Source organism: Xanthobacter tagetidis, from assembly GCF_003667445.1.
GTDB lineage: Bacteria > Pseudomonadota > Alphaproteobacteria > Rhizobiales > Xanthobacteraceae > Xanthobacter > Xanthobacter tagetidis.
This window is the reverse complement of the sequence record NZ_RCTF01000016.1, coordinates 1-57671: the sequence shown is the minus strand read 5'-3', so window position 1 is coordinate 57671 and position 57671 is coordinate 1. Positions and strand designations below refer to the sequence as shown.

General features: G+C 67.3%; 48 protein-coding genes and 1 tRNA gene (1 of these 49 running past the window's edge). 23 read left to right on the top strand and 26 right to left on the bottom strand.

From position 1 onward, the window contains the following. Nucleotides 1–601, bottom strand: the 5' end (the start) of a protein-coding gene (locus D9R14_RS17320; RefSeq protein WP_121624606.1) for an FAD-dependent oxidoreductase. Its footprint begins 791 nt before the window's first position; the window shows 601 of its 1392 coding nt (coding positions 1–601); it begins with the start codon at nt 599–601; its stop codon lies beyond the left edge, outside the window. A 157-nt stretch (nt 602–758) separates the two neighbouring features. Here D9R14_RS17320 and D9R14_RS17315 point away from each other — a divergent pair, with 157 nt between their 5' ends. Both D9R14_RS17315 and D9R14_RS17310 read left to right on the top strand, forming a co-directional pair. Next, entirely contained in the window at nt 759–1544 is a 786-nt protein-coding gene (locus D9R14_RS17315; protein WP_121624605.1) for an IclR family transcriptional regulator, read from the top strand. 95 nt (nt 1545–1639) lie between these two features. Continuing rightward, nucleotides 1640–2662: an LLM class flavin-dependent oxidoreductase gene (locus tag D9R14_RS17310; protein ID WP_170168659.1), complete on the top strand. Its 1023-nt coding sequence runs from the start codon at nt 1640–1642 to the stop codon at nt 2660–2662. A gap of 9 nt (nt 2663–2671) precedes the next feature. On the opposite strand, the gene D9R14_RS17305 is transcribed toward D9R14_RS17310, so the two are convergent. Continuing rightward, nucleotides 2672–3436 (bottom strand): phosphodiesterase, encoded by a 765-nt coding sequence (locus D9R14_RS17305; protein WP_121624603.1) that lies wholly within the window; start codon nt 3434–3436, stop codon nt 2672–2674. A gap of 335 nt (nt 3437–3771) precedes the next feature. On the opposite strand from D9R14_RS17305, the gene D9R14_RS17300 reads away from it, so the two are divergent. The 8 genes from D9R14_RS17300 to D9R14_RS17265 all read left to right on the top strand — a co-directional run bounded on the left by D9R14_RS17300 (nt 3772) and on the right by D9R14_RS17265 (nt 12191). Next, nucleotides 3772–5079: an ABC transporter substrate-binding protein gene (locus D9R14_RS17300; RefSeq protein WP_170168658.1), complete on the top strand. Its 1308-nt coding sequence runs from the start codon at nt 3772–3774 to the stop codon at nt 5077–5079. 273 nt (nt 5080–5352) lie between these two features. Further along, nucleotides 5353–6255 (top strand): carbohydrate ABC transporter permease, encoded by a 903-nt coding sequence (locus D9R14_RS17295; protein WP_170168657.1) that lies wholly within the window; start codon nt 5353–5355, stop codon nt 6253–6255. An 8-nt stretch (nt 6256–6263) separates the two neighbouring features. Then, the gene (locus D9R14_RS17290) at nt 6264–7151 is read left to right on the top strand and encodes a carbohydrate ABC transporter permease (RefSeq protein WP_121624600.1); all 888 of its coding nucleotides are present in this window, start codon (nt 6264–6266) and stop codon (nt 7149–7151) included. Between the two features lie 25 nt (nt 7152–7176). Beyond that, nucleotides 7177–8253 carry an ABC transporter ATP-binding protein gene (locus tag D9R14_RS17285; RefSeq protein WP_121624599.1) on the top strand — a complete coding sequence of 359 codons (1077 nt, stop codon included), beginning with the start codon at nt 7177–7179 and terminating at the stop codon, nt 8251–8253. 13 nt (nt 8254–8266) lie between these two features. After that, complete coding sequence (locus D9R14_RS17280) at nt 8267–9085, top strand: DeoR/GlpR family DNA-binding transcription regulator (protein ID WP_170168656.1); 819 nt, start codon at nt 8267–8269, stop codon at nt 9083–9085. After that, a complete protein-coding gene (gene hisN, locus D9R14_RS17275) occupies nt 9075–9890 on the top strand; it encodes a histidinol-phosphatase (protein ID WP_121624597.1) in 816 nt (271 codons plus the stop codon). Before D9R14_RS17280 ends, hisN begins: the two co-directional genes overlap by 11 nt. 176 nt (nt 9891–10066) lie before the next feature. Next, nucleotides 10067–11731: a Na/Pi cotransporter family protein gene (locus tag D9R14_RS17270; protein WP_121624596.1), complete on the top strand. Its 1665-nt coding sequence runs from the start codon at nt 10067–10069 to the stop codon at nt 11729–11731. A 76-nt stretch (nt 11732–11807) separates the two neighbouring features. Next, on the top strand, nt 11808–12191 hold the full coding sequence (locus D9R14_RS17265) for a hypothetical protein (protein ID WP_121624595.1): 384 nt from the start codon (nt 11808–11810) through the stop codon (nt 12189–12191). A gap of 103 nt (nt 12192–12294) precedes the next feature. On the opposite strand, the gene D9R14_RS17260 is transcribed toward D9R14_RS17265, so the two are convergent. The 3 genes from D9R14_RS17260 to D9R14_RS17250 all read right to left on the bottom strand — a co-directional run bounded on the left by D9R14_RS17260 (nt 12295) and on the right by D9R14_RS17250 (nt 14832). Beyond that, nucleotides 12295–12894: a biliverdin-producing heme oxygenase gene (locus D9R14_RS17260; RefSeq protein WP_121624594.1), complete on the bottom strand. Its 600-nt coding sequence runs from the start codon at nt 12892–12894 to the stop codon at nt 12295–12297. 322 nt (nt 12895–13216) lie between these two features. Continuing rightward, the gene (locus D9R14_RS17255; protein ID WP_121624593.1) at nt 13217–13726 is read right to left on the bottom strand and encodes a hypothetical protein; all 510 of its coding nucleotides are present in this window, start codon (nt 13724–13726) and stop codon (nt 13217–13219) included. 104 nt (nt 13727–13830) lie between these two features. Next, on the bottom strand, nt 13831–14832 hold the full coding sequence (locus D9R14_RS17250) for a GlxA family transcriptional regulator (protein WP_121624592.1): 1002 nt from the start codon (nt 14830–14832) through the stop codon (nt 13831–13833). Nucleotides 14833–15000: 168 nt separating this feature from the next. On the opposite strand from D9R14_RS17250, the gene D9R14_RS17245 reads away from it, so the two are divergent. Beyond that, a complete protein-coding gene (locus D9R14_RS17245) occupies nt 15001–15837 on the top strand; it encodes an alpha/beta fold hydrolase (RefSeq protein ID WP_121624591.1) in 837 nt (278 codons plus the stop codon). A 63-nt stretch (nt 15838–15900) separates the two neighbouring features. On the opposite strand, the gene D9R14_RS17240 is transcribed toward D9R14_RS17245, so the two are convergent. Together D9R14_RS17240 and D9R14_RS17235 are read right to left on the bottom strand one after the other, a co-directional pair. After that, on the bottom strand, nt 15901–17271 hold the full coding sequence (locus tag D9R14_RS17240) for an NAD-dependent succinate-semialdehyde dehydrogenase (protein WP_121624590.1): 1371 nt from the start codon (nt 17269–17271) through the stop codon (nt 15901–15903). A 75-nt stretch (nt 17272–17346) separates the two neighbouring features. Beyond that, on the bottom strand, nt 17347–18264 hold the full coding sequence (locus tag D9R14_RS17235; RefSeq protein ID WP_121624589.1) for an SMP-30/gluconolactonase/LRE family protein: 918 nt from the start codon (nt 18262–18264) through the stop codon (nt 17347–17349). Between the two features lie 126 nt (nt 18265–18390). On the opposite strand from D9R14_RS17235, the gene D9R14_RS17230 reads away from it, so the two are divergent. After that, the gene (locus tag D9R14_RS17230) at nt 18391–19302 is read left to right on the top strand and encodes a LysR family transcriptional regulator (RefSeq protein ID WP_170168655.1); all 912 of its coding nucleotides are present in this window, start codon (nt 18391–18393) and stop codon (nt 19300–19302) included. Between the two features lie 32 nt (nt 19303–19334). Here the strand turns inward: D9R14_RS17230 and D9R14_RS17225 are convergent, their stop codons facing one another. Beyond that, complete coding sequence (locus D9R14_RS17225) at nt 19335–20501, bottom strand: mandelate racemase/muconate lactonizing enzyme family protein (RefSeq protein ID WP_147453056.1); 1167 nt, start codon at nt 20499–20501, stop codon at nt 19335–19337. Between the two features lie 238 nt (nt 20502–20739). Here D9R14_RS17225 and D9R14_RS17220 point away from each other — a divergent pair, with 238 nt between their 5' ends. From D9R14_RS17220 to D9R14_RS17175, 10 genes are all read left to right on the top strand, one after another. Beyond that, on the top strand, nt 20740–21174 hold the full coding sequence (locus D9R14_RS17220) for a cupin domain-containing protein (RefSeq protein ID WP_121624586.1): 435 nt from the start codon (nt 20740–20742) through the stop codon (nt 21172–21174). A 142-nt stretch (nt 21175–21316) separates the two neighbouring features. Then, complete coding sequence (locus D9R14_RS17215; RefSeq protein WP_170168654.1) at nt 21317–22279, top strand: Bug family tripartite tricarboxylate transporter substrate binding protein; 963 nt, start codon at nt 21317–21319, stop codon at nt 22277–22279. 620 nt (nt 22280–22899) lie between these two features. After that, nucleotides 22900–25860 carry an ATP-binding protein gene (locus D9R14_RS17210; protein WP_170168653.1) on the top strand — a complete coding sequence of 987 codons (2961 nt, stop codon included), beginning with the start codon at nt 22900–22902 and terminating at the stop codon, nt 25858–25860. 41 nt (nt 25861–25901) lie between these two features. Then, nucleotides 25902–27074 (top strand): EAL domain-containing response regulator, encoded by a 1173-nt coding sequence (locus tag D9R14_RS17205; RefSeq protein WP_147453055.1) that lies wholly within the window; start codon nt 25902–25904, stop codon nt 27072–27074. Between the two features lie 520 nt (nt 27075–27594). Further along, complete coding sequence (locus D9R14_RS17200) at nt 27595–29175, top strand: diguanylate cyclase (protein WP_170168652.1); 1581 nt, start codon at nt 27595–27597, stop codon at nt 29173–29175. Nucleotides 29176–29328: 153 nt separating this feature from the next. Then, nucleotides 29329–30690: an MFS transporter gene (locus D9R14_RS17195; protein ID WP_121624581.1), complete on the top strand. Its 1362-nt coding sequence runs from the start codon at nt 29329–29331 to the stop codon at nt 30688–30690. A gap of 135 nt (nt 30691–30825) precedes the next feature. Continuing rightward, nucleotides 30826–31203: a hypothetical protein gene (locus D9R14_RS17190; RefSeq protein ID WP_121624580.1), complete on the top strand. Its 378-nt coding sequence runs from the start codon at nt 30826–30828 to the stop codon at nt 31201–31203. A gap of 124 nt (nt 31204–31327) precedes the next feature. Next, nucleotides 31328–33523, top strand: coding sequence for a TonB-dependent receptor (locus D9R14_RS17185; protein ID WP_245420859.1), 2196 nt, complete (start codon nt 31328–31330; stop codon nt 33521–33523). Nucleotides 33524–33737: 214 nt separating this feature from the next. Next, entirely contained in the window at nt 33738–35129 is a 1392-nt protein-coding gene (locus D9R14_RS17180) for a PepSY-associated TM helix domain-containing protein (RefSeq protein WP_121624578.1), read from the top strand. A gap of 238 nt (nt 35130–35367) precedes the next feature. Beyond that, nucleotides 35368–35444, top strand: a tRNA-Arg gene (locus D9R14_RS17175). A 178-nt stretch (nt 35445–35622) separates the two neighbouring features. Here D9R14_RS17175 and D9R14_RS17170 read toward each other — a convergent pair. From D9R14_RS17170 to D9R14_RS17115, 12 genes are all read right to left on the bottom strand, one after another. Then, the gene (locus D9R14_RS17170) at nt 35623–36558 is read right to left on the bottom strand and encodes a Bug family tripartite tricarboxylate transporter substrate binding protein (protein ID WP_121624577.1); all 936 of its coding nucleotides are present in this window, start codon (nt 36556–36558) and stop codon (nt 35623–35625) included. Between the two features lie 40 nt (nt 36559–36598). Beyond that, nucleotides 36599–38101, bottom strand: a complete 1503-nt coding sequence (locus tag D9R14_RS17165) for a tripartite tricarboxylate transporter permease (RefSeq protein ID WP_210210869.1) — start codon at nt 38099–38101, stop codon at nt 36599–36601. Further along, nucleotides 38098–38547, bottom strand: a complete 450-nt coding sequence (locus D9R14_RS17160; protein WP_121624576.1) for a tripartite tricarboxylate transporter TctB family protein — start codon at nt 38545–38547, stop codon at nt 38098–38100. The genes D9R14_RS17165 and D9R14_RS17160 overlap by 4 nt, the downstream gene beginning before the upstream one ends. 17 nt (nt 38548–38564) lie before the next feature. Further along, a complete protein-coding gene (locus D9R14_RS17155) occupies nt 38565–41531 on the bottom strand; it encodes an FAD-dependent oxidoreductase (RefSeq protein WP_121624575.1) in 2967 nt (988 codons plus the stop codon). 261 nt (nt 41532–41792) lie between these two features. Then, nucleotides 41793–42956: a 3-hydroxy-D-aspartate aldolase BhcC gene (gene bhcC / locus D9R14_RS17150; protein ID WP_121624574.1), complete on the bottom strand. Its 1164-nt coding sequence runs from the start codon at nt 42954–42956 to the stop codon at nt 41793–41795. 219 nt (nt 42957–43175) lie between these two features. After that, nucleotides 43176–44447 (bottom strand): D-amino acid dehydrogenase, encoded by a 1272-nt coding sequence (locus D9R14_RS17145; protein ID WP_121624573.1) that lies wholly within the window; start codon nt 44445–44447, stop codon nt 43176–43178. A gap of 57 nt (nt 44448–44504) precedes the next feature. Beyond that, nucleotides 44505–45533, bottom strand: a complete 1029-nt coding sequence (locus tag D9R14_RS17140) for a TRAP transporter substrate-binding protein (protein ID WP_170168651.1) — start codon at nt 45531–45533, stop codon at nt 44505–44507. 71 nt (nt 45534–45604) lie between these two features. Beyond that, on the bottom strand, nt 45605–46885 hold the full coding sequence (locus D9R14_RS17135) for a TRAP transporter large permease (RefSeq protein ID WP_121624571.1): 1281 nt from the start codon (nt 46883–46885) through the stop codon (nt 45605–45607). Then, nucleotides 46882–47481 (bottom strand): TRAP transporter small permease, encoded by a 600-nt coding sequence (locus D9R14_RS17130; RefSeq protein ID WP_121624570.1) that lies wholly within the window; start codon nt 47479–47481, stop codon nt 46882–46884. Before D9R14_RS17130 ends, D9R14_RS17135 begins: the two co-directional genes overlap by 4 nt. A 112-nt stretch (nt 47482–47593) precedes the next feature. After that, a complete protein-coding gene (locus tag D9R14_RS17125; RefSeq protein ID WP_121624569.1) occupies nt 47594–48292 on the bottom strand; it encodes a DJ-1/PfpI family protein in 699 nt (232 codons plus the stop codon). A gap of 144 nt (nt 48293–48436) precedes the next feature. Beyond that, a complete protein-coding gene (locus tag D9R14_RS17120) occupies nt 48437–49393 on the bottom strand; it encodes a CobW family GTP-binding protein (protein ID WP_121624568.1) in 957 nt (318 codons plus the stop codon). Beyond that, on the bottom strand, nt 49390–50877 hold the full coding sequence (locus D9R14_RS17115) for an amidohydrolase family protein (protein ID WP_121624567.1): 1488 nt from the start codon (nt 50875–50877) through the stop codon (nt 49390–49392). Before D9R14_RS17115 ends, D9R14_RS17120 begins: the two co-directional genes overlap by 4 nt. 220 nt (nt 50878–51097) lie before the next feature. Here D9R14_RS17115 and D9R14_RS17110 point away from each other — a divergent pair, with 220 nt between their 5' ends. Beyond that, nucleotides 51098–52036, top strand: coding sequence for a GlxA family transcriptional regulator (locus D9R14_RS17110; protein ID WP_121624566.1), 939 nt, complete (start codon nt 51098–51100; stop codon nt 52034–52036). Between the two features lie 191 nt (nt 52037–52227). Here D9R14_RS17110 and D9R14_RS17105 read toward each other — a convergent pair whose 3' ends face one another. Genes D9R14_RS17105 through D9R14_RS17080 form a run of 6 tightly spaced genes read right to left on the bottom strand, consistent with a single transcriptional unit; the run spans nt 52228 to nt 57497 of the window. Next, nucleotides 52228–52527 (bottom strand): hypothetical protein, encoded by a 300-nt coding sequence (locus tag D9R14_RS17105; protein WP_121624565.1) that lies wholly within the window; start codon nt 52525–52527, stop codon nt 52228–52230. Nucleotides 52528–52533: 6 nt separating this feature from the next. Beyond that, nucleotides 52534–53697, bottom strand: a complete 1164-nt coding sequence (locus D9R14_RS17100) for an LVIVD repeat-containing protein (RefSeq protein ID WP_121624564.1) — start codon at nt 53695–53697, stop codon at nt 52534–52536. A 17-nt stretch (nt 53698–53714) separates the two neighbouring features. Continuing rightward, nucleotides 53715–54509, bottom strand: a complete 795-nt coding sequence (locus D9R14_RS17095) for an ABC transporter permease (protein WP_121624563.1) — start codon at nt 54507–54509, stop codon at nt 53715–53717. Next, nucleotides 54488–55354: an ABC transporter permease gene (locus tag D9R14_RS17090; RefSeq protein WP_170168650.1), complete on the bottom strand. Its 867-nt coding sequence runs from the start codon at nt 55352–55354 to the stop codon at nt 54488–54490. The genes D9R14_RS17095 and D9R14_RS17090 overlap by 22 nt, the downstream gene beginning before the upstream one ends. Further along, nucleotides 55351–56430 carry an ABC transporter ATP-binding protein gene (locus D9R14_RS17085; RefSeq protein WP_121624561.1) on the bottom strand — a complete coding sequence of 360 codons (1080 nt, stop codon included), beginning with the start codon at nt 56428–56430 and terminating at the stop codon, nt 55351–55353. The genes D9R14_RS17090 and D9R14_RS17085 overlap by 4 nt, the downstream gene beginning before the upstream one ends. A gap of 35 nt (nt 56431–56465) precedes the next feature. Beyond that, nucleotides 56466–57497, bottom strand: a complete 1032-nt coding sequence (locus D9R14_RS17080) for an extracellular solute-binding protein (RefSeq protein WP_121624560.1) — start codon at nt 57495–57497, stop codon at nt 56466–56468. Between the last annotated feature and the right edge of the window lie 174 nt (nt 57498–57671).

Sequence of the window (57671 nt, the reverse complement as noted above, 5' to 3'; positions counted from 1 at the left end):
CCGCGTTGTCGCGCACGAAGTCGAGGAACGGTGCGTTCTCCACTCCCGACATGCGGAACATGAGCGAGAGCGGCTGGAGGTCGCCGGAGGCGTCGGAAATCTCAAAGGGCGCGCCGGCCTGCACCGCCACGTCGCCATCGCCCGAGGCGTCGACGAAATAGCGCGCGGTCAGGAGCGTGCGGCTGTCGCGGTGGGAGATCACCACGGCCTCCACCTCGCCATTGTCCGAATAGGTCTCGCTGACCTGGCTGTAGAGGATGACCTGGACGCCGTAGCGGGCGAGCACGCGCGGAATGGCGAGCTTCAGCACCTCCGGGTCGCAGCACACGTAGCAGATCAGCCGGAAGTCGTGCAGCGGGCCGATGAAGCCCTGCATCTGCCGGCACTCCTCGAAGATTTCCTCGGCGACGCCGCGCACCACCCACTCGCCGCGCGCATTGAGCACGCCGTCCACCGACATGCCGGAGAGCAGCTCGCCGCCGAGCATGGGGCCCGCCTCCACCAGCACCGTGCGCGCGCCGGTCTTGGCCGCGGCGATGGCGGCGCCGATGCCGGCGGCACCGCCGCCGATGACCGCCACGTCCGTATCGAGATGTCGCATGGATCCGTCCTGTGCCTTGCCTGTTGCCGCAGGGTCAAAATGGCCATATTATGGACATTGCCCGCTGGCTTGTTTTGAGTGCGGCAAAAGAAATCACATGAAATATCGCTAAACAAGGCCTTGAGGCTCATCAGTTTGTCCATAATATGGAGATTGCATGGCGGATGCTCCCCCTCCCGGCACCCAGGCGGTGCAGCGCGTGGCGCGCATCCTGCGCGTGCTCGGGGCCAACAACCGGGTCGGCCTGAAGGTGGCGGACATCGCCTTCGAGGCGGAGCTGGAGCGCCCGACCGCGCACCGCCTGCTGCTGGCGCTGTGTCACGAGGGCCTCGCGCGCCAGGATGCGGACCGGCGCTTCTTCCTCGGCCCGTTCGCCTACGAGCTGGGGCTCGCCGCCGCTCCGGAGCTGGACCTCAGGGCCATGTTCGCGCCCGCGCTCAACGCCGTCGCCGAGGAGAGCGGCGACACCACCTTCCTCACCGTGCGCAGCCGGTTCGACACCGTGTGCCTCGACCGGCGCGAGGGCACCTATCCCATCAAGGCGCTGACGGTGGAGGTGGGGGCCCGGCGCCCCATGGGCACCACCGCCGGCGGCATCGCGCTGCTCGCCTCGCTGCCGCAGGAGGAGGCGCGGGAGGTGATCGCCTTCAACGCGCCGCGCCTTCCGCGCTACGGGCGCATCAATGCGGAGATCCTCACCCGGCTGGTGGAGCGGGCGCGGGAGCTGGGCTATGCGCTGAACTTCAACGACATCACGCCGGGCGTGAGCGGCATCGGCGTGGTGGTGCCGGAGCGGCCGGGCCTGCCGCCCCTGGCGCTCGGCATCGCCGCCATTTCCAGCCGCCTGGAGGAGGACCGGCGCGCCGAGGTGGTCGCGCTCATGCGGCGCGAGGCGGAGCGCGCCGTCGCCTCCCGTCCCAGGGGGGCCGCTCGGGGCGGCTGATCTGCATCCGGCGCAGGTCCGGCGGGCGCGATTTGCGGGTGCGGCCGCGGGCGCGCGGGGGTAGCCTGCCGGCTTCTCCCATCGGGCATGTGATCGTGAAGAAGATCGGCTTTCTCTCGTTCGGGCACTGGAATCCCTCGCCCCATTCGCAGACGCGTTCGGCAGCCGACGCGCTGCTCCAATCCATCGAGCTCGCGGTCGCGGCCGAGGAACTGGGGGCGGACGGCGCCTATTTCCGGGTGCACCACTTCGCGCGCCAGCTCGGCTCGCCGTTTCCGCTGCTCGCGGCGGTGGGGGCGCGGACGCGCCGCATCGAGATCGGCACCGCCGTCATCGACATGCGCTACGAGAACCCGCTCTACATGGCGGAGGATGCCGGCGCGGCCGACCTCATCGCCGGCGGGCGGCTCCAGCTCGGCATCAGCCGCGGCTCGCCCGAGCAGGTGATCGACGGCTGGCGCTATTTCGGCTACCGCCCCGCGGATGGGCAGTCCGACGCCGACATGGCGCGGCGCCATGCGGAGGTGTTCCTCGACGTGCTCAGGGGCGAGGGCTTCGCCCAGCCCAATCCGACCCCCATGTTCCCCAACCCGCCGGGCCTGCTGCGGCTGGAGCCCCATGCGGAGGGCCTGCGCGAGCGCATCTGGTGGGGCGCGAGCTCCAACGCCACCGCGGTGTGGGCGGCGCAGCTCGGCATGAACCTGCAGAGTTCCACCCTGAAGAACGACGAGGGCGGTGCCGCCTTCCACGTCCAGCAGGCGGCGCAGATCCGCGCCTACCGGGAGGCCTGGAAGGAGGCCGGGCATGCGCGCGAACCGCGGGTGTCGGTGAGCCGCTCCATCATCGCCGTGGTGGACGATCGCGACCGCGCCTTTTTCGGCCGCGGCGGCAAGGAAAAGGACCAGGTCGGCTACATCGACGAGAGCACGCGGGCCATCTTCGGCCGCTCCTATGCCGCCGAGCCGGACGAGCTGATCGCCGAATTGGCGCAGGACGAGGCGATACAGGAGGCGGACACGCTGCTCCTGACCGTGCCCAACCAGCTGGGCGTCGACTACAACGCCCACGTGATCGAGGCGATCCTGACGCAGGTGGCGCCCGCGCTCGGCTGGCGCTGAGGGCGGTGCCTAAAGCGGCGGCCCGGGGACGAGGTAGGAGACGAGCCGCCCGTCCGCCACGCGGTGGAGCGCGATCTGTGTGGGTTCCCGCACCACGCGGAAGCCGGGCCCGGCAAAATCCAGCGCGAACTGGTGGCTGGCGGACGGCGCGATGAAGGCCCGGTGCCCGGCGAAGCTGCCGGAGATGGCCCGGTGCACGTGGCCGCACACGAGCCCGAGAATGTCGCGCCGGCCCGCCAGCAGGTCCGACAGCGCGTCGCGGCCTTCCCGGATACCGATCTCGTCCATGGCCGGCAGGCCGGTGGCGAACGGCGGGTGATGCATGAAGATCAGCGTCGGCAGGCCATCGCCGGCACCCAGCACACCCTTGAGCCAAGCGATCTGCGCCGGGGGCAGGGCGCCGTGGCTCGCCCCCTCGACCAGCGTGTCGAGGCCGATGACGCGCAGGCCGCCCTGTTCGTGGACGAGGCCCCCGTGCTCCGGCTCGGTACCGGTGTGGCGCGCGAGCACGCGGCGCAGCGGGGCGGGCGCATCGTGGTTGCCCGGCACGGCGAGGAACGGGATGCCGAGGCTTTCGAGACCCTCCAGGACGAAAGCGTATTCCGCGTCCACGCCGGCCTCTGCGAGATCGCCGGAGACCAGCAGCAGCTCTGGCCGCGGCGCCAGCGCGCGCACCCGTTCGACGAGCGCGGCGAAGGCCGCGCGCGTGTCGACGCCGCCGGCGGTTTGGCCGGGCAGGGTGACGTGAAAGTCCGTGAGCTGCGCGATCAGCATCGAAATCACCTCAACGCGCCGGCGCCGATCCGCCGGACGCTTCCACAGGGCAACCACGCTCCTTCTAGGACTTGATGCGCGTTTGGTCGAGGTGCCTGAGGATTTATGTGGTTATTTGTGCATCTTGCTCAATTTATAGCCTCGATTTCCAAATTACCCAGAGTTAAGGTCACATCACTGTCACCGAAACGGTTTTAAGAACACACCGCCCAAGCAGGCTCGCCATCCTGCGGCGTCGTCCCCTGGGGAGTTACAGCACAAGCGTTTTAATGCTGCTTTCCGGTGGCGGACGGCGCACGCCTGTCCATGCCCACTCGCTCTGTGAGAGGAATGAGATGTCGGTAAAATCCACAATTTCCCACATTTCCCGGCGCGGTGTTCTCCTCGGTGGCGCTGCCGCCGTCGCCGCCTCCGCGGGGCTGCGCTCCCGTCCCGCTTATGCGGCGCCGGACAAGGTGAAGGTCCAGTTCATGTATCCGGTGGGCGTCTCCGGAGACATCAACAAGCTGGTCTCCACCATGATCTCCAAGTTCAACGCCGCGCACGAGAAGATCGAGGTCGAGGCGATCTATGCGGGCAGCTACGACAACACCGAGCAGAAGGTGATCACCGCGCTCGGCGTGGGCGATCCGCCCGCCACCTGGCTGCCCATCAACTCGGCGCTCCAGACCTTCCTCGGCCTCGACGCGCTCGCCGACGTCACCGACAAGGCGAAGAAGACGGACATCTACCAGGACTTCATCCCCGGCTTCCTGGAGACCGCGGTCTCCGACGGCAAGCTCTACGGCCTGCCGTTCCAGCCCTCGACGCCGGTGCTCTATTTCAATGCCGATGCCTTCAAGGCCGCCGGCATCGCCAAGCCTCCGGTCACCTGGGACGAGCTGCTCGAAGTCTCCAAGGCGCTCACCGTGCGCGAGAACGGCGAGCTGAAGCGCTGGGGCCTCACCATCGGCGGCGGCTGGCACGACTGGATCTTCGAGTGCTTCTGCCGCCAGAACGCACTGGTGCCGTGGACCAAGGACAAGGTGCTGTTCGACAAGCCCGAGGCGGTCGATGCGCTGGAATTCTGGGTCAAGCTGGTGAAAGCGGGCGTGATGCCGCCGGCCTCCACCTGGCAGGGCTCGGCCAACGACTTCATGGCGGGCCGCACCGCCATGCTCTACCACTCCACCGGCTCGCTCACGAACCTGCGCACCTCCTCGCCGTTCAAGGTGGACGTCGCCTTCATGCCGAAGAACAAGACCTTCGGCGCCTGCCAGGGCGGCGGTCCCATCATGATCGCCAAGAAGCAGTCGGACGCCGCCATCGAGGCTTCCTGGACCTTCGCCAAGTGGATGACCTCCACCGACGTGCAGTCGCAGTGGGGCCGCGACACCGGCTATCTGGCGGTGCGCAAGTCCTCGTGGGAGACGCCGGAGATGCTGGCCTATCTCAAGGAGGTGCCGCAGGCCAAGGTGGCGCTGGAGCAGTCCGCCTATGCCGGCGCCTTCCTCCAGGTGCCGGGCTATCACAAGGTCCGCGAATACCTGAAGAGCGCCCTCGACCGCACGCTCGCCGGCGAGATCAAGCCGGACGCGGCGCTGAAGGAGGCGGCCGACAATTCCAACCGCGAGATCCAGCGCCTGCTGCGCCGGCGCTCCTGACCGTCGAGGGGCTACGCCCTCTCAACCGGCGCCATGGCCGGGATGCTCCCCCTGTCCCGGCCATGGACGCCGCGCCCCGGCCGACTGAAGCGATGAGCGGAAGGAGATCCGGGGTCCAGCGCAAGAGGTCGCCGAAGGCGGCTTCATAGGAAGGGCGTTGCGGGGTATGGCCGGCTTGGCCGACTTTTCCCCTCAAGTCCCGGATCGGCGCTCCACCTTCGGTGCCGCTGGTCCGGGATGCGATTGAACAGGCAAGACAGCAAGAGGATCGCCATGGTGACAGGTCCCGCATTGCGTGCCCGCGTGTCGGAGGCGGGGCTCGCCTATCTGCTGCTGCTGCCGTCGCTCGTTTTCCTCGCCACCTTCACCTACTGGCCGATCCTGCGCTCGATCTATTTCAGCTTCCACGACGTGGTGCTGGGGTCGAACAAGATCTATTTCCTCGGGTTTGAGAACTACGAGCGGCTGTGGACCGACAAGCTGTTCTGGAAGTCGCTCGGCAATACCGTGTTCTACACCCTCGTCACCATTCCCTGCGCCATCACGGTGGCGCTGCTGCTGGCGGTGGCGCTCGACAGCAAGCTGCGCGGCATGACCTTCTACCGCTCGGCCTTCTTCTACCCGGTGATGATCCCTTCGGTGGCCGCCGGCATGGTGTGGGTGTTCCTCTATGCGCCGGGCTACGGGCCGATCAATTCCGCCATCGCCGCGCTCGGCCTGCCCAAGGTGGAGTGGCTCTACGACGCGCGCTGGGCGCTGCCGGCCATCATCTTCATGAGCATCTGGAAGTATGCCGGCTACTTCATGCTGATCCTGCTGGCGGCCCTGCAGATGATCCCCGCCGACTTGCACGAGGCGGCGAAGCTCGACGGCGTGTCGGCCATCGACCGGCTGATCCACATCACCGTGCCGCTGATCTCGCCGACGCTCTACTTCGTCATCATCATCGGCCTGCTGCACTCCTACCAGATCTTCGACTACGTCTACGTGATGACGCAGGGCGGGCCGGCTGACGCCACCAACGTGCTGACCTTCTACATCTACCAGAACGGCTTCCAGTACCAGGACATCGGCTACGCCTCGACCCTCGCCAACGTGCTGCTGCTGTTCGTGGGCGGCCTCATCACCCTCGTCGCGCTCGTGTTCGGACGGCGCGTGCACTATCTCGGACGCTGAGGCCGGCCATGGCGACCCTCCAGGACCCGATCGAATTGTCCGCCCCCGCCACCTCGCGCGGCACGCTGCTCGCGCTGCGCACTGCGCTCCGGCGCAACTGGCTGCATTTCGTGCTGCTGCCGCTGATGCTGTTCTGGATCAGCCCGCTGGCCTGGATCATCATCACCTCGCTGAAGTCACGCACCGAGGTGTTCGATCCCAATGCCGGCATCCTGCCGGCGGTGCTGCAATGGGGCAATTATCCGGCCGCCATGGCGGTGGCGCCGTTCGGCACCTATCTCATCAACTCGGTGCTCGCCACCGGCGGCATCCTGGTGTGCGAGCTGATCACCATCACACTCGCGGCCTATGCCTTCGCGCGGCTGAACTTCCCCGGCAAGAACATCCTCTTCACGCTGTTCCTGCTGCAGATCATGTTCCCGATCTACGCCACCTTCCTCACCAATTTCGTCACGGTGCGGGAGCTCGGCATCCTGAATTCCCTGCCGGCGCTGATCGTGCCGTTCGTCGCCTCGGGCTACGGCACCTTCATGCTGCGCCAGGCGTTCCGGCAGGTGCCCACCGAGCTGGCCGACGCGGCCCGGCTCGACGGCTGCGGCCATCTCGGCATCCTGTGGCACGTCTATCTGCCGCTGGTGAAGCCGACGCTGATCGCGTTCTCCATCATCGCGGTGGTGACGCACTGGAACGACTATATGTGGCCGCTGCTGGTCACCAATTCGGAGAGCGTGCGCACGCTGCCCATCGGCCTCGGCCTCCTGGCGAAGTCCGACAGCGGAGCCGACTGGACGCGCCTGATGGCGGCGACCGTGGTGGTGGTGTCGCCGCTGCTGCTGTTCTTCGTCATCTTCCAGCGCCGCTTCGTGGACAGCTTCATGCACGCGGGCCTGAAGTAGGGATAATCGGCACAGGGGTATCGTCATGGCCGAAGTGGTTCTCCAGGGCGTCAGCAAGTCCTACCAGGGCAAGCCCACCGTGCACGCCGTCGACCTCGCGGTGGCGGACAAGGAATTCATGGTCCTGGTCGGCCCCTCGGGCTGCGGAAAGTCCACCACGCTGCGCATGATCGCGGGCCTGGAGGACATCACCGCGGGCCGCCTTTTGATCGACGGGCGCGACGTGACCCATGCCGAGCCGCAGAAGCGCGACATCGCCATGGTGTTCCAGTCCTACGCGCTCTACCCGCACATGACCGCCTACAGGAACATGGCGTTCGGCCTGTTGAAGACCTCCAGCCTGTCCAAGCCGGAGATCGACCGGCGCATCCGCGAGGCGGCGGAGATCCTGCACATCACCCACCTGTTGGAGCGCAAGCCCAACGTGCTCTCCGGCGGCGAGCGCCAGCGCGTCGCCATCGGCCGGGCGCTGGTGCGCCAGCCCAAGGTGTTCCTGTTCGACGAGCCGCTCTCCAACCTCGACGCCAAGCTGCGCACCCACATGCGCGGCGAGCTGAAGCGCCTGCACAAGGAGCTCGGCCTCACCGTCATCTACGTGACCCACGACCAGATCGAGGCGATGACGCTCGGCACCCGCGTCGCCATCCTCTCGGACGGCCGGCTCCAGCAGGTGGGCGCGCCCATGGACCTCTACATGCGGCCGCAGAACACCTTCGTCGCCACCTTCATCGGCTCGCCGGAAATGAGCCTCCTGCGCTGCGCGATGAAGCCCAACGGATCGGGCAGCGTGGTGAGCCATCCGGCCTTCACCACCCATGTCCCCGAGCGCGCCGATGCGGGCGAGATCCTGCTCGGCGTCAGGCCGGAGGAGGTGATCGTCGGCCCGGCGGACGGCACGGCGCTCGCCTGCGGCCGGGTGGACCGCACCGAGCTGATCGGCTCGGAGGCGCTGGCGGAGATCGTCGTGGGCGCCGACCGGCTGGTCGCCCGCACGCCGGTCACCAAGGTGCCGCCGCTCGGCGCCGAGGTGGGCATCAGCTTCGACATGGAGCGGGTCCGCGTGTTCGATGCGGCCTCGGGCCGCGTCCTGTCCCGTCTCTAGTCCGGATATCCCCATGGCACAGACCGTGCGCCAGCAGCAGATCGTCGAGCTGCTCCGCGACAGGCGCTCCGCCACCATCACCGACCTCGCCGAGCACTTCGAGGTGTCGGACGAGACCATCCGGCGCGACCTCAAGGCGCTGGCGGAAGACGGCATGGTGGACAAGTTCCACGGCGGCGTGCGCCTCAACGTGGCCGAATGGGAGGCCCCGTTCGACCGCCGCCTGCGCGAGCAGGCGCCCGCCAAGCGCCGCATCGCCCATGCCGCCGCCGAGCTGGTGGACGCGGACGCGACCATCCTGCTCGACAATTCCTCCACCTCCTGCTTCCTCGCCCAGGTGCTGGCACCGCGCCCCGGGCGGCTCACGGCCATCACCTTCTCGGTGGAGGTGGCGCAGATCCTGTCCTCCGCCGGCCGGCACCACCGGGTGATCCTGCCGGGCGGCGAACTGCGCGCGGACGACCGCACCATCATCGGCCCCTCGGCCATCGACTTCGCCTCGCAGTTCACGCCGAGCCTGTTCGTGATGTCCGTGGCGGCCGCCTCGCCGCAGCGCGGCTGCATGGACTTCGACCTGTTCGAGACCGAGTTCAAGCGGGCGATGATGCCGCTCGCGGAGAAAGTCATGCTGCTGCTCGACAGCTCCAAATATTCGAAGCCCGGCCTGATCCAGGTGTGCGACTGGCAGGCGGTGGACATCCTCGTCACCGATGCGCCGCCGCCCGCCGCCGTGCGCGACGAACTGGAGCACGCCCAGGTCGTGCTGGCGCCGCCGCTGCCCGCGGGAAACGGCGGCAACGGCAACGGCCGGAAACCCGCTTATGCCGAATAGCGCCGCCGCACTTCGCCCCGCCGTGCCCGATGCCGGCGACCTCGCCGCCTTCGCCGAGCAGCTCGCCGACCTCGCGCGGCCCATCGTGCGCTCTTATTTCCGCACCCCGGTGGGAGTCGAGTGGAAGGCGGACCTGAGCCCGGTCACGGTCGCCGACACGGCGGTGGAGCGCGCGCTGCGCGAGGCCATCGCCGCGCGCTTTCCCGACCACGGCATCCTGGGCGAGGAAGAGGCGGCGGTGGGCATCGACCGCCCGGTGGTGTGGGTGGTGGACCCGATCGACGGCACAAAGAGTTTCATGACCGGCCTGCCGCTGTTCGGCACCCTCATCGCCGCGGTGGCGCAGGGGCGGGCCGAGGTGGGCGTGATCGAGGTGCCGGCGCTCGGCGACCGCTGGATCGGCATCGCCGGCGCAGGCACCAGGTTCAACGGCGCGCCGTGCAGCACCAGCGCGGCGGCGCGGCTCGGCGAGGCCCGGCTCTATGCCACCTCGCCGGACATGTTCGCGCCCGCCGAGGGCGCCGCTTTCGGCGCCTTGGCGCAGAAGGTGGCGCTGCGCCGCTTCGGCGGCGACTGCTACGCCTACGGCCTCGTCGCCTGCGGCCATGTGGACCTGGTGGTGGAGGCGGGGCTGAAGCCCTACGACTACATGGCGCTTGTGCCGGTGGTGGAGGGCGCGGGCGGCGTCATCACCGACTGGCGCGGCGCCCCGCTCACCATCGCCTCGGGCGGGCAGGTGGTGGCGGCGGCCACTGCCGCGCTCCATGCGGCGGCGCTGGCGGAGCTTCAGCCCGCGGCGCGGTGACGGTCCGCGCCGTTTCCGGATTTTCGGCCTTGAGCGACCAGGGGATCAGGCCGATGATCGTGCGGTGCAAGCAGATCGGATGCAATCCTGCGGACGCCGCCTTGCGATGCCCGAGCCGGGCCTGACACCAGACGGACGCCGCGGGGCGCCCGCCGCCTGACGTGCGGAGGTCCGCCATGAGCTTCTCGGTCACCCTCATCGATCTCGCGGGCTTCGCGGCGCTGCTGCTGTGGGGCGTGCACATGGTGCAGAGCGGCGTCATGCGCGCCCTCGGCCCCCGGCTGAAGGTGGTGCTCCGCCGGGCGCTGCGCAGCCCGGTGCGCGGCTTCGGGGCCGGGATCATTGTGACGACCCTGCTCCAGAGCAGCACCGCCACGGCGCTCGTGGTCTCGGGCTTCGCCGCCTCCGGCCTCGTGGCGCTGGTGCCGGCGCTGGCGGTGATGCTGGGCGCGAACATCGGCACCACGCTGATCGTCCAGGTGCTGTCGTTCGACGTCACCGCCTTCGCGCCGGTGGCCATCCTCGCCGGCCTCGTCATGTTCCGCCGCGGCGGCGGCACGCTGATGCGCGACCTCGGCCGCGCCGCCATCGGCCTCGGGCTCATCGTGCTGGCGCTGCACCACCTGGTCGATCTCCTGCGCCCGCTGGAGGATGCGCCGAGCCTGCGCATGCTGATGGGCGTGATCGCCACGGTGCCGCTGCTGGACGTGATGCTGGCCGCGGTGCTGACCTGGGCGGTGCATTCCTCTGTGGCGGTGGTGCTCATCACCGCCTCGCTGGCGGCGCAGGGCGTGGTGCCGCCCAATGCCGCCATCGCCTTGGTGCTCGGCGCCAATCTCGGCAGCGCGATCGCGCCCGTCGTCCAGGCCATGGGCAAGGACGACCGGACGGCGCTGCGCCTGCCGGTGGGCAACCTGCTGAACCGGTTCGCCGGCGTCGCGGTGGCGCTGGCGCTGATCGAGCCTATCGGCGCGCTGATGGTGACGTGGCAGCCGGACGCGGCGCGGGTGGCGGTGGACTTCCATACGGTGTTCAACATCGTCACCGCGCTGGTCTTCCTGCCGCTGTTGGCGCCGTTCGCGCGGCTGCTCGAATGGCTCTATCCCGACCGGGAGGACGCGGACGATCCCAGCCGCCCGCGCTATCTCGCTCCCGCCGCCGACACGCCGGTGGTGGCGCTGGGCGCCGCCGCCCGCGAGGCGCTGCGTCTTGCCGACGCGCTCGACGACATGCTGGACAAGGCGGCGCGCGCGCTGCTCGGCGGCGAGCGCCGGCGCATCGCCGAGGCGCGGGACGACGACGACATCCTCGACCGGCTGAACCGCGAGATCCGCGCCTATCTCGCCCAGCTCGATCCCGACGAACTCTCGCCGGCGGACCGCCGCCGGGTGGAGGAGATCCTCGCCTTCTCCGCCAATCTGGAGCAGGCGGCGGACGTGGTGAGCGGCCGCCTGATGGCGGACGCCCGCAAGCGGCTGAAGCGCGGCATCGCCTTCTCGAAGGCCGAGGAAAAGGAGCTGGCGGCGCTGTTCGAGCGGCTGAAGGCCAACATCCGCCTCGCCACCTCGCTGTTCATGACCGCGGACCCGCGCGCCGCACGTCTGCTGGCGCTGGAGAAGGCGGCCTTCCGCGACAGCGAGAGCGCAGCGGCGCGGCTCCATTTCGACCGGCTGCGCCAGGGCCTCGCGCCGCTGGCGGATGCGAGCGGCCTCGGCATCGACATCGTGCGCGACCTCAAGCTCGTGAACTCCCACGTGGTGGCGGCGGCGGCCTATCCGGTGCTGGCCCGCACCGGCGAACTCCTCGATTCGCGCCTCGCCGAGGCGCCGCAGTCCTGCTGAGGCCGCGCCGGCACGATGAAACAGGACGGCGCCCGCCGGAGTTGATGCAGGATCACACCCTGCGAGGAGATGCGCCGTGGGACAGTCCAGCAAGACCGGCAATCGGCCCGCCACCGAAAGCGAAGCGGGCCAGGCCAAGCTGCGGCACGGGGCGGGCCACACGATCGGCAATTACCAGGAGAGCGGGCGCCGCCACGAGGACGGCGAGGGGGACGCCAAGGCTCCGGGGCACCTCGTGGGCAACCACCAGGATGACGATGAGCCCGGTCCGGCCGGACGCCGATCGCGGAACGCCCTGGGGCGACCGGATACCAATGAGGACAAGGACATGAACGTGGAGCAGCTCAAATCCCGCGCCAGGGGCAGGGAGGCGGCTGCATCAAAGGTGGGGCAGCCCGACCACAGCCTTGAGGCCGAGCGGATCGATCCCACCGGCCGCCGCGCCGGCGAACGCGAGTAATCGCCTGCGCGGGGAGCGCCGGAGCGGATGACCGGTTCGGCGCCTGTCCCATCTCACCGCCGGCACCCTCCAGCCGGCGCCGGCCTGAACGGCCGGAACGCTCTCAGCGGAAGGTTTCGCCGACGAGGCCGTGGACGCGGGCGAATGCGGCCTGGGCGCCCGCAATCACCCGTGCCTCTTCCGATGCCGAGAGGTCGAGCGCATCGAGCGCAGCCGTGAATGTGCGCCAGTGCAGGCCCCGGCCTTCTGGGGCGGCGGCGAGGTGCCGGGCGCCGAACGTCTCCGACAGGCCGAGCCCCGCGGCGGCCTTCAAAAGGAAGGCGGCGCCGAGGTTGGAGCCCTCCGCCACATAGAGCCAGCCCAAGGCGGTGGGGATGTCGGCCGCCTCGCTTCTGACGAAGGCGGGCGCGCTGTCGAAGGCAACGGGGGCGGCGTCGAGATCGGCGAGGTCCTGGCCGATCAGATCGAACCGGCGCCGGCCGGCCAGATCGGGCAGCACCGCGTCGAGCGCGGGATCGAAATAGAGCGCGTCGATCTCCCGGTGGAATGCGTGCTGCACCTTGAGGAACAGCGCATAGCGCGCCCGGCTCGCGAACGGCTCGCCCGCCATGATCGCCTTGTCCAGGCGCTCGTGGGTTTCGTGGGTGGCGGACTTCAGAGCCTTGGCGCGGCTTTCCGCGGGATGATCGAGGGTGATGGTCATGCACGGTCCTCAATTGTTCAAGCAAGCGTTCAAGCAGTCGTGAATGATTAGGGAGCGGATGCTGCCCATTCAAGGCGCATAGATTGGAATAGCTAAAAGGAAATTTTATCGCCGGAGGAAGACAAAGCCGCGCTGTTGCGCTGCTTTCCTGTCCGCCAGCGCTTCGGCGCCGGCGATCAGATTTGAATGATTTTATGTTCGAGCCGGAGCGCGCCGCCCGCGAGCGACATATCCTCGGGCCGAAATTAGGGCCGCACCGGAGTGACGACGCTGAGGCCGTGGCGCCGGTGCTCCTGAACTCCCCGGCGCCCGGAGCGCCCGACTAGCGCCGCACCGCAGCGGTCCGGTCGAGGGACATGAGCTGCATGTAAGCGTGGAGCTTCACACCGGCCTCGGCCACGTCTCCCGGCGCGCCCGAGGCGGCCGCGTACACGGTGGCGCGCGCGGTCTCTTGCAGCGCGGCGGAATGCTCCAGGGTCATGTGCCGGCCGGAGAGGAAGTCGCCGGCATCCCTGAGGGTCTTCAGGGTCCGTCCGTCCGCCCCATGAACGCGCACCGGAAGCGGGGCATCCCAGTGGTGCTCGCCGCGATCCTGCGGCTGTTCGCCCGGAATGACATCGCGGCCGTCGACGGCGGACAGAGCGCTGCCGAAATTCTCCGCCGGGCGCTCGCCGCCGACTTCGCCGGTCGGCCCGCCGCCCTGGTGCTGGCGGGCATGGTCGACGACCCGCGGTTCCGCAGCGGCCTGTCGGATGGGCGGGCGGCTCCGGTCCTCGCCATTCTGGATCAGGTCGTCGGGATAGGCCGTGGGGCCGGAATAAAGGCGCGTCATCGCGGCAACTCCTGTGGGGGTGTCCCTGACGCAAGAACGACGCCCGAGGAACTTGGTTTCCCAAAACGCCGTCCGATCCGCCGCGCCGGCCTGCGCGAGCGATGTCACGCCTCTTCGGGCGGCGCCGCCTCCCGGACCGCCAACAGCCCGAACCGCTGGCGGTACGCCCGGGGGCCGAGCCCCGTCACTTTGAGGAACACCCTGCGGAAGGCCCCAGGGTCCGCGTAGCCCACGTCCCACGCGATCTGGTCCACGGACCGCGTCGTGGTTTCCAGCATCTCGCGTGCTTTGCCGACCCGAAGATGCTGGCAGTATGCGGTAGGCTTCAGGCCGGTCGCCTTCTGAAAGCGGCGCAGGAAGGTCCGGGGCTCAAGCCCGGCTTTGCGCGCCATGGCGTCAAGCGTCGCGTCTCGGCCGCCGCTCGCCTGCAGCCAGTGCTGCACCTTCAGGATCGCCGCGTCGCCGTGGCGCAGCCGCGGCGAGAACGCGCTGTAGTGCCGCTGCTCGCGGCCGGGGGGATCGACCAGAAGGAAGCGCGCCGTCTCCAGCATTGCGGTCGGCCCCAGCAGGCGGTCCACCAGCCTGAGCCCGAGATCGGTCCAGGCCATGAGGCCGCCCGCGGTGATGAGGTCGCCGTCGTCGATGACCAGCTTGTCGGCGTCCATGCGGACCGCGGGAAACCGCTCGGCGAAATCGTTGGCGTAGAACCAGTGTGTGGTGGCCGCGCGCCCCTCCAGAAGACCGGTCTCGCCGAGCAGGAACGCGCCGGCGCAGACCGAGGCGAGCGTCGCGCCGCGCGCGTGGCGCTCGCGCAGCCAGTCCGCCAGCGGTGCCGCCTCCTCGGCGGTGATCGGCGCGATGACGGCCGGGGGCATGATGATGAAGTCCGGTTCGCCCGGGGCGCCGGGGTCGGTGTCGAAGACGCGCGCGGCGCCCCCGCCGTCCTCCCGGCCGCGCCAGTGGCTGACGCGGATGCGCGGCGCCGCGTCGGCGAGACGCCGCGTCATCAGGAGGTTGGCGACCGAGAACAGGTCGCTCAGCCCATGGACGGCCCCGAGCTGCGCGCCGGGATAGAGCAGCAGCCCGATTTCCGCCAAGGGCGCCATCAGGGGAGGGGGCACGCTGTCAGGCACGGAAGCTCGCTTTTTCATGTGTCGATTATGGCCCGAAATCTGTCGGTCACGCCAATCCGCACGCCCGGCGTCGACGCCTAGTGTCCACCCATCGCATCGCACCGGACCGGACACGGGCCGGGACACCAAGGGACAACCACCATGGGCACGATCACCACTTCCGACGGCGCCGAGATCTTCTTCAAGGATTGGGGTCCGAAGGACGCCCAGCCTATCGTCTTCCATCACGGCTGGCCGCTCTCGTCCGACGACTGGGATGGGCAGATGCTGTTCTTCCTGTCCAAGGGCTATCGCGTGGTCGCCCATGACCGGCGCGGCCATGGGCGCTCCAGCCAGGTCTGGGACGGCCACGACATGGACCACTATGCGGCCGACGCCTCGGCGGTGGCGCGCCATCTGGACCTGCGGAACGCGGTCCATATCGGCCATTCGACCGGCGGCGGCGAGGTCGCCCGCTATGTGGCGCGGCATGGCGAGCCGGATGGGCGGGTGGCCAAGGCGGTGCTGGTCAGCGCCGTGCCGCCCCTGATGGTGAAGACGCCCGGCAATCCCGGCGGCCTGCCGATGGAGGTGTTCGACGGCTTCCGCCAGGCGCTCGCCGCCAACCGGGCGCAGTTCTTCGTCGACGTGCCGGCCGGGCCGTTCTACGGCTTCAACCGTCCGGGCGCCAAGCCCGACCAGGGGGTGGTCTACAATTGGTGGCGGCAGGGCATGATGGGTTCCGCCAAGGCCCACTATGACGGCATCAAGGCGTTCTCGGAAACCGACCAGACCGAGGACCTGAAGGCGATCACCGTGCCGACCCTGGTGCTGCACGGCGAGGACGACCAGATCGTCCCGATCGACGACAGCGCCCGCCTCTCGGCACCGCTGCTGAAGAACGGCACGCTGAAGACCTATCCCGGCTTTGGCCACGGAATGCTGACCGTCAACGCCGACGTCCTCAATGCGGATTTGCTCGCCTTCGTGCGCAGCTGACCGACGGGCCGGGCGCACCGCCAAAGGTGCGCCCGGTGCCTCGATCGGCCGGGATCGCGATGCCTATCGCGCCGGGCCGGTCCACACCGTCTTGGTGTTGGTGAACTCGCGGATGCCGTAGGAGCCCAGCTCGCGGCCGTAGCCGGACCGCTTGATGCCGCCGAACGGCAGCCGCGGGTCGGACGCCACCATGCCGTTGATGAAGACCGCGCCGGCATCGATCTGCCGCGCGAGGACCGCCGCCTTCTGCGTGTCGCGGGTCCAGAGCGCGGCGCCGAGGCCGAACTCGGTGTCGTTGGCGCACGCGATCGCCTCTTCCGGCGAGCCGACGCGGATGATCGCCGCGGCGGGGCCGAAGGTCTCCTCGTTGAACGCCGCCATCTGCGGCGTGACATGGTCGAGGATGGTCGGCGCATAGGTGAAGCCCGGCCCTTCGACGAAGGCGCCGCCCGCCCGCAGCGTCGCGCCCGCCGCGACCGAGCGCTCCACCTGGTCGTGCAGCGTCGCGCGCAGATCGGCGCGGGCCATGGGCCCGATATTGGTGCCCGGCTCCATGGGATCGCCGATCTTCAGCTTCGCGACGTTGGCGCAGAAGGCATCGACGAACGCGTCGGCGACCGCCTCCTCGATGATGAAGCGCTTGGCGTTGACGCAGCTCTGGCCGACATTGATGAAGCGCGCCTTGACGGCGACTTCGGCGGCGGCGGCGACGTCTGCGTCCGCCAGCACGATGAACGGGTCGGAGCCGCCCAGCTCCAGCACCTGCTTCTTCAGCGCCTTGCCGGCCTGTGCGGCGACGATGGCGCCCACTTCCGTCGACCCGGTGAGCGTGACAGCGGCGATGCGGTCGTCGGCAATGATCCGCTCCACCTTGGACGAGGGGATGAACAGCGTCTGGTGCAGGCCGGCCGGGGCGCCGGCCTCCGCGACAATGTCGGCGATCGCCTGGGCGCACTGGGGCACGTTGTTCGCATGCTTCAGCACCGCGCCGTTGCCGGCCATGAAGGCCGGGGCGGCGAAGCGGAAATACTGCCAGAAGGGGTAGTTCCACGGCATGACTGCCAGCACCACGCCGAGCGGATCGAACACCACGCGGCTGTCGGTGGCGCTGGAGCCGATCACGTCGTCGGCCAGGAATTCCGAGGCGTGCTCGGCGTAGAAGTCGCAGTTCAGCGCGCACTTCTCCACTTCCGCCTCGGCCTCGGCGATGGGCTTGCCCATCTCCGCGGTGATGAGGCGGCCGAACGCGGACTTGCGGGCGCGCAGCACCGTGCCGATCGCGCGCACGAGCTTCGCCCGTTCGGCGAAGGAGGTCGTGCGCCAGGCCTTCTGGGCCTGCACCGCCTGGTCGAGCGCGGCATCGACCTGCGCATCGGTGTGCATCTCGAAGCGCGCGATTTCCTCAGCGGTGTACGGATTGACGGAAACGATCATGGGGCTGGCTTCATCGCAAGAGAAGGACGAGGTGGCGGGAGGCTCCCGCCACCTTTTAGACGACCGGACCCGCGCTCAGGCGTGCGAGTACATGGTCTTGCCGGCGACCGGCATGTCCACCTTGAGGATGGTGCCGGTGTCCGCCTCGGTGATGAACAGCGTCTTGTTGTCCTTGCCGCCGTAGCAGACGTTCGTGAGGTGATGGCCCACGCGCCCGGTGATGAGGTGGGTCGGCATGCCGTCCGAATCGAAGCGCCACACGCCGACGCCGAGCTGGCAGACGATCACCGCGTCCTCCTCGTCGAGCGCCATGCCGTCCGGCCCGCCATGGCCGCCGGAGAGCTGGATGTAGGTGCCGACCTTCGACATGGTTCCGTCGGTCATGATCGGGCAGCGCCACACCGCGTTCTGCCGCGTGACTGAGAGGAACAGGCGGTTCTCCTTCATGTTGAGCGCGAGGCCGTTGGGGCTCGGGATCGTGCCCAGCAGCAAGTCCAGCTTGCCGTTCGGATCGAGCCGGAACAGGCGCCCCGTCGGGTCGTGCATGCCGGTCTGGCCCTGATCGGTGAAGTAGAGCGTGCCGTCGGCGGCGAACACGAGGTCGTTCAGGCCCTTCCACGCTTCGCTGTTGCGCGAGGCGAGCAGCGGCTCGACTACGCCGCGCTTCTCGTCGAGCAGGATCAGGCCCGCCTTGTAGTCGCAGATGAAGATGCGGCCGTCCTTGTGGATCTTCAGGCCGTTCGGCCAGCCGTCATACTGGCACACGAGGTCGCAGTTTCCGTCCGGCGCCAGCTTGAAGATGCGGCCGAAGGGGATGTCGACGAAGTACAGGTTGCCGTCGCGGTCGAACGAGGGGCCTTCGAGAAAGCTGTCCACTTCGGCATTGGCGCGATTGGGGTCGGACCAGGCCGTCCGGCTCTTCTTCCGCCACTTCTCGGGCAGCTGATAGTGAACCTCGGCGACCAGCCGTTCCACCGGATTGAGAAAGAACATCGAAAAACTCCGCTCGAAGGGTCCGTCGGTGGACCGCCTGCGGAGAAAGAACTATTCCTGATATGGCCGCGCTGCTAAATACAATTTCGGCATGGCTTGCCATGCCGCGCCATGAGGGGCACCTCCTTGGATTTCAGGGCTCTGAACTATTTCGCCAAGATCGCCGAGCTGGGCAGCATCACGCGCGCGGCGCAGCATCTCAACGTGGCACAGCCGGCGCTCAGCCGGCAGGTGCGGCAGCTGGAGGACGAGCTGGGGGCGCAGCTTCTCATCCGCGAGAGCCGCGGCATCCATTTGACCGACCAGGGGCGCGAGCTGTTCGAGCATGCCCGCACCATCCTGCGCGAAGTGCAGCGGGCGAAGGACGCGGTGCGCGGCTCCGCCGGAAGCCCGGGCGGGGCCATGGCGCTCGGCCTCGTGCCCACCATCTGCACCCAGGTGGCGCCGACCCTCGTCTCAACCCTGCGCAGCGACTATCCGCGCATCGATCTCACCATCAGCGAAGGCTTCACCCAGCCCTTGATGGACTGGCTGGACGAGGGGCGCCTCGACCTCGCCGTGCTGACCGAGCCGGCGCCCACGCGGCGGCTCGTCATCGAGCATCTGGTCTCGGAGGAGATGATGTTCGTCACCGCGCGCGGGCTGCGCAAGAAAGGCCCGATCTCGTTCGACGAACTGGCGACGACGCCGCTCATCATGTCGCTGGGCATCCGCACCATCATCGACAACCTTCTGGGCCACAAGGGCCCGCTGGTGACGGTGATGCTGGAGCTGAACTCGATTGAGACGATCCGTCTGATGGTGCGCCAGGGCACCGGCACCACCATCCTGCCGCGCTCCATCCTCTCCGACGACGAGAAGAGCGGCGACGTCACGCTCCATTCGATCGGACCGAAGGGCCTGTTCCGGCGGCTCGCGCTGGCGCATTCGCGTACGCGCCGGCTCTCGCGCTCCGCCCAGATCGTCAAGGAGGGCGTGACCAAGATCATGACCGACCTCGATCGCAAGGGCGTCTTCCGCACCGAGGAGAAGGGCTAGCCTCTCGTGCGGCAGCCCGTTCCGCGGCCCGCCTAGCGCGGCACGGGCACCTGGTAGGCGCGCAGCGCGTCCTCGTCGACGTTCACGCCGAGGCCGGGGCCGGTCGGCACCGCGACGGTTCCGTCGGCGAAGCGGAGCGGATCGAGCACCGGATCGTGCTCCAGATAGATCTGGGTGAGGCTCAGGCCCCAGTCGAAATCGCTCAAGGCTGCCGCCACGTGCGAGGCCGCCGCCGAGGCGAGGCTCGATTCCGCCACCTTCGCCGCGACATTGATGGCGAGCCCCAGCTCGATGGCGCGGGCCGCGCAGTCCAGCGTCGCGAGCATGCCGCCGAGCTTGATGAGCTTGAGCGACACGCCGGCCGCGGCGCCGCGGGCCGCGTGGGTCTCGATGTCGCCGCGCGAATGGATGCCCTCGTCGATGCCGATGGGCAGGATGCCGAGCCGGTTCAGCTCCGCGAGGTCGCCGAGCGCCGGCGCGGGCAGCGGCTGCTCCAGATAGAGGAGGGCGGCCGGCTGCGCCTCGGCGATCAGCCGGCGGGCATCGGCGAGCGAGAGCCCGCCATTGGCGTCCGCGCAGAGCTTCGCGTCGGGTCCGATGGCACCGCGCACGCCGAGGGCGGTGTCGATGTCGTTGTCGATGGTCTTGGTGCCGACCTTCAGCTTGAAGAAGCGGTAGCCTTCCTCATGCTTGGCGCGTGCCTCGGCGATGTCCGCCTTTGGCGTGGCGTTGCCCAGCATCCACATGGGTTCGAGGGTGTCGCGCACGCGGCCGCCGATGATCGCGCCGGCGCTGATGCCGCACGCTTTTCCGAGCAGGTCGACGAGCGCCATTTCCACCGCCGACTTGGCGCTGGTGTTGCCGTAGATGCAGGCCTGCATCCTCTGCACCGCGTCCAGATGAAGGCGCGCGTCGCAGCCCTTGATGGCGTCCCAGATCAGCTGCGCCGCCGCCGTCATGCCCCACAGGGTTTCGCCCGTCATGGTCGGCGCGGACGCTGCCTCGCCCCAGCCGATGCTGCCGTCGGCGGCTTCGAGGCGCACGAACAGGTTCTCCGCATGGCGGATGGTCACGCCCGACATCTTCATCGGCCGGGCGAGCGGCATGGCGACCGGGAACAGGTCCATGCGGACCAGGCGGACGGGGCTCTCGGTCTGCGTGATGATCGTCCGTGCGGAGTGTTCAGAGGCCAGGGTCAAGGGCGCGTCCTTTATTGATGCCCGTTTCTACGTCGTTTCGGCGAGAGCCCGAAATATCAATGTTCTATGGCCTGTCAGACGCAGATGGCATGGCACGCGGACGGGGCGTGATCCCATGCTGCTTCGGCATGATGAATGATCGTAATTTGATATTTGCGTTATCGATGTCGCGGTGATGCATTGCGCTCACGGTCGCCGCATCCGCGGTTCCGCACGGCCCATTTCGAGGATTTTCGCCATGACCGCCGCACCCGCCGCCTCCGATCGCAAGGCCTCGTTCATGCGGCCGGACCAGATGCCGAGCGTCGATCGCGGCGGCGGCAACCGGACCATCCCGCTGGTGACCCGTGCGACGGGCTCGCAGCAGATGCTCACCGGCATGACCATGATCGGCCCGGGCTCCGCCATCCCGTGGCACTACCACGACTGCGAGGAGACGGTGCTGGTGCTCGAAGGCGAAGGCTTCGCCGAGGTGGGCGACGAGGTCCATCCGGTCAAGCCGATGGATGCCACCTGGATCCCCTCGAACCTGCCGCACCGCTTCCGCAACGGGTCGAGCGAGAAGCCGCTGAAGATCTTCTGGGTCTACGCCTCGGTCGATGCCACCCGCACCATGGTCGAGACCGGCGAGACGCGCCCGGTCTCTGCCGAGCATGCCAAGAAGTCTGCCTGACCGCGGCCTGCCGCAGCACCCCGTCACCGACACGTCCAGACGACAAGATCAATCAATTTTCGCAGGGAAGAAACGAGCCATGCTGACAGTATCGAAGCGCCGTCCGGCGGCGCAGAGCCTTGCCCGGTCAAGGACCATGAGAGTGCTCCGGTCGGCCCTGGTGGCCGCCGCCGCGATCCTGCCCATGACCGGCATCGCCGCCAAGGCGGAGTTTCCGGACCGCCCGATCAAGATCGTCGTGCCGTTCCCCGCGGGCGGGCCAACCGATGTCGCCGGCCGGCTGGTGGCCCAGGCGCTTCAAAAGCAGCTTGGCGCCACCGTGATCATCGAGAACATCGGCGGCGCCGGTGGCCGCATCGGCGCCAAGGCGGTGGCGCAGGCTGCGCCCAACGGCTACACGCTGCTGGTCGGCGGCACCAACGTGAATGCGCTGGTCGGCGCGCTCTACAAGGACCCCGGCTACGAGCCGATCAAGTCCTTCACGCCCGTCGCCGCGATCTGTATCGATTCCATGGCCATGGTGATCGCGCCGAGCGTCCCGGCGAAGACCTTCGCGGAGTTCGTCGCCTACGCCAAGAAGAACCCCGGCTCCCTGCGCTTCGGCGCGCCGACGGGGATCTACACGCACATCGTCGGCGAGTTCATCAAGATCAAGACCGGCACCGATTTGCTCTTCATCCCGTACAAGGGCGGCGCGCCGGCGATCAACGATGCGCTCGGCGGCCACATCGAGGTGGTGTTCAACAACAAGTCGACGCTGCTCGCCCACATCAAGGACAATGCCTTGAGGGCGCTCACGGTGACGAGCGCCGATCGCTGGCCCGAACTGCCGGAAATCCCGACCCTGAAGGAACTCGGGCTTGAGGGCTTCCCGACCGAGATCCTGTTCGGCCTCCTCGCCCCCGCCGGCACGCCCCAGGCGATCGTGGACAAGATCAACGCCGCGGTGAACGAGGGAATGAAGTCCGAGGAAGCGCGCAGGAGCATCGACAAGCTCGGCATGTACGTGAAGTCGGGCTCGCCCAAGGACTTCGGCGTCGCGCTTGAGGAGCAGGTCGCGGCCTGGAAGTCGATCGTCGACACGGCCGGCATCAAGGTGGACTGAACGCCGCCGCAGCCAAGGCGCCGTCCGGGTCCGCTTGCCCAATCGGGATACAGGCGGAGCCGGGCGGCGCATTGTTCTGGAGGGCCGGCTCGCGACCCTTCGAGGGCAGCCAATCTCCGTAATATGCTGGTACCCGACATTTGCGCCGGCGGGCGGACGTCAGCCCTCTGATCGGCGAGCCCAGCGAGAGCCTGTCCGTCCCCCCGGCTCGCACGGCCGGTGCGCTGGCGTCCCGCTGGCCGCCTGAAGCGCAGGCGCCCACGCGGCGCCGAAGCCGCCGATGAATGCGCGCTGGGATTGCTCGCCTGCCGCCCGTCGCCAAACGGTCGGCGCTGTGCGGGCACTGCGAGAGAGCAGGCGTCCGGCCCATCGCCCGTGACTGCCGCGCTTGCGCCATGGCGCATCCGCTGGACCCGGTGAGGGCGGAAGGCCATGGGCGCCGCATCCCGAAGCGCGACCCCGTCTCACAACTCAATCCAATCGCAGCCTTGAACCGACGCGAGGAAGACGCCGCCATCGTCGCGCACGAGCGCGCACGGCGGCGACGGCACAAATCGATTTAGCTTTTTGCGGATGCATATTATACCTATCATCGTGCAAAAATGCTGGAGGCGGTGTCAATGAGGGGGTGGTGGATTGGCGTCAATGTCGCCATCTCGCTCCTGATTGCGGGCATTATCGCCTTTCAAGCCTTGGTCGATCGACGTTTGCTGATCGATGCGGCCTTTAGGGAAACCGACAATCTCGCTTCGGCACTCGCCGAGGAAACCCAGCATCTGTTCGGTGGAATCGGGCTGGCCCTCCTGACGATCGCTGACGAGGTGCGCAGCGGAAGCGCCGCCCCTTGGGCGATGCGCGCCAGGGCCACGGAAGAGCTCTTGTATGCCTTGCAGGCGGCATCGCCGAGCACCTACTCCTATTACATCCTCGACGAGGAGGGGCGTCTCGTTGCGACCTCTCGGACGCCCAATCTTCAGCCGGTAGACCCGTCCGACCTGCCGGAATTCGCAGCGGCGCGCGATGGCAGCGGGCAGGCGCTGATCATCGGCACGCCAAGGTGGGGCCACGTCGGCCCGGCGGATGGCAAATGGATCATCAACCTCGCACGGCGGCTGGTCGATGCGGAGGGCAACTTCGCGGGGATGGCGGCGGCCTCGGTCTCCGTCTCGTACATGCGGAGCTTCTTCGATGCCTTGCGCGTCGGCGACCATGGCTCGATCGGATTGCTGAAGTCCGACGGCACCCTGCTGTTGCGCAGCCCGTTCATCGAAGACCATATCGGCCGCAAGTTCGACGATAGCCGGTTTATCGCGGACATCCTGGAGCGCGGGCCGAATGGACAGTCCGAAGGCGTTTCGCCGGCAGATGGAATACGGCGCCTCGTGAGCTTCCGCCGCACCGATGCGCAGGGCATCGTTGCTTTCGTGGGCCTGGCGGAACGCGAGGTGCTGGCGCGCTGGTGGAACAACATCGCCTTCCAGGGCGCCATCGGCCTGCTGACCATCCTTGTGTTCGTTTCCGCATCGGTCGTCATCGCCGTCCTTGTGGATCGGCAGCGGCGCGCCGAAGCGGACCGCACCACACGACTGAAGCTCGTTGCCAACGAGGCGGGGCATCTGGTGGCGGCCCCGGACGTCGAGACCCTTCTCGCGCAGGCGGGGTCCATCGCCCGGCGCCTGGTTGGCGCACGCCAGGGCGCCGCGGTGTCCTTCAACGGCTCGGATGGCATCGGCTGCTTCAAGGCGGATCTCGATCCCGCGTTGGTCACTGGTCCCGACGCGGTTCTGCCGGCCTCGGATCCTCGGCTGCTGACCGTTCGCGACGAGAAGCGCGTGCTGCTGCTGGACGGCCATGGCGCCGGGGTGGCCGCAGAGACCGACCCCGAAAGGTCGTGGCCGAAGCGTCTGCTCGCGGTTCCTGTCGTGACCTCGAACGGCCAGTGCCGCGGCGTGATCCAGGCTGGTGACCCGCTGAACGGCAAGTTCACCGAATTCGACGTGCACGAGCTTGTCCAGTTCGCCAGCGTCATGGCGGCTTCCCTTGAAGCGCTCGAGGCTCGGCTGGCCCTGGCAGAGGCGCTTTCCGCTGCCAATGCGGAGCGCAACGACAAGGCCTTTATCCTGAGTTCGATCTCCGATGCCATGTATCTGCTCGACCGGGACTGGAACTTCACCTATCTCAACGCCGAGGCGGAGCGCATCCTGGGCCGCACCAGCGCGCAACTGGTCGGTCACTCATTCTGGGAGGCCTTTCCCGCAGCCAGCCAGACGGCGATCCTCGACAATTATGTGAAGGCGCGCGAGACCGGGGAGCCGGTCGAGTTCGAACTCTACTATCCGGACTTCAAGGCCTGGTATGCCATTCGCGGCTTTCCGCACGAGAAAGGTCTGACCAGCTATCTCCACGACATCTCGCTGCGGGTCGAGTCCGAGCGGCGGCTGCGGCAGGCGCAGAAGCTGGACGCCATCGGCCAGCTCACCGGCGGCATCGCCCACGACTTCAACAATCTGCTGACGGTCATCCTGGGCCAGGAAGACGCGGTCATCGAGTATCTGAAGACGAGCGGCGCGCCCGCCACGATCCTGCGCAGCGCGGAGACGGTCCAGCTTGCCGGCGAGCGCGCCGCCGAACTGACGCACCGGCTCCTCGCCTATGCCCGCCGCCAGCCGCTCGACCCGCGGCCCACCGATGTGAACGCCCTGATCCGAGGCCTGGAGCTGATTCTGCGCCGGACGGTGAGCGAGAGCGTCGACATCGAGATTCGCGAGGGCGAGGCCACCTGGCAGGCGAGCGTCGATCCCGGGGAACTCGAGAACGCCGTGCTCAACCTCGTCCTCAACGCGCGCGACGCGATGTCTGACGGTGGCAGGCTCACGATCGAGACCGGGAATATCGTGGTCGACACGACCTATGCGGCGGAGAACCAGATCGCCGTCGGTCCCTACGTCGTCATAGCGGTCTCAGACACCGGCGAGGGCATGCCGGCGGACGTGCTCGCATCCGCATTCGAGCCGTTCTTCACCACCAAGCGGGATGGCCGCGGGTCCGGCCTCGGGCTGTCGATGGTCTACGGCTTCGCCCGGCAGTCCGGCGGGCAGGTGAAAATCTACAGCGAGTTGGGGCACGGGACCACCGTCCGCATCTACTTGCCGCGCGCCGACGGCGAGGCCTTCGTTCCGGAGAGCGTCCGCCCGACGGAGGAACTGCCGCGCGGCGACGAGACGATCCTCGTCCTTGAGGACGACGATCTGGTCCGGAGCCACACCGTCGCGAGCTTGAATTCGCTGGGCTATACGGTGCTGCAGGCCGCGCTCGGCAGCGAGGCCCTCGACATCCTGCGCGGCAGCGCGCGGGTCGATCTCCTGCTCACCGACGTGGTTCTGCCCGGCACCGCCTCCGGCCGCGTGATCGCCGCCGAGGCGATCAGTCTTCGGCCCGCATTGCGGATTCTCTATATGTCGGGCTACACTGAAAATTCAATAATTCACCACGGACGACTCGACCCTGGCGTTGAATTGCTAAGCAAACCGTTCCGCTTGGGGCAATTAGCAAGCAAAATCAGGTACATTCTCGACAATTAACACCAGTAATTTTATCCCCGCCGAGGCCAAGTGAGGTAGCCGTGCCAAACCGCGTCCTGGTTCTCGATGACGACGAGATGGTCGCCGGAACCATTTGCTCTATATTCGAGCGCATGGGGTACGAGGCGCGCGTCTCCGGCACGGCGGCCGACTTCTATGCCGATTGTGACGCCTGGGGGCCGACCCATCTCGCCATTGACCTGGTGATGCCGGACGTCGACGGCGTCGAAGTGCTGCTGGAGCTGTCTCGGCGCAAGGTCACCGCCGGCATCATCATCACCAGCGGCGCGGGAAGCCGCCTGCTTGAGGCCGCGCAGCGGGTCTCGACCGAGAACGGGCTGAACGTCCTCGGCGTCCTGTCGAAGCCGTTCCTGCCGCGCCAGCTGAAGGACGTTCTTTCGGAAGGTGCCGTCGACGCCAGGCCGGCCGTGGCGCCGGCGCCGGATCGGCCTGCGCGCTTCGACGGCGAGGACCTGTCGCTGGCGCTCCGGCGCGGCGAATTCGTTGTCCATTACCAGCCGAAGATCGCCTGCAGGACGGGGGAACTGCGCGGCTTCGAAGCGCTCGTGCGATGGCAGCATCCGCACTTCGGCCTCATTCCGCCATCGGCATTCATTTCGCTCGCGGAAGAGTGCGGGCAGATCGGCGGAATCACGGACTTCGTTTTCGAGCAATCCGTCGCCTGGCTCAGCAATGCCTTTCCGGGAAAAAACCACCACATTGCCGTGAACCTCTCGCCGGTGCTGCTCGGCGATGTCAGCCTGGCAGATCACTTCCAGAAGATCGCCCGGCGATACGGGATATCCAACGACCGTGTCATGCTGGAGATTACAGAAACCTCAGCGATGAAGGATCCGACGGCGACACTCGGCGCGGCCACCCGCATGCGCCTGAAAGGGTTCCGGTTGTCGATCGACGATTTCGGCGTCGGATATTCGTCTCTTGTGCAGCTCATTCGCATTCCGTTCTCGGAAATGAAAATAGACATTTCGTTTGTTCGCGACGTGAATAAATCCGAAGAGGCCCGCAAGGTGGTGATCGCCATTGCGGGGCTGGCCAAAAGCCTCGGCATGGAAGTCACCGCCGAAGGCGTGGAGGATAGCGGCGTTCTCGACTTCATCCGTGGCATTGGCTGCGAGATGGCGCAGGGCTATCGCATCGGGAGGCCGATGCCCGGCGAGGCGGCAGCCCTCTGGTCCGGGCTTTCGAGCTGATCGCCGCCGCCGCCCAGTGGGGGCAATCCGGATGAGCACTGGTGCGCGGCCGGAGCGGGCGGCGTGCGGCTTTCCAGCTTGCGCGCTCCAGCGTGGGAGATCCTTTGGCCCTCGGCGGGATTTTGGCCATTCCTTCAAGTGATAAGGCAATGGGTGCGCTTGATAAATCTGTCAAAGGGCAATCCTAGACCTGGAAGCGTGCTGGCTCTACCGCCGCCTGGGAAGTCGAGTTCCAGAAGGTCGTGGCCGGTTGCAGCGTGTCCAGATTATTTCTTCAAGCTGCTAAAAATATCAGCGGATACTTTGCTGAGATTGTTGTATATACAAAAATTCAATGGCAGTGCCTCCAAGGGCTTCGAATTCAATGCGCAATCTTGTCAAGTTTAGAAAGGTTTTAATTATAGTATTATTTGGCTTATCTGCGCTTATAAGCGCGGTCGGATTTGGATTATATTCAAGTATAATGAAGTTGTTTTATCTGAATTCAGCGATATCTCAAATTTACATCAATCAATCACTTATGTCTTCTGTGCTGATCGAGGCTCTGAACGCTGAGACGGGTCAGAGGGGCTATCTGGTCACGTCGAACAAGTCGTATCTTGCACCTTATTTTCGAGCCGTCGCGGTGCTGAACGATAGCGTGCGGGATCTGCACCGCCGACTGCCGGCCGTCGGCCCCCAGGCCGATCTGATGAAGCAGCTGATCCCGCTGGTCGAGCACAAGCTGGAAGAGATGTCGGAAACGCTCGCGATCGAAGCCCGCGACGGCCCCGAGGCCGCCCGCACGTTCGTCGCGAACGGCGCCGGCAAGAACCACATGGACGCCATCCGGGCCACGCTGGATTCCATATCCTTCAACGAAGCCTTGGCGCTGCGTGACCTGCAGCGCGCCTATCAGGGGCACAAATGGTGGGCGATCGCCGACATGCTCGGCTTCGTCATCACTTTCCTGGCGCTGATCGCTGCATTCATCCTAATGGCACGCCGGGCGGAGGTCGCCCGCCAGGAAGCGGAAGCGGATCACGCCCGCTATGCCGCGGAGATTGCGGAGAAGGCCAACCAGCTCAGGGCCGAGCGCAACGAAGTCTCGGAGATCAACGAGATGGCGAGCTTCCTGCAGAGTTGCGGCTCGCTCCAGGAATTGGGGGATATGATCGGAGGCTTCCTGTCCCGCTCCTTCCCGGGCGGAGCTGGCGGGCTCTACACGTTTTCGGCCTCCCGCAACAAATTGCTCCTCCTCGGCGGGTTCGGCGATGTGGCGCAGTCCCTGTCCGTGGAGCCCGACGCGTGCTGGGGCCTGCGGCGGGGCGGGCCCCACAGCTACACGCCAGACGGGGGCAGGCCGCGATGCCAGCATTTTGGCGACGAGCGGGTCACCCACACGCTATGCCATCCCCTGATCGCACACGGAGAAACGATGGGGCTTTTCGTGCTCGAAAGCGCCGAGCCGCTGCCGGCATCCTTCGACCGTCTGGCTTTCGTCGCCAGCCAGCACCTCGCGCTGGCGGTCGGCAACCTGAGGCTGCGCGATACGCTCAAGGAGCAGTCGATCCGGGATCCGCTGACGGGCGTGTTCAACCGGCGCTATTTCGATTCGATGGCGGAGAAGGAGCGGGCACGGAACGAGCAGTTGGGCCCAAGCTTCGCGGTCATCATGATCGATGTGGACCACTTCAAGCGCTACAATGATCTTCATGGCCACGCCGCGGGCGATCAAGTGCTTGTGGCCTTTTGCGGCTATCTGCTGGCCCACATCCGTGGGAACGACACGCTCTTCCGCATCGGCGGCGAGGAATTCGCGCTGGTGCTGCGGGAGGTCGATCTGGATGGGGCGATCCTCAAGGCGGAACGACTGCGCGAGGGGGTCGCGGCGCTTCGCATCGAGGAGAATGGCAACAGCCTTCCCTCCATCACGGTGTCCATGGGGATCGCGGTCCCCGGTTCCGAGGTCGAGACGTTCGAGGACGTTCTCGCGCGCGCCGATCAGCAGCTCTACAAGGCCAAGCTCGCCGGTAGAAACCGGATCGTTGCCGACATTCCGCTGCCCGGAGCGGATGCCGCCTTCTCGCCCCCCCCTCTTGATGAGGTTGCGGACCCGTAGCGTGCGATCCGCCATCTTCGGCGTCCCATGTCGCTCGCCGAAGCTGGCGGCCCCCAAAAAGACCCTCGCGAAGACCCCGGCCGGCCCCTACAAACCCGGAGCGGCCCAAAGCGGCCGCGAGCGCGGACTTGTGGAGAGAAAGCGAGCCGGATCATGGACGCGGGGACGGGACTGACGGTGGAGGAGCGTCGCACCTTCTCGAAGGTGGCGCGGCGGCTCATCCCGTTCATGATGCTGCTCTATCTCGTGAGCTTTCTCGACCGCGTGAACGTCGGCTTCGCCGCGCTCACCATGAACGCCGATCTCGGCTTCTCCCCGGAGGTCTTCGGCTGGGGCGCGGGCATCTTCTTCATCGGCTACTTCCTGTTCGAAGTGCCCTCCAACCTGGCGCTGGAGAAGGTCGGCGCGCGTCTGTGGATCTGCCGCATCATGCTCACCTGGGGCCTGATCTCTGCCGGCACCGCCTTCGTCACCGGCCCGACCTCCTTCTTTGTCATGCGGTTCCTGCTGGGCGCGGCGGAGGCCGGCTTCCTGCCGGGCATGATCCTCTATCTCGGCTACTGGTTTCCGCTCGCCCTGCGCGCCCGCTACATCGCGCTGTTCATGGCCGCGGTGCCCATCGCCAGCGCGGTCGGCGCGCCGCTCTCCGCCTTCATCATGGAAAGCCACGGCCTCCTCGGCCTCGCGGGCTGGCAGTGGCTGTTCATCGTGGAGGGGCTGCCCGCCGTTCTGCTGGCCTTCGCGGTTCTGGTCCTGCTGCCGAACGGCCCCGGCGAGGTGCGCTGGCTCACGGCGCAAGAGAAGCGCACCATCGCCGTTCGCCTGGCCGCCGACCATGCCGGGCACGATGGCGCCGCCCACCACGCTCTGTGGCCGGCATTGCGGGACCGGCGTGTGCTCATGCTCTGCCTGATCTATTTCGGGCTGGTGGTCGGGCTCTACGGCATCGGCCTGTGGCTGCCGCAGATCGTCCGCGAGATGGGCTACAGCGTGCGGCAGGTGGGCTACGTGCTGATCGTGCCCTACGCCCTCAGCGCGCTTGCCATGCTGGCGTGGGGGCGCCACAGCGATGCCACCGGCGAGCGGGTGCTGCATGTGGCGGCGGCGGGGTTTCTCGGCGCCGCGGGACTGGTGGCGAGCGTGCACGCGCCCACGCATCTGCTCGCCATCGCCGCCGTGACCTGCGCCTCGGTGGGTCTTTATGCGGCTCTGGCGCCGTTCTGGTCCGTGCCGCCCCTGTTTCTGCGCGGCACGGCGGCGGCGGCGGGCATCGCGCTGATCAATTCGGTCGGCAATCTCGGCGGCTTCGTGGGGCCCTATGCGGTGGGCTTCATCAAGCAGCACACCGACCGCTTCACGGCGGGCTTCGAGCTGCTGGCGGCGGTCGTGTGCGCCGCCGCGCTGCTGACGCTGATGCTGCGCGCCATGCTGCGTCGGCGCGGCAGCCTCACCGGTCCGCGCGACCACAGGCCCGGGACTTGCCCTGCGGACGCGGCCAAGCGCGCCGACCCATAGCGCTTGCGGCGCCGACGGAAGGCGGGGGCAACCTCCTGGCGGATGATCGGTCAACTTGCCGCAGGGGCAATTCTGTGCGGCATCCCGGTGTGGCATCCCCTATAAGGGTCACATGAGAGCGACAGGGCCAGCATCGTGAACGGCTTCCCACAGGCGCGGCGACTGTGCTTCGCGCTCGCGGCGGCCTATCTGCTTGCGCTGCAGATGCTCGTGTCGGGCTTCGTGCTGGGCGTGCAGGCCGCTCCCGCCCCCAGTGGGCTCGCGGATGGTCTCTGCACCGCTGCGGGCGACCGCGACGACGACCGCCCCGCCGGATCGCTCCCGGCGCGCTTCGATTGCTGCACCCAAGGCTGTTCGATGCTGGGGGGCTTGGGCCTCCCGGCGCAGCTTTCGGCCGACGTTTCCCCGCAGCCCTTCGCTCGGTCCGCGACGTCCCATGTTCGGGTCGCCCGGTGGCCGGGCGCCGGCGTGCGGCGCGAGCCGCGAACGGCCCGGGGCCCGCCCAGCGTCTGACAGGACTTGCGCCAGGACCGCGAGCGGGATGGCGCTCCATTTTTGAATGAAATGGAGCGCATCTCGGTGCGGACGCCTGCGCGCGCCGATGAGCCCTGCACGCAATCAATCAAAGAACACAGCCATGCCTCAAGCTCCGACGCCCCGTGCCGGAAAGTCGCTCTGCCTTGCCCTTATGGCCGCAACCGCTTCCGCCGTTCCCGGCAATGCCCAGGATGCGCTCCAGCTTCCCGAGATCACCGTCGAGGATGGCGGCGCCGGCTCGCTGCTCCTGAACGAGACCCGCAAGCTTCATACCCAGAACGAGACCGGGAGCCTGGTCGGGCTCACGCCGTTTGAGACGCCCGCGACGATCGACATCGTCACCCAGCAGGAGATGCAGGAGCGGGGGCTCAACACGCTGACCGACGTCTACAATACCGTGCCGGGAGTGACCGCCGGCAACTTGCCCGGCGAGCCGGGCGTCACCTCGATCCGTGGCTTCTCGCGCGGCGCCGTGGGCTATTCCGTCGATGGCATGCAGGTGCCGGACCCGCTGCTGGTCTCCCGCAACTATGACAGCTTCAGTTTCGATCGGGTGGAAATCCTCAAGGGCCCGGCCTCGGTGATCTATGGCAACGGCGCGCTCGCCGGCACCATCAATCTCGTCACCAAACAGCCGGTTCTCAACCAGAATTTCGGCCAGGCGATCGCCAATTACGGAAGCTTCGACACGTGGCGCGGGGGCGCCGACTACAACGTGGCCATCGGGCAGAACGCTGCCGTCCGCGCCAGTGCGGTCTATGCCAAGTCGAACGGCTATGTGGACGACACCGGATCCGAAACGGCTGCCGTCACATTGGCCGCAACCGCGGCGCTCTCCGACCGCCTGACCACCACCACCGGCATCGACTATTTCCACGACGACTACGAGACGCCCTACCAGGGCGCTCCGCTCATCGCGCGTTCAGCCGCAATCTCTCCCTCGAATATCGTCTCGGCGCCCGGGGGGATGGTCATCGACAAGGCCCTGAGGAACGAGAACTACAACGTCTATAACGGCGAAATGAATTCCGACGCCGTGTGGCTCCGCAACCGCACGGAATATCGGCTGACCGACGCCTGGACGCTGCGCAACGATTTCAATTTTTATACTTCGAATCGTCTGTGGGCGAATTCCGAGGATTTCACCTTCAGTGCGCAGACCGGCCTGCTCGACAGGTCGACGACCTTCATCAGCCATGACCAGCAGGTCTGGTCCGAGCGGGCGACGGCGCTGTTCGACGGCGTGGTCGCCGGCGCGCGCCACCGCTTCGCCGCCGGTCTCGAATATATCGACACGACATTCAACTCCCAGCGCCGCTTTGGAACGACAACCTCGGTCAGCCCCTATTTCCCCGACCGCGGCTTCTTCCCGGCGGACACGGCCGCCAATTTCCCCACCCGCCAGGATTACGACAGCCAGGTGGGCACCTATGCGGCCTTCGCCGAGGATGCGGTGAACCTCACGGACAAATGGCTGGTGGTCGGGGGCATCCGCTACGAGAACATCCAGCTCGATCGGCAGATCTTCAACCTGAATACCGGCGAACTCCTCAATTTCGCCAACACGTTCGATAGCGTCTCGTGGCGGATCGGAACGATCTACAACATCCTGCCCGAGACGGCGGTGTTCGCGCAGTACAACCAGGCGACCGTCCCGGTCTCCAGCCTGCTCCTCAGCAACCTTGCCAATTACGATTTCGAATTGTCCTACGGGAATTCGATGGAAATCGGCATCAAGTCGGCGCTGTGGGACAATCGGGTGGTCGCAACGGCATCGATCTACCAGATCGACCAGTACAATATCCTGACTCGCGATCCGTCGAATCCGGCGCTTACGGTTCAAGGCGGATCGCAACGGTCCCGCGGCGCGGAGGCCGAGCTGGCGGTGGCGGTCACGGACCAGTGGAAAGTCATGGCCAACGTCTCCTATATCAACGCGGAGTTCACGCAGCTTTGGAGCACATCAGGCAACCTTGCCGGCAACAGGCCGCCCAATGTCCCCGAACTGACCTACATGTTCCTGACCAGCTACACTTTCGACCGAATCCCGCTGACCGCGAGCGCCTCGGTCCAATATGTCAGCAGCTTCTACACCAACACCACGAACACCATCGAAGTCGATGGACGGGCGGTTCTCGATGCGTGGCTCGACTATCGCATTGGCGATGGAACCCTGCGCCTGCGCGGCAAGAACCTGACCAACGAGTTCTATGCCAATTGGTCTGGATATAGCTCCACGCAGGTCTATATCGCGCCTCCGCGCAGCTTTGAACTGTCCTATGCCGTGAAATTCTAGAGCACGCGCCGATCTGCTTGCACCGCAGGCTGATCGGATCGCCCTCTGGCGGGGCCGCCGAAGCGGGCCATGCGTCCGGCTCACGACCGGCCGCGAGATCGATGGATCATGGTTCGGTCGTGTCGGGGCAGGGGATGCCCTCTGGTCCGATCGAGCCATCAGGCGAAGCTGGCCGTCGCGGGACTTCCGCGCCGGCGCCTGGGGAGATTTGAGCGTGACGACACCCTCCTGGACAGCCGCCGCCTTCTATCGCGCGGTTTGGCGCTGGCATTTCTATGCGGGCCTCGTCTGCGCCCCATTCCTGGTTGTTCTTGCGGTCACGGGCGCCATCTATCTCTTCAATGACGAGATCAACGATCTCGTCTATCCGGACCTGCGGTTCGCGGCCCCATCCGGCCACGCGGCCACGCTTGAAGAGATGGCACGTTCGGCGCTGTCGGATTATCCGGGCGGCAAGGTCACACGCATCGACACGCCGCGGGCCGAGGGCCGGAGCGTCGAGATATTCGTGACCCCCGCGGCGGGCGAGCCCCGGCGGGTATTCCTGGACCCGGGGACCGGGCGCGTGCTCGGCTCCTACGTCTATACCCGGACCCTCGTGGGGTTCGCCGACGTCGCGCACGGCTCCCTGATGCTCGGCACCTTCGGCGATGCGGTCGTCGAGCTTGCGGCCTGCTGGGGCTTCATTCTGTCGATTACGGGCCTCTATCTCTGGTGGCCGCGGGGCGGTCGGCGGATCATGAGCGCCCTGGTGCCGCGATGGAGCCTCTCGGGGCGCGCGCTGTGGAAGGAGTGGCACGCGGCCATCGGGACATGGACCGCCGTCCTCATCATGTTCCTCATCCTCACCGGCCTGCCGTGGGCCAACATCTGGGGCGACCTGCTGCGCCGGGGCATCGATGTTGCCGGCATCGGCTATCCGGCGAGCCATCGCGGCCACGGCGCCGCCATCACCTCGACGCCGACGGTCAAGCAGGCGACGGACGGCGCCGGTCCGTGGACGATGGACAATGCCGTGCCGCCGCAATCCGGAGCGCACGCCCACCATGGCGGTCCCGCGTCCGGCGCGACGCATGGTGCCGCCCGTCCCGTCGGGGTCGACAGGGTCGCTCAGGTGGTCGCGGCGCAGGGCATGGCCGCGCCCTACCGCCTCAACCTGCCGCGCGGCGCCAGCGGAACCTACATCGTGTTCAGCTATCCCGATCAGCCGGAAGGCCAGCGCACGCTCTATGTGGATCAGTATTCGGGGGAGGTGCTCGATGACGTGCGTTTCGCGGACTACGGGATCGCGGCCAAGGCCGTGGAACTCGGGGTGCAGCTTCACATGGGGAACTATTTCGGGCGCCTGAACCAGATCGTCATGCTCGTGCCCTGTCTCGGCATCATCGTCCTGGCGCTCACCGGGCCGTACATGTGGTGGCGCCGGCGGCCGAAAGGCCGGCTCGGGGCACCCAAGGTGCTCGCGGTGCCGTCTCTGCGGACCCTGGCCATCCTGGTGCTGGGAATGGGCCTGGTTTTCCCGCTCGCGGGGGCGTCGCTCCTCATCTGCCTGCTGGTCGATCACTTCGCGCGCCGGCCATGGCGCAGATTGGCGAGGATGGGCTGAGGGCGCGTTTTCCCGGCGATGCCGCATGGCGTCGCCGACGCACCCCGGCTACGCCTCGCCCGGATGTCGGGCCGCCGCCAGATCGTCCGCCTCATGCGGGGTGCTGGAAGCGCGATCGATCTCTCCCGACCGGCCTGCGGGTCCTGCGCTCCAAGCCGCCGCGTGCTGTGCACACGTCGACGCTGCCGGTTGCCGTCCGGACCGCCATGGACTATGAAGTCCGAACCGGCATCAGCCTGCACCCGTAGCTCAGCTGGATAGAGCGCCGCCCTCCGAAGGCGGAGGCCACACGTTCGAATCGTGTCGGGTGCGCCACTCATTTCAATGAGTTGGGCCGGTTTCTCGCCGATTTTCCAGGCTGTCCCGCCGAGGCTTGCCACACAGAGCGTGCGTCTGTGCGCCCCCGCTGCGGGTCGAGCGGGGGCCTCGATATTGTGCACATTTCCCAGGTCGCGTTCTTGCGGAGATTCAATCCGCGCAAGAACGGCGGGCGCTATTTGGGCAGCTTCTCCAGCAGCGCGTTCCATTTGGCGATGTCGGCGTCGAGGAACGCCTTGAAGTCGCCCGGCGTGCCCGGTGTTGCCGCTGCACCCATCGCCGTCAGGCGTTCGGCGATCACCGGATCAGCCAGTGCCGCGTTCACGCCGGCCGAGATCTCCGTCACGACGGGGTCCGGTATGCCGTTGGGGCCCAGCACGCCATACCAGCCCACGGCCTCGTAACCGGGCACGGTCTCGGCGACCGTAGGAAGGTCCGGGAACACCTTGGACTTGGTCTTGCTGGTGATGCCGAGGATCTTGACCGTCTTCGCTTCGGCCTGGGGCAGGAGCGCCTGCGGCGGGCCGAACATGACCGACACCTTGTTGCCCACCAGATCGTTGATGGCCTGGCCGATGCCCTTGTAGGGCACGTGCACCATCTCGGTTCCGGTCATTCTCATGAAGAGATCGGCCGCCAGGTGTGATGCGGAGCCGATGCCCGAGGAGCCGAAGTTCACCTTGCCGGGATTCTGCTTCAGATAGGCGATGAATTCCTGGACGGTCTTGACCGGCATCGAGTCGTGCACGGCCAGCATGTAGGGGGGCGTGGAGACGAGGGCGATCGGCGTGAGCTGGTTGATATTGCTTGCGACGATCGCGCCGCTCGCCGCCATCACCAGCGTGTAGCCGTCCGGCTTCGAGCGGCCGACTTCGTTCGAGCCGACGATGCCGGCATTGCCCGGCTTGCTCTCCACCACCACCGGCTGGCCCCAGCGTTCGTTCAGCTTCTGCCCCACAAGGCGGGCCAGAATGTCGGCCCCGCCGCCAGGCGGGAACGGCACCACCAGCTTGACGGGATGGTCGGGAAACTTGGACTGCGCCACGGCCGGCCCGCAGATCGCCGCGGCCGCGGCAACCGCCCCCGCCAGAATTAGCATGCGCTTCAACATCTCTTCTTCTCCTCTGGTTCGTTGCTGGGGCGAGCTGTGCCTACTCGCGGAAGGCGAGCTCCCTGGTTTGCCGGATCGAGGGAACGACGACCATCACGACCAGGATCAGCGCCAGCACGAGCATCGTGCCGCTGATCGGGCTGGTGATGAACACGCTGAGGTCTCCGCGCGACATGATCAACGCGCGGCGGAAGTATTCCTCGACAAGGGGGCCGAGAATGAAGCCGAGCAGGAGCGGTGCCGGCTCGCACCCGAGCTTCACAAAGACATAGCCGAAGACCCCGAACACCACGAGAAGCCAGAGGTCGACGCTGGAATAGCTCAAGCTGTAGACGCCGATGACGCACAACAGGAGGATGGCGGGATAGAGAATGCGGTAGGGCACCTTCAGCAGCTGAATCCAGATGCCGATCAGCGGCAGGTTGAGCACGATGAGCATCAGGTTGCCCGCCCACATGCTCACGATCACGCCCCAGAAGAGATCCGGGTTGGTCTTGATCAGCTGCGGCCCCGGCGTCACGCCCTGGATCATCATGGCCCCGATCATCAGCGCCATCACGGGGTTGGAAGGAATGCCGAGCGTGAGCAGCGGGATGAAGGAGGTCTGGGCGCCGGCATTATTGGCGGATTCCGGCCCGGCGACCCCCTCGATCGCGCCCTTGCCGAAGCGGCTCGGGTCCCTGGCGATCTTCTTTTCGAGCGCATAGGAGGCAAACGAGCTCAGCACCGCGCCGCCGCCGGGCAGGATGCCGAGGATCGAGCCCAGCCCGGTGCCCCGCAGGATCGGGAATACCGATGCCCTTATGTCGCTCCAAGTGGGAAAAATGCTGCCGATCTTCCCGTTCAGGACGGCGCGGCGTTCCGCGCTCTCCAAATTGACCGCGATCTCGGCGATGGCGAACAGCCCCATGGACATGATGACGAAATCGATGCCGTCGATCAGCTTTGGAATTCCGAGCGTGTACCGCTCCACCCCGGAGTTGACGTCGGCGCCCACGGTGCCGACGAGCAGGCCGACCAGGACCATCGAAAAGGCGTTGAGCAGCGAGCCGCTCGCCAACACGACGGCAGCGATCAGGCCGAGCACCATCAGCGAAAAATAATCCTCGGGACCGAACTGCAGCGCCACGGACGCCAAGGCCGGCGCCGACGAGGCGACGATGAGAATGGCCACCGATCCGGCGAAGAACGAGCCGATCGCCGCGATGCCGAGCGCAGGCCCCGCGCGCCCCTGCCGCGCCATGGCGTAGCCGTCGAGGCAGGTCACGACGGCCGAGGATTCACCCGGCATGTTCACCAGGATGGCGGTCGTCGATCCGCCGTACTGCGCGCCGTAATAGATGCCCGCCAGCGTGATCAGCGCCGTTTCGGGCGGCAGGTAGAACGTGATCGGCAGCAGCATGGAGATGGTGGCGATCGGCCCGAGGCCCGGCAGCACCCCGATCAGCGTGCCGAGCGTCACCCCGCCCAGGCAGTAGAGCAGGTTCATGGGCGTCAGCGCGGTTTGCGCGCCGATCGCCAGCGCGTCCATGAGGGCGCTCATGGCAGCACCTTCATCGACAGGGACAGCGCCTTGATGAAGATCAGCACGCCGCCGCCGATCAGCACCACGCAAAGGCCGACGAACTCGCGCAGGCTGAAGGGCCGATGGGCAAGGCAGGCGAGCAGGATCAGCAGCAGCGCGGCGAGCACGAAGCCGAGACTGTCGATCGCCCAGGAAAAGCACACGATCGCGGCGGCGATCATCAGCAGCGGCCGTATCGCCCAGGCCGGCACGTCCCTTCCGGGCCGCATCAGGCCGCGCGCGAAGATCGCTGTGCCGCAGACGAGCAGGCCGATGCCGATGCCGAATGGGAAGTAGCCGGGACCCATGTCGACGGCGGTGCCAACCGGGTAGAGCCATCCGCCGGCAACGCCGACGAGCCCGAAGCCGATGAACAGGAGCCCGGCCCAGATGTCCTGCTCGTGGAAAATGGATCCCTGTTTCATCGCGGATCGCGGTGTCCCTAGTTGAGGTTGCGAAGGGCGAACGGGCGCATGTCGTGCTCGGGAGCCTGGCCGAGCACCAGCGCGGCGGCGGCGCGTCCCAGGACGGGCGCCAGCGTCATCGCGTTCTGCGTGGCGACGTGGAAGAGGTTCGCGGTGCTCGGCGATGGCGAAATGGTGGGCGGCGTGGTGAAGGCCATTCCGGTCCAGGATCGGATGATCTGGAGGCCCGAGAAGCCGGGCAGCAGCTCCAGCGTGACGGCGATGTTCGCGCCGAGCGCCTCGCGCGTCGGCCGTGCGGCGCCGAGGACCGGATTGATCCGCGCGCGCCAGCCGCCGCCGATCACGAGGTTGCCCGCCACGGCCTGCTTCAGCGTGATGCGCCGGCGCGCATGGGCGAGATGGTAGGGAATGCGCTCTCCGGTCGCCTCGGAGACCAGCATCTGGATCGGGTTCTGGCGGATCGGCAGGCTGTCGCCCACAAGCTGTGCGATGGCGCCCGACCAGGCCCCGGCGGCGTTGACGATCTTTCCGGGCCGGTAGATGCCGCGGTCGGTCATGACGGCGAAGCTGTTCCCGTTCGCCTCGATCCGCCAGACCGTGGTGTGCGGCTCGATCCGCACCCCGGCGGAGCGCACTGCCTGCAGAACCGCGGTGGCGGCCCTCATCGGGTTGATCTTGCCCTCGTCGGGCGAGAAGGAGGCGGCGACCACCTTGGGGGAGAGCAGGGGCAGCATCGCGCGTGCCTCCTCGCCGGAGATCAGCGTCATGTCGAGGCCGGCGGCGCGCTCGATCTCCACCTTCTTGCGCAGGTGGTCGAGGCTGGCGTCGTCGTCCGCCACGGTAAGCCCGCCCTCGATCTCGACTTCGATATCGGCGCCCTGAGCCTCGGAAAAGGCTTTCCAGAGGTAGGTCGCCTCCACCTGCATGCGCAGCGTGGAGGCGGCCCGGCGCGCCACCTCGCCGGAGAGATCGGGAAAGCCGAACGACTGGAACTGGACATGCAGGCTGCCGGCATTCGCGCCCGACGCCTCGCTGTAGGGGGTCCTCTTGTCCAGAACCACCACCTCCCGCCCCGCCTCAGCCAGCGCCATGGCGGTAAAGAGCCCGACGCCGCCGGCGCCGATCACCAGCACGTCCGGATGGCCTAGTTCCACATCCGGCAGGGTCTCCGGCGGCGCTCCGCCATCGACGGCCTCGCCTGGGCCGGGATTGGGGGCGGTCTCCTGGCGGAGCGCGATGGACGACATGGGAACCGGCCGGACAGGCGCTTGGCCGCGCATGAAGATGGTGGGCGAGATCGGCTCGGCACTCGCCGCGCCCAACAGCGAGGCAAGGAGGGGCGTGCAGTAGCGGCCCTGGCAGCGGCCCATGCCGCAGCGGGTCGCGCGCTTGACCGCGGGGATGTCGGCGGCGCCGCCGGCGATCGCGGCACGCACCGCCGCGACGGGGACCGACTCGCACCGGCAGAGCAGCACATCCGGTGCCGGCATCGGCGGCACCGGCAGCGGCGTCGAGAAGACGCGCCAGAGGGCGCGCTGGAACTTCTTCTCCCGCCGCAGGGCGCGGCGATGGGGGGCGCCCCTGACACGGATCGAGAGGTCGTCGCGGAGGTCGGCCGCGGCAGCGATCCCGGCGAGGGCGCCCTGAGCCATGGCGCAATGTGCGCCGAGCGGTCCTGCGGCGTCGCCGGCGACGAAGACGCCCGACACCGAGGTCCGGCCGTCCGCGTCCCGCTCCGGGACCAGGACGTTGCCGCCGGCAGCATCGACCACCTGCCGGCAGCCGAGGAGCCGGCTGAGCTCGGAGGATGGCGACAGCCCGTACCCCAGGCACACGGCATCGATGTCGAAGCTCATCTCGGTGCCGGGCAACTGCTCCCCGTCCGCACCGATCCGCGCAAGAGTCGCCCGCTCTGCCCTCGCAGCCCCATCCACGCGCGTCAGTACATGGCCGCGCAGCACCGGCACCCCGCGCCGCGCGAGCTGGGCCAGATAGCGGGCGCCGTTCCAGACCAGGTCCGGACGGGTGCGCAGCATGGCGAGGATGTCGCCAACTCCGGCCCGGCCCCCCGGCGCGGCCGCTTCGGCCACGGCGACCACGTGACCGCCCGCCGCGGCGAGATCCGCCGCAACCTGAAGATTGAGGGGTCCGTTCCCCGCGACGAGCACCCGGCTGCCCGGCGCCACCTGGTAGGCGCGGGACAAGGTCTGCGCCGCGCCGGTGGCCATCACGCCCGGAAGCGTCCAGCCGGGAACAGGCCAGGCCCGCTCGAAGGCCCCCGTCGCGATCACCAGGCGCCGCACGGTCCAGATCACGACGCGCTCGTCGACGAGAGAGCGGACGATCACGTGCCCGCTTTCCGCCGGCTCCGCGTCCCAGACGAGGGTCCGGCTCAGGATGCGCACGCCCAGCGCCTGGACCCGCTTCAGCAGGTCCTCGCCGCCGCGATACTGCGCGTCGGGGCGCCGTCCGCCCGCGAAGCGGTGGCTCGACGCGAGGGGCTTGAAATACTGACCTCCGGGGCTCGGCCGCTCGTCGAGCACAACGACGTCGAGCCCCTCGCGCGCGGCGGCTTCTGCCGCGCAAAGCCCGGCCGGCCCCGCGCCGACGATCAGCAGCGAACAGGCCTCCTGCGCGTCGGCTCGGTCGAGGTCGCACGGGTCTCCCCGCGCAAGGGCGCTGCCGCGTGTCTCCACCGTCATGCCCGGCGCGACGGTCGTCAGGCAGGCGCGCTGCCCGGCGCGACCGTCGATCGTGACCCGGCACTCGAAGCACACGCCCATGCCGCAATAGGGGCTTCGATCCTCCCCTTGGTGCGTCCGGCTGGTGGCGCCCAATCCGTGCGCGGCCATGGTGGCCGCAACGGTCTCGCCCGACGCCGCCTGCAACCTTGCTCCGTCGACGACGATGTCGATGGGCTCGCCGCACGGCTCGATTCCGTCGCGTCGAAGACGAAGACGGCCACCAACGGGCGGTACAGACATCGAGCTTTCCCCGCCGCGGTCGAGAAAGGATGACAGATTGTCACATCATCGTTTGGAAACTTACTTGTCAATCACCTTTTTGACAAAGCTATTTCCGCGGCTGCGGCAAGGGGCGGCCCTCAGTTACCCCAAAACTCCGCTTTATCAGATCCGGTTCGGCGCTCCGGCAATGAACGGCCGCGGCTTCACCGCAGGCCAGTTCTGAAGGGGAAGGCTTCGTCCCCGTCGCCGAATTTTCGCGCGGCGCGGGCGGGCGGAAGGTCAGTAGGCCTTGCCGCGCGCCGAAACGGGCCACAGCGTCTCGACCACGCCGTTGCGAACGCCGACATACCAGTCGTGCACGTTGCAGGTGGGGTCGCAGTGGCCCGGCACGAGGCGGAGCTTCTCGTTGATCGCAAGCACGCCGTCGGGATCTGAGATGACGCCGTGCTCGTCCGAGCAGCTGACATAGACGACATCGTTCCGCCCATGGATCACGGGCAGCCCCGAGTCCACCGACTGCACCTTGAGCCCCGCGTCGCAGATCGCCTCGCCGGGCTTGGCGTGGCTCATCACTGCCGTCAGGATGAAGAGGGCATTTTCCCATTCGCCCTGGTCGATCCGGTTTCCATCGGCGTCGCGGATCCGCCCATAGTCGGCGTCCATGAAGGCGTAGCTGCCGCATTGCAGTTCGTTGTACACGCCGGACATGCTCTCGAAGTGGTAGCTGCCGGTGCCGCCTCCGCTGACCAGTTCCGGCTTCATCCCGTTCCGCTCAAGCAGATCGACCGCCTCCCGCACCTGCGCGATCGCTGCATCGAGCTTCCTCTTCCGGTCCTCGAACTTGTCGAGGTGCTGCATGGCGCCCTGATAGGCCTGGAGGCCTGCGAAGCGGAGGCTGGGAGCGGCGGCGATGGCCTCGGCGATGGCGAGCACCGCCTGGGCGGACGTCACCCCGCAGCGGCCCGCTCCACAATCCATCTCGACGAGGCAGTCGATCAGGGTGCCGTGCCGGCGTGCGGCCGCGGACAGCTCAGGGACGTTGTCGATGTCGTCGACACAGACGATCACCCGGCCGCCGAAGGCCGGAAGCCGCGCGAGCCGGTCGATCTTGGCCGGATCGCGCACCTCGTTGGAGATCAGGATGTCCCTGATGCCGGCGCGGGCGAACACCTCCGCCTCCGAGACCTTCTGGCAGCACACGCCGATTGCCCCGCCAAGCTCCTGCTGGAGGCGCAGCACGTCCACCGACTTGTGCATCTTGCCATGGGCACGATGGTTCATGTTCTTCGCACGGGCGTAGTCGCCCATCTTGCGGATGTTGCGCTCCAGCGCGTCGAGGTCGAGGATCAGGCAGGGCGTCTGGATCTCGCTCTCCGGCATGCCGGGGACGGCAGGCACGGCGAAGCCGACATCATCGCGATCGAACGCGCTCTTCGAGACCATAGGGACCGTCCTTTCACTGCCGGGGTCGCATGCCGATCGCGGCCTCGACCTGGCCCTGGATGGGGGCAAAGATTGCGGCATCCGAGGCAAAACATGGGCTTCGGGAGACGCGCCGCGGTTGCCCCGGAGCACTGAAGTTGAAGGGTTGATCTCGTCAAATCAGGTCCGACGCGGCAGCGGGAGCCCCAACACGGCGGTCTCTCGACGGCCCGGTCTTTGTCAGGCCACCGGATCGGAGGACCGGGCGGGCATGGCTCGCTCCACCGCTTCGGCGGCGAGCTCCGCGGTGGCCGCCGAAAGCGTCCATCCAAGATGCCCATGTCCCGTATTGTAGAAGATGCCGCGCCGCCTGCCGGGCCCGACGCGCGGCAGCATGCCGGGCATCATCGGCCGCAATCCGGTCCATGCGACGACCCGGTCCGTCGCCATCTGGGGGAACTGCTCCCGGCACCAGCGGATCAGCGGCTCGACGCGGTCATGCCGGATGTCGCGATTGAAGCCGTTGAACTCGGCCGTGCCGGCGACCCGGAAGCGGTCCCGCCCCAGGCGGCTCGTCACGATCTTGGTCGCGTCATCAAGGATGGAGACCTCCGGCGCCGACTCCTGGCTGATCGGATCGCCGAGATGGGCGGTGATGGAATAGCCTTTGACAGGGTAGATGTTCAGCCGGTCGCCCAGCGGGGCTGCGAGCGCGCGGCTGCCGCAGCCGGCGCAGATGACCACGCCGTCCGCCACCACGGGCTCCCACTGCTCGATCTGGGCGCCGTCGATGTCGCGCGCCACCGGCAGCCAATTGACCTGCCAGCGCCCGCCCGCCGGCACGATATCCTCGACCGCGCAATCGTAGCGGAACTTGACGCCGCGCCGTGCGCAGGCCTCCGAAAGACCACGTGTGAACTTGTGGATGTCGCCGGTGGAATCCGACGGCGTGAAGAGGCCCCCGTAATAGGAGCCCTTCAGGGTCGGCTCGATGCTTCGGATTTCGGCCGGCGTCACCTCGCGGCGTTCCAGGCCGCCGCGGCGGAGAAGCGCGCTGACCTTGACCGCCTTGTCGAAGCCGGCCTTATCCCGGTAGAAATGAAGAATTCCCCGCCGTTCCAGATTGAAGTCGATGTTCTCGTGCTCGGCCATCTCGAACAGACGCGCGCGGGCCGCGATGGCGAGGCGCACGGTTTCTATCGTGTTGGCCTCGTAGCGGGAAATCTGGCTGATGAACTCGGCCATCCAGGAGTATTTGTGCCAGGAGGGCGCCGGATTGACGAGCAGAGGCGCGTCCCGCCGGGTCATCCATTTCAGGCCCTGGATGATGGTCGAGACCTTGTTCCAGACCTCCGCATTGCTGACGGAGAGCTGGCCCCCGTTAGCGAAGGATGTCTCCATCCCCGAATAGCGGTGACGGTCGAAGACCGTCACCTGGAAACCGCGCCGGCTCAACGCGTAAGCGGTCGTGACGCCGGTAACCCCGGCGCCGACTACGGCAATATGAGACATCCGATCTGCACCATCGAAGTTCGATACCGACCACCCGGGATCACCCGGCTCAATCCCTCACTTGCCGGATGCGGAACCGCTCGGACCAAGCTTGGCCAGCTCCGCCTGAAGGGTCGCCACAACTTCCGGGTCGATGCCCTTCATATGCTTGTCGACCACGGGCCGAAGCTTCTCCTTGAAGGCAGCGATGGTGGCGGCGTCGAGGACGGTGGATTCGAGGCCGGCGGCCTTCATCTGCTTGAGTGCCTCCGGAGAGAGCGCGCGGTTCGCCTCGCGCTCCGTGGTGCGCGCCTCAGTGCAGGCGTCGCGCATGATCGCCTGATCGGCGGGCGAAAGGCTGTCGTAGAACTTCTTGGACATCAGGACGGCAACCGGCGCATAGAAGAGATTCGCCTCGGCGATGTATTTTTGCACCTCGAATATCTTGTTGGCATAGACCAGCGGGTAGGTGCCGGTCTGGCCGTCGATCGCCTTTGTCTCGAGGCCGGTATAGACCTCCGTGTAGGGCAGGGGCACCGCGTTCGCGCCGAGCGCATTGACAGCGTCGATCATCACCGGATTCTGGATGGTCCTGATCTTGAGCCCACGAAGGTCGTCGAGGCTCTTGATCGGCCGGCGGCTGTTCGTCACCTGGTGGAAGCCGGCTTCCCAGAAGCAGAGGCCGGTGAGGCCCTTGCCGTCGAGGCGGTGCAGCATCGCCGTGCCCAAGGGTCCGTCCAGAATGGCGTCGGCCTGCCGGTCGCTTTCGAAAATGTACGGCAGATCGAACACGCCGAAGGCCTTGTCCACTCCGGAAACGGCTGCCGTGGATGTCACCACGACTTCAAGAATCCCGCCCTGGGCCGCGGAGATCGAGGGGACCTCGGCGCCGATCTGGCCCGAGGGGAACCCTCTCACTCGGATCCTGCCGCCTGTCTTGGCCTCAACGATCTCGCCGAACTTCTTCACGCCCAGGCCATAGGGATGGTCGGCAGCGGTGACGTAGCTGACGCGGATCGTCTCCGCGCTGGCGATGCCAGCGACGGACATGGGCGCGGCGGTGAGCGCGAACGCCACCAGTGACGCACGCAAGCAGTTCATCTTCATACAATCCTCCTGTCGAGCAAAGAGCATGGTTACGTCGACTGTGCGGTATGCGTAGCGTTGCGTCCGGCGCCTCACCCGCCGATCAGTCGGGCCGGCCAGGTGACGAGCTGGGGGAATACGATCATCAGTCCGAGAACAACGAGCTGGGCGATCATGAACGGCCACACGGCCTTCATCAGATCTTCCATGTCTATGCGCGCGACCCCGGCGACAACGTTCAGCACCGTGCCGACCGGGGGCGTGATCAGGCCGATCGCGTTGTTCACGATAAACAGGACGCCGAAGTAGACCGGATCGATGCCCGCCTCCTTGACCACCGGCATCAGGATCGGAGTGAGGATCAGTATGGTCGGCGTCATATCCATCGCGGTGCCGACGATGACGACCAGGATCATCATGGCGAGCAGGAGCAGCGTCTGATTGCCCATGAACGGCTGCAGCAGGTCGACGAGCGTCAGGGCGACTTCGGATATGGTGAGAACGTAGGCCGACACGATCGCCGCGGCGACGAGGAACATGACGACGGCCGTCGTCTTCGCCGCCGTGACGAATACGGCGTAGAGCTCCGTGATCTTCAGCTCGCGATAGACGAAGACGGCAACGAACAGAGAGTAGACGGCCGCCACCACCGCGGATTCCGTGGGGGTGAAGACGCCGAACTTCAGGCCGAAGATGATGATCAGAGGCAGCACGAGGGCCCAGACACCCTCGCGGAGCGCGCCCAGGAGATCGGCCGCGGATTTGCGCGGCGGGGTGACGAGGGTTTCCTTGCGGACTTCCCACCACCAGGCGACCGCGAGCCCGACGCCGATCAGCAGGCCCGGCACAAGCCCCGCCAGGAACAGCTTGGTGATCGAGACATTGGCGATGACGCCGAAGATCACGAAGCCGATCGAGGGCGGAATGATGGGACCGATGATGCCCGAGGCCGCGATCAGGCCGCCCGCGCGCGCCTTGTCGTGCCCGGCCTGCGTCATCATCGGCACGAGCAAGGCGGCCAGGGCGGCCGCATCGGCAATCGCGGAGCCTGACAGGGCCGACAGGACGCAGGCGGCCAGAATGGCCACATAGCCGAGGCCCCCCTTGACGTGCCCGACGGCGGCGAGCGCCACGTTGACGATGCGCTTCGACAGCCCGCCCGTATTCATGATCTCGCCGGCCAGCATGAAGAACGGCACGGCCATGAGGGGAAAGCTGTCTGCCCCGTTGATGACGTTCTGCGCCACGATCTGCGCGTCGAACACATCGACGTAGAGCATCAAGGCGATGCCGGAGATCAGCAGCGCATAGGCGATCGGCATGCCGATCGTCATGGCGCCGAGAAGCGAGCCGACGAAGATCGCGATCGTCATCGGTCGGTTCCTCGGCTCGGCTCCGCACGAACCAGCACGTCACGCCCGTCGCGTGCCGCCAGTTCGTGCTGCAGCTGCTCCAGCTGCTCCTGTTCCTCGGATTCCTTGACGATGACCAGCTGATCGTCGGAGAGATCGCCCATCACCGCGCGGCGCAGCCCATCGAGGATGATCAGCCCCGTCGAGATGCTGAAGACGAGGCCGACCCCGTACAGCCAGGCGACCGACGCGCCGGAGGCGGGGGCAGTCACCTGCCAGTTGATCAGGGTCTGCACCCAGCTGCCCTGAAAGAACAGCACGGTTGCGTAAAGCATCAGCACTTGGCTGACGATCAGGCAGGCCAGCTTGCCCTTGCGCGGCAGGCGCTTGACCACCGTATCGACCCCGAGATGGCCGTGCTCGCGCAGGGCGACGATGGCACCGAGAAAGGTCAGCCAGACGAAGAGCCAGCGCGAAAGCTCTTCCGATACCGTAATTCCGGAATCGAACGCGTAGCGCAGGACCACATTGCCGAACACGAGTACGACCATGACCGCCAGGAATATGGCGATCAGGATCTTGAGAAGACTGAAATACCCCTCAATCAGCCGTGTCATGCGCCCCCCACACAGATCTGGTGCCGTGACCATGGCGCCCCCGCCCGATGCGGAGCGGCGGTCCAGCCGCTCCGTCTCGCTGCGCCGCGCTGATCGGCGCAGCGCAGCGTCCTTAGCCTGCGCGCCGGACGAGGCGCGCCGCCGCCTGGCTCACGGCGTCGCGGCGCCGCGCCTGTCCCGGCGCCATCTTCTCGCGCATGAGGGCGAGAACCTCGGCGGGGGCCGTCTCCGGCGAGCCCGACGTGAAGGGCGGCGCCGGGTTGTATTCCATGCGGAGCTGGACCATCTCCGCCGTCCGCCGGTCGATCAGCAGGGACACCAGCGTCAATGCGAAATCGATGCCGGCCGTGATGCCGCCGCCGGTGATGCGGTTGCGGTCGACGCAGACCCGCTCCTCGGACAGCGTCGCGCCGAACGGAGCCAGGGCGTCCCTTGCGCTCCAGTGCGTGGCCGCGCGGTAGCCCTGCAGCAATCCGGCCGCGCCGAGCACCACGGAGCCGGTGCAGACGGACGTGATGTACTTTGCGCCGACGGCCTGCCTGCGCAGGAAGTCCAGAACCTCCTCGTCATTGAGGAGCGCGTCCGTTCCGTAGCCGCCGGGGACGCAGATCACGTCCAGTTGGGGGCAGTCGTCGAAGCTGCACGTCGGCGTCAGCGTCAATACGGAATCGCTCGGTACCGGTTCGATCCGCTTCCACACCAGGTGCACCTCGGTGTCGGGCGCGCTGGAGAAGACCTGAAGCGGACCTGTCAGGTCCAGCTGCGTGACCTGAGGGAAAACGAGTAATCCGATCTGAATTGAGGTTTTCAAGAAGGTCTCCCCTTTCTTCAGGAGAGAAAGAATGACACCAATTCTTTATGTCTGAAATGCCATAATTCCCTCATAATCAGCCAAATCGAGGGCCTGTCCGGCCGCCGGATGTCCCGGCCAGCGCGTTTGCCCCTGCATCGCCGTTCAATCACGAGCGTTGCGGTTTGCCGGCGCCGTCGTCGTCGCGTCCAGGAGGGTGGTGACCGCGCTCCGGTCCAGACGTCCGACCTCGGCGATCAGCACCAGGCGGTTCATGGGGTCGTCCCCGGCAGTGTCCGCGCAGGGCGAGATCGTCACGCGGGAGCCCACAAGCTGGAACACCAGAGGCTGGTCCGGCTGATGATCGAAGGTCACGAAGCCCTTGGCGCGGAGCAGGACGGACGAGAGTTCGCCGACCGCGCGCTGGAAGCGGGGAAGCGACAAGGGCAGGGGCGCAGTCCAGCTCATCGTCTCGAAGCGCTCGGTTGCCTCGATGGCGCGCAGCGACGGTCTGATCGCCGGAGCGTGATGACCCTGTGAGAACAGGACAGGCGAGGGGACCGCGCCATCGATCGCGTTGAACGTCCGCTTGCCCGCATGCCGCGCGGCGACGCGCGCTTGTACCTGCTCAAGCTCCTCAGGCGCCACCAGGTCCACCTTCGCGAGGATGACGAAATCCGCTGCACGCACCTGCGATTGCCAGAGCGGGTCGTCCAGGAGCGCCGGCCTGTCCGCAACCTGGCGGGCATCGACGACGCACACCACGGTATCGAGCGGGTTGGCTGCGAAAACGACCGGATCGAGCAGCGCGCTCGCGATCGCTGCTGGATCGGAGGCGCCGCTGGTCTCGATGATGATCGCGTCGGGAGAGGGCCGCCGGCGCGTCAGCATCATGAGCGAGCGCAGCAGATCGCCTTGGAGACTGCAGCAGATGCAGCCGTTCTTGAGGCTGACGATCCCGTCCGCCGACGGCGCCAGCAGGGCCGCGTCCACGTCGATCGCTCCGAAATCATTGACGATCGCGGCGATGCGCCGGCCATCCGGGTGGCGCAGCAGGTGGTTGACCAGCGTCGTCTTGCCCGCGCCGAGCGCTCCCGCCACGAGAAGGACGGGAACCGTCATTGCGCCACCGGCCGGCGGACCGGGCGGCCCGGCCGCGCCTCCCGGATCAGGCCGCCGTCGGCGATCACGGGCACGCCGCCGACCAGCAGGTGCCGCACACCTTCGGACGGCCGGTTCGGATTGCGGAAGTCGGCCCTGTCGGTGAGCGCAGCGAGATCGAAGCAGACGATGTCGGCATCGCAGCCCACCTGAATGCGGCCCTTGCGGCGCATCGCGGGCGTGCTCGCTTCGAGCAGCCGGGCGGGGATCAGCGTGCACTTGCGCACGCCCTCCAGCAGGGAGATGGCCTCCCGCTCCCGCACCCATTTGCGCAGGAAGCGCGTGAACGTCCCGCTGGAACGCGGATGGGAAATGACGTCCTCCGGAAGCGGCCAGTGGTCGCCGAGATAGGTCGAGCCGTCGGGAAGAAGCCAGGATACGGCATCCGACGCGATGGCGCCGCCTGGATACAGGACGGAAACGTCGAGCAGATCGCGGTGGCGGTCGTTCATCGCAACGTCCAGGAAATGCCACAGCACGAGCGCGCCGGGGTCCTTGGCCTGTGCGGCCACGAGGTCGTCGCGGTCAGCGAAGCGGTGGCCCGAGGTCAGGTGCTCGATCGTGTCGTAGCCGCCGCCCGTGCGCTCGGGAAACGCCGGATCGCCGAAGAAGGTCGCGCCGATGACCGTCGAACCCGTTCCATAGGGGTAGGCTTCCACCGAGACCTTGAGACCCTGTGCCTGGGCGTTGGCCACGAGTTCTGCGGCGCGCTCCACGTCCTGGAGGCTGGTCGAGTTGAAGTGGCAGATATGCATATGGGCGCCGGTCGAGCCCGCAAGGCCGATCAGGCGGGTATAGGCGTCGATGGAGCTTTGCGGATCGACGTTCGACATGTACGCGATGTGCGTGAAGGTCGGCACGCCGATGGCGGATGCCAGACTGCAGAGCTCCGATATCTCCTTGACCCCCGCGCCGGGCGCATAGGCATTCGGGAAGCCGATGCCGAGACCGCCCTGGTCGAGCCCATCGCGTACCCGCTCCACGATCGTGGCCATCTCGGCCGGGGTCGCGACGTCCACGGTCCAGCGGCTGTCCGCCATGGCCCGTCCCATCCCGGCGAGGGTCGACTCGGTCTGCTGCGCGGTCATCGCGGCGATGCGGGTGAAGATCCAGCCCGTGGAGGCCCCGTAGTTCAGGACGCGCCCGGCGTGGGCCTGCTCGTCGTACCAGCGCGCGACCGGCCACACGCCGACCTCGAGTTCCAGGCTCGTCGTCACGCCGTCGAACGCCTGCATCCGATCTGCCGGAAGGCATTGCCCGTGCGCGTGCAGGTCGATGAAGCCGGGCGCGACCACAAGGCCATGGGCCGGAACGGTGTGCGCCGCCGGGCCCAGATCGCGCCCGATCGCGGCGATGCGGCCGTCGCGAAGCGCCACGTCGGCAAGTCCATCGTGACCCGTCTCGGGATCGATCACCCTGCCGCCGACGAGGACGATGTCATTCATGCGGGGCCTGCTCCCCAAGACTGGAGACGCGCTCATCCCCGCAAGCGAGGGGCATCCCGGCAGATCGCAGGGCCCGGTCGCACCGGCCGCCGTGCGGCGACGCGATCCATCCGATCAACGCTCCGTGCAATGACATCTCCCCCATTAGGTTGACCGACGCAGCTTGTCATGAGTATTGCTTTGGAAAAATGCCTTTGTTCCCTCGATATCGGCCATCCTGATGATTGGTATCCTTGTCTTTCCCGATTTCCAGATTCTGGACGTGGCCGGCCCGATCTCGGTGTTCGAGATCGCCAAGCGCTATGCGGCAAAGGTGCCGGAGATGCAGGTGCTCGCGCTCGCCGAAGGGCCGGTCCGCAGTTCGTCGGGCGCGGCGATGCTCGCCGGCCATATCGGCGCGTGCCCCCCGATCTCCACGCTGGTCGTGGTTGGCGGGGAGGGCGTGCAGAAATCGCTGGCGTGCCCTGAGACCCTGGCGTTTGTGCGCCGGGTGGAGGCGGGCGGCGCGCGCATCGCCAGTGTCTGCAGCGGCGCCTACATCCTCGCCGCGGCGGGGTTGCTGGACGGTCGCCGCGCCACGACCCACTGGTCGCACACGCGCGATTTCGTATCCCGCTTTCCGAAGGTCAAGTTCGAGCCGGATAAGATCTTCACGCACGATGGCCGTATCTGGACCTCGGCCGGCATCTCCGCGGGCATCGACCTTGCGCTGGCGATGGTGGCAGAGGATCAAGGTGACGAGGTCGCGCGCCAGACCGCTCGCCAGCTCGTGCTGTATCAGCGGCGCAGCGGCGGGCAGTCCCAGTTTTCGTCTCTTCTGGAGCTGAAGGCGCCCAATGGCCGGTTCGCGGCCCTTCTGTCGTGGGTTCGCGAGCACCTCGATGCCTCGCTCACCGTGGAGCAGCTTGCCGAGCGCGTGGGGATGAGTTCGCGCCATTTTGCGCGCGCCTTCACCGCGGAAACCGGGATGACGCCGTCCAAGGCGATCGAAAGACTGCGGCTCGAAGTGGCGCGCGAACGGGTCGAGTTTTCGAGCGAGACCATCGACGTGGTCGCCCAGTCCGCCGGATTTGGCGACGCCGAGCGGATGCGCCGTGCCTTCATCCGCGCTTTCGGCCAACCTCCGCAAGCCATCCGCCGCTCCAGCCGTTCAGGCTGAAAGCAGGCAAGCGCGGTGGGGCTGCCGCAACGCATCGCGGGTCGCCGGAGCGCCCGGACACCGGGCAGGCATCGGCAAGGGGCAGCGGGACGTTGGAGGCAGGCCGCCTTGGCCGAGGGCTTCGCCCGGATAGCTCCTCGTGTGCCTGTTCCCCCAGGATCGCAGGACTTCGGGAGACGTGAGCTCGCGTCCTATGCGAAATCTACCTCGTGCTGGAACACCATCCCCGGGATGGCTTCGCAGGCCAAGAGCCCGCGGGGCCTGCGCGTCGCATGTCTCATGCGCATCATTCTGACGGCGCGATCGTATGACTGCTTCACGACGCAGAGGTCGGACCACGCGATGGCGCCGCCCTTGAGGCCGAAGAAGACCAGCCAGGCCTCCTCGGGCGGCTGATGCCCCAGCCGCGCCGCCAGGGCGCGTGCGGGCTCCATGAGGCCTGGATCAAAGGCGGTCCGCTCGGAAAGGTCGCCCGGCTCGCACGCGCACATCTGCGCTCACCCTTCCATTTCGAGAATGTCGAGGCCGCGGAAACGGTCGATCAGGTAGACCAGTCCCCGGGCGCGGTCGACGAACAGGTCGTTGGTCTGCACGTGAGCCTCCCCCGCGCCCGGCTCGGGAATGAAGCGTCCCACCTCGGTTGGACGGTAGATGTCGGAGATGTCCACCGCCCGGAGCCCGCCCGCAAACCACACCGAGAGCACCGTGGTGCTGTCGATCACCTCCTGCGGCTGGTGGGCGCCGAACCAGCATTTGGGATCGAACGGCTTGTCGTTCTCCACCCGGAAGGCGGAGACCGGCACGGGATGCGCCTCGTCGGTCACGTCGACGATCCACATGAAGGCGTTGGGCGAAGGCGCGAGGCGGTCGGCCACCTCCTCGTCGGTGCATACCAGCACCTTGCGGCCCATGATCTCGAACGGCACCGGCGCCGCGGTATGGGTCGGGCAGGGATAAGGCGGGCTCCAGTCGAGGCCGCTGATGAAGCGCGGCTTGGCGATGTCCTCGATGCCGAGGATCACGAAGCCGCCGTGCCAGTAGCTGGTGTAGAGCCGGTCGCCGCGCCGCAGGGGATGGTGGCAGCGCGAGCGCCGCCCGCCCCAGCTCGGCACCTCGCCCCCGGCGAGCCACTGGCCCGGCATCCACCAGCGTCCGGCTTCCACCGGGTGTTCCGGATCGGCGATGTCGACGATCACCACGATGTCGCCCAGGAAGCCGTGCTCCTCGGAAGAGATGTAGGCGTAGCGCGGATCGGAATCGAAGCGGTGGGTGCCGAGCGAGCGATAGGCGCCGATCTCCCGTGGGCGGGCCTTGTCGGCGATGTCGTACAGGCGGATGCCGCCGCTGAAGCCGGCCTTCTCCGCGTCGAGCGTCTGGTTGAGGATCACCTCCACCGGCACCTTGTCCTGCGGTCCCGTGGGCTCGGGCCGGTTCAGCTCGCGGTTGACGATCATCACGTCGCCATGGACGCGGACCTTGTGGGAATGGACGTTGGAGGGCACTTCGACCGTTGCGGTCACGCGCGGGTTCCGCGGGTCGGCGCAGTCGATGAGTGTGGTGCCGTGCGGCGGGCGCAGGTGGCCCACATAGGCGAAGTCGCCCTGCGCGAACACCTGCCCGCCGCCGGGAATGTCGAGACGTGCCAGATGCCGGAATTTCACGGAGGGTCCTTCCAGTGTCAGCCGAACATGGTGCGGAACAGCGCGAACGCCTTGTCGAGGGCAAGCAGGATCAGGGACGTGGCGAGGATCATCAGCGCCGCGACGGCGACGATGGAGGGGTTCGGCACGTAGTCGATGCGGTTGAAGATCACCACCGGCAGCGTCGCCGTGCGCGGGCTTGAGACGAACATCGAGATCGACACATTGTTGAACGAGACCAGATAGGCGAACACGGCCCCCGAGATGATGCCGGGCCTGACGCTCGGCAGCGTCACGTGGATCAGCGTGCGGATCGGGCTCGCGCCCAGCACGGCCGCCGCGCGCGGGAGGGACGCGTCGCCCGCCATCAGGATGGAGAGCACGCTGCGCATCACGTAGGGCACGCAGATCACCACATGGGCGAGCGCCAGGCCGTAGGCGTTGATCAGCCCGAGGCTGGAGAAGGTCATCAGGAAGGCGAGCCCGATGAGCACATGGGGAATGGTGAGCGGCGCCAGCGCCAGCGACTGGAACAGCTCGCGGCGCACGCCGTCGGCGCGCGCGAGATAGAGCGCGCCGAGCGTGCCGAGCACGGATGCCGCCGCGGCGGCGCACAGCGCGATCGCGGCACTGAGCGCCATGCCGTCCATCAGTTCGCGGTCGTTCAGGATTTCGCCGTACCACTGGAGCGTGAAGCCGCGCGGCGGAAACTGGACCGTCTGCGTCTGCGTGAACGAGGCGGCCACGGTCACGAACATCGGCAGGATGAACAGCGCGTAGACCACCACCGCCGCCAACACCACGCCGGGGCTCAGCGCTGGTTTTTCAGCCATGCCAGCCTCCGATGGAAGATCAGCGAGATGATGTAGTTGCAGCCGTACGACAGGACCAGGAGCAGTCCCGCCATGGCGCCGGCACCCGGCCAGTCGAACACGCCGCTGACGAAGTTGTAGATCATCACCGGCACCGTCTTCACCTGGTTGCCGCCGATGATCATGGGCGTGACGAAGGCGCCGAGGGAGAGCGCGAACACGAGCAATGTGCCAGAGAGCACGCCCGGCAGGCTCATGGGCACGGTGACGGACCAGAAGGCGGCACGCGGGGTCGCGCCGAGCACCGCGGCGGCGCGCAGCAGGCTGCGGTCAATGGCCTCCAGCGCCGCATAGATATTCATCACCATGAAGGGCGCGAAAGTGTAGATCAGCACGATCACCACGCCCGACGGCCGGCTCAGCAGCGCCATCGGGCGTTCCAGCAGCCCGGTCGCCATCAGCGCCTGGTTCACGAACCCGTTGCGGCCGAGGATCACCACCCACGCAAAGGCGGTGACCACGTAGGACACCATCACCGGCAGCAGGATGATGAGAATGAGGAAGGTGCGCGTGCGGGACGAGGCCACATGGTGCAGGTGCAGCGCTACCGGATAGGCGATGACCACCGAAGCGGCGGTCACCAGGACGGCAATCACCAGCGTGTCCACGAAGACCCGCAGATAGAACCAGTCGGTGAGGAAGCGCACATAGTTGGCGAAGGTGAACTCGCGTCCCACCAGGATGATGGGGTCGTACTTCAGGAAGCCGGCGAGCAGCGCCGCGGCGATGGGCAGCGCGAAGAACACACCGAGGAAGGCGACGACCGGGACCGCGGCCCAGTCGGGCCGGTATCGCCGCGCGCTCACCGGCCCGCCTCCGCCGGCATGACGTACCAGGCATCGTCGGCGATCCTCAGACCCACCGCGTCGCCCGACTTCAGGTCTCCGGCCCAGTTGGAGGCAGCCTCGCAGTCGAGCGCCGGCAGGCCTTCGGCCTCGGCCCTCAGGCGCACGCTCGGACCGCCGAAGGCGACCGCGCGGATCGTCGCCGGCAGGGCATCCGTGCCGGGCGCGCCGATGTGGATGTGCTCCGGCCGCACCAGCAGGGTGAGCCGCCCGCCGGCATCAGGCCGCGCGTTCCGGAGCATGACGCGTGCCTGATGGACCGGGCCGATCCGGACCCGGGCCTGGTCGCCCTCGATCCCCAATACTTCGGCCGGCACGAAATTGCTCTCGCCGACGAAGCCCGCCACGAAGCGGGTGCGCGGGGCGTGGTAGATGTCGGTGGGGGTGCCCATCTGCTCCACCCTGCCGCCGTTCATCACCACCACCCGGTCGGACATGGCGAGCGCCTCCTCCTGGTCGTGGGTGACATAGAGGGTGGTGGTGCCGACCTTGGCGAGGATCTCGCGCAGTTCGAGCTGCATCTCGCGCCGGAGCTTGGCGTCGAGGTTGCTCATGGGCTCGTCGAGCAGCATCAGGCCGGGATGGACCGCGAGCGCGCGGGCAAGCCCGATGCGCTGCTGCTGGCCGCCGGAGAGCTGGCGGGGATAGCGGTCCGCCACGCCGGGCAGCTGGACCAGCGCCAGCATCTCCTCGACCCGGGCGGCGATGGCGGCGGCATTCTCGCCGCGCATGCGCAGCCCGAAGCCGATGTTCTGCGCCACGCTCATGTGCGGAAACAGAGCGTAGTTCTGGAACACCATGGAGACGCCGCGCTGGTAGGTGGGCAGCCCGGTGATGTCCCGTCCGTCGAGCGCGATCGAGCCGCCGTCCGGCGCGAAGAAGCCCGCGACCAGGTTGAGCGTCGTGGTCTTGCCGCAGCCCGACGGCCCCAGGAGGGAGATGAACTCCCCCTCCCCGATGGCGAGACTCATGTCGTCGAGCACGGTCTTGCCGGAGAAGGCCTTGGTCAGCCCGGCAATCGATAGTCTGCTGCCCATCGTGCCCTTCCACTCTCACGTGTCGCGCGGTGCGCTCACTTCGCCTCGATGTCCCGCTGCCAGCGCTCGTTGAGCACGATGCGGTTGGCGTTGAACACATCCCAGGGCAGCTGCTTGCCGGCGGCGATGACCTCGCGCGTCAGCGGCGATGTCTTGGCATAGTCCGGCGAGAGCTCGGTCTTGGTGTTGACGAAGGCGACGCCGCCCTGCTCCGCCATCAGCGCCTGAAATTCCGGCGACAGCAGCAGATTGATGAACTGCGCCGCGGCGTCCGTGTTCTTCGTGCCCTCGGCGATGGCGGCATAGACGGTGCTGAGCGCGGCGCCTTCCACCGGCGCCGTCCACTTCACGGTCGAGTCCTTGCCGAGGCCCTGCGCGACATGGTTGGCGCCCCAGGCGAGTTCGATCTCGCCCTGCTTGAACAGGTTCACCAGCTGCGCGCCGCCGCCATAGAAGCTGAGCACGTTGGGCGCGATCTTCTTCATGCTCGCGAAGCCGGCGTCGAGCGGCTTCGCCGCATCGCCCTTGCCGCCAGCGATCACGTCGAGGTTCGCCAGCAGCGCGAAGGCAAACGTGCTGGAGAAGGTCGGCACCGCCACCTTCCCCTTGTATTTGGGGTCGGCGAGGTCGGCGATGGATTTCGGCGGCGTCGATATCTTCGCCGTGTCGTAGAGGAAGCCGATGACGAGGTGGGTGTAGGCCACCCCCTTGGCGTCCTTCAGGTCCGCGGGCACATCGGCGAGGTTGGGGATCTTCGCCGTCGGCAAGTCCGCCCACAGGCCGGCCGCCTTGCCTTGGAGCCAGGGGCCGGCGTCGAGCATGAACACGTCGATCTGCGGCGAGGACTTCTGCGCCATGGCCTTGGCGAGCGCGGGTGCGCTCAGCGAGGGCGTGGTGGAGACGTCCACGCCGTAAAGCGCCTTCATCTTCGGCACGATGAACTCGCGCACAGCGCGGTCCACGGAGCCCTGGGTCTGCACCACAAGGGTTCCCTGCGCGGCGGCAGGGGAGGAGACGAGGGCCGCGGCGAGGACCGCCGCGCAGGTCGCTGTCACCAATCTGGACACGTCTTGCCTCCTCTGTTTGGGTTGACTGTCAGGCCGCCGCGGTCCCGGGCACGAACTGTCCGAAGCCGGGGGCGGTGCGCAGCTTGCCGTCCTTTGCGACGACGGTGCCGCGGACGATGGTGTGGGTGGCCGCGCCCTTGGTGCGCATGCCTTCCCAGCTCGAGTAGCCGGTCT

Coding starts and splice junctions, on each gene's coding strand:
- D9R14_RS17315 (WP_121624605.1), top strand. CDS start 759: ATGGCGGATGCTCCCCCTCCCGGCACCCAGGCGGTGCAGCGCGTGGCG.
- D9R14_RS17305 (WP_121624603.1), bottom strand. CDS start 3,436: ATGCTGATCGCGCAGCTCACGGACTTTCACGTCACCCTGCCCGGCCAA.
- D9R14_RS17300 (WP_170168658.1), top strand. CDS start 3,772: ATGTCGGTAAAATCCACAATTTCCCACATTTCCCGGCGCGGTGTTCTC.
- D9R14_RS17295 (WP_170168657.1), top strand. CDS start 5,353: ATGGTGACAGGTCCCGCATTGCGTGCCCGCGTGTCGGAGGCGGGGCTC.
- D9R14_RS17290 (WP_121624600.1), top strand. CDS start 6,264: ATGGCGACCCTCCAGGACCCGATCGAATTGTCCGCCCCCGCCACCTCG.
- D9R14_RS17285 (WP_121624599.1), top strand. CDS start 7,177: ATGGCCGAAGTGGTTCTCCAGGGCGTCAGCAAGTCCTACCAGGGCAAG.
- D9R14_RS17280 (WP_170168656.1), top strand. CDS start 8,267: ATGGCACAGACCGTGCGCCAGCAGCAGATCGTCGAGCTGCTCCGCGAC.
- hisN (WP_121624597.1), top strand. CDS start 9,075: ATGCCGAATAGCGCCGCCGCACTTCGCCCCGCCGTGCCCGATGCCGGC.
- D9R14_RS17270 (WP_121624596.1), top strand. CDS start 10,067: ATGAGCTTCTCGGTCACCCTCATCGATCTCGCGGGCTTCGCGGCGCTG.
- D9R14_RS17260 (WP_121624594.1), bottom strand. CDS start 12,894: ATGACCATCACCCTCGATCATCCCGCGGAAAGCCGCGCCAAGGCTCTG.
- D9R14_RS17255 (WP_121624593.1), bottom strand. CDS start 13,726: ATGACGCGCCTTTATTCCGGCCCCACGGCCTATCCCGACGACCTGATC.
- D9R14_RS17250 (WP_121624592.1), bottom strand. CDS start 14,832: ATGGCGCCCTTGGCGGAAATCGGGCTGCTGCTCTATCCCGGCGCGCAG.
- D9R14_RS17245 (WP_121624591.1), top strand. CDS start 15,001: ATGGGCACGATCACCACTTCCGACGGCGCCGAGATCTTCTTCAAGGAT.
- D9R14_RS17240 (WP_121624590.1), bottom strand. CDS start 17,271: ATGATCGTTTCCGTCAATCCGTACACCGCTGAGGAAATCGCGCGCTTC.
- D9R14_RS17235 (WP_121624589.1), bottom strand. CDS start 18,264: ATGTTCTTTCTCAATCCGGTGGAACGGCTGGTCGCCGAGGTTCACTAT.
- D9R14_RS17220 (WP_121624586.1), top strand. CDS start 20,740: ATGACCGCCGCACCCGCCGCCTCCGATCGCAAGGCCTCGTTCATGCGG.
- D9R14_RS17210 (WP_170168653.1), top strand. CDS start 22,900: ATGAGGGGGTGGTGGATTGGCGTCAATGTCGCCATCTCGCTCCTGATT.
- D9R14_RS17200 (WP_170168652.1), top strand. CDS start 27,595: ATGTCTTCTGTGCTGATCGAGGCTCTGAACGCTGAGACGGGTCAGAGG.
- D9R14_RS17195 (WP_121624581.1), top strand. CDS start 29,329: ATGGACGCGGGGACGGGACTGACGGTGGAGGAGCGTCGCACCTTCTCG.
- D9R14_RS17185 (WP_245420859.1), top strand. CDS start 31,328: ATGCCTCAAGCTCCGACGCCCCGTGCCGGAAAGTCGCTCTGCCTTGCC.
- D9R14_RS17170 (WP_121624577.1), bottom strand. CDS start 36,558: ATGTTGAAGCGCATGCTAATTCTGGCGGGGGCGGTTGCCGCGGCCGCG.
- D9R14_RS17165 (WP_210210869.1), bottom strand. CDS start 38,101: ATGAGCGCCCTCATGGACGCGCTGGCGATCGGCGCGCAAACCGCGCTG.
- D9R14_RS17160 (WP_121624576.1), bottom strand. CDS start 38,547: ATGAAACAGGGATCCATTTTCCACGAGCAGGACATCTGGGCCGGGCTC.
- D9R14_RS17155 (WP_121624575.1), bottom strand. CDS start 41,531: ATGTCTGTACCGCCCGTTGGTGGCCGTCTTCGTCTTCGACGCGACGGA.
- bhcC (WP_121624574.1), bottom strand. CDS start 42,956: ATGGTCTCGAAGAGCGCGTTCGATCGCGATGATGTCGGCTTCGCCGTG.
- D9R14_RS17145 (WP_121624573.1), bottom strand. CDS start 44,447: ATGTCTCATATTGCCGTAGTCGGCGCCGGGGTTACCGGCGTCACGACC.
- D9R14_RS17140 (WP_170168651.1), bottom strand. CDS start 45,533: ATGAAGATGAACTGCTTGCGTGCGTCACTGGTGGCGTTCGCGCTCACC.
- D9R14_RS17135 (WP_121624571.1), bottom strand. CDS start 46,885: ATGACGATCGCGATCTTCGTCGGCTCGCTTCTCGGCGCCATGACGATC.
- D9R14_RS17130 (WP_121624570.1), bottom strand. CDS start 47,481: ATGACACGGCTGATTGAGGGGTATTTCAGTCTTCTCAAGATCCTGATC.
- D9R14_RS17120 (WP_121624568.1), bottom strand. CDS start 49,393: ATGACGGTTCCCGTCCTTCTCGTGGCGGGAGCGCTCGGCGCGGGCAAG.
- D9R14_RS17115 (WP_121624567.1), bottom strand. CDS start 50,877: ATGAATGACATCGTCCTCGTCGGCGGCAGGGTGATCGATCCCGAGACG.
- D9R14_RS17110 (WP_121624566.1), top strand. CDS start 51,098: ATGATTGGTATCCTTGTCTTTCCCGATTTCCAGATTCTGGACGTGGCC.
- D9R14_RS17105 (WP_121624565.1), bottom strand. CDS start 52,527: ATGTGCGCGTGCGAGCCGGGCGACCTTTCCGAGCGGACCGCCTTTGAT.
- D9R14_RS17095 (WP_121624563.1), bottom strand. CDS start 54,509: ATGGCTGAAAAACCAGCGCTGAGCCCCGGCGTGGTGTTGGCGGCGGTG.
- D9R14_RS17085 (WP_121624561.1), bottom strand. CDS start 56,430: ATGGGCAGCAGACTATCGATTGCCGGGCTGACCAAGGCCTTCTCCGGC.